General features: G+C 45.4%; 46 protein-coding genes and 1 pseudogene (1 of these 47 running past the window's edge). 17 read left to right on the top strand and 30 right to left on the bottom strand.

The features are described 5' to 3' along the window. The 4 genes from ACLGGO_RS11455 to ACLGGO_RS11440 form a co-directional block, all read left to right on the top strand. A protein-coding gene (locus tag ACLGGO_RS11455) for a DUF6760 family protein (protein WP_446419409.1) crosses the window boundary here: on the top strand, nt 1–48 show its 3' end. Its footprint begins 81 nt before the window's first position; only the last 48 of its 129 coding nucleotides appear in the window; its start codon lies beyond the left edge, outside the window; it ends in the stop codon at nt 46–48. Nucleotides 49–95: 47 nt separating this feature from the next. Next, complete coding sequence (locus ACLGGO_RS11450) at nt 96–1,124, top strand: fused MFS/spermidine synthase (protein WP_446419408.1); 1,029 nt, start codon at nt 96–98, stop codon at nt 1,122–1,124. Continuing rightward, nucleotides 1,121–2,458: a DUF4255 domain-containing protein gene (locus ACLGGO_RS11445; protein WP_446419407.1), complete on the top strand. Its 1,338-nt coding sequence runs from the start codon at nt 1,121–1,123 to the stop codon at nt 2,456–2,458. The genes ACLGGO_RS11450 and ACLGGO_RS11445 overlap by 4 nt, the downstream gene beginning before the upstream one ends. Nucleotides 2,459–2,521: 63 nt before the next feature. Beyond that, complete coding sequence (locus tag ACLGGO_RS11440) at nt 2,522–2,743, top strand: hypothetical protein (protein WP_446419406.1); 222 nt, start codon at nt 2,522–2,524, stop codon at nt 2,741–2,743. Nucleotides 2,744–2,809: 66 nt separating this feature from the next. Here ACLGGO_RS11440 and ACLGGO_RS11435 read toward each other — a convergent pair. After that, nucleotides 2,810–3,001: pseudogene (locus ACLGGO_RS11435) on the bottom strand (Uma2 family endonuclease); the annotation flags it as partial. Nucleotides 3,002–3,723: 722 nt separating this feature from the next. Between ACLGGO_RS11435 and ACLGGO_RS11430 the strand changes: the two are divergent. Both ACLGGO_RS11430 and ACLGGO_RS11425 read left to right on the top strand, forming a co-directional pair. Next, entirely contained in the window at nt 3,724–3,981 is a 258-nt protein-coding gene (locus ACLGGO_RS11430; RefSeq protein ID WP_446334684.1) for an Asr1405/Asl0597 family protein, read from the top strand. A 230-nt stretch (nt 3,982–4,211) separates the two neighbouring features. Further along, nucleotides 4,212–5,333, top strand: a complete 1,122-nt coding sequence (locus ACLGGO_RS11425) for an ABC transporter ATP-binding protein (protein WP_446419405.1) — start codon at nt 4,212–4,214, stop codon at nt 5,331–5,333. Between the two features lie 35 nt (nt 5,334–5,368). Here the strand turns inward: ACLGGO_RS11425 and ACLGGO_RS11420 are convergent, their stop codons facing one another. From ACLGGO_RS11420 to ACLGGO_RS11380, 9 genes are all read right to left on the bottom strand, one after another. Beyond that, nucleotides 5,369–6,814 carry a potassium channel family protein gene (locus ACLGGO_RS11420; protein ID WP_446419404.1) on the bottom strand — a complete coding sequence of 482 codons (1,446 nt, stop codon included), beginning with the start codon at nt 6,812–6,814 and terminating at the stop codon, nt 5,369–5,371. 313 nt (nt 6,815–7,127) lie between these two features. Continuing rightward, nucleotides 7,128–8,210, bottom strand: coding sequence for a class I fructose-bisphosphate aldolase (locus ACLGGO_RS11415; protein ID WP_446419403.1), 1,083 nt, complete (start codon nt 8,208–8,210; stop codon nt 7,128–7,130). A 964-nt stretch (nt 8,211–9,174) separates the two neighbouring features. Then, nucleotides 9,175–10,224: a M42 family metallopeptidase gene (locus ACLGGO_RS11410; protein ID WP_446419402.1), complete on the bottom strand. Its 1,050-nt coding sequence runs from the start codon at nt 10,222–10,224 to the stop codon at nt 9,175–9,177. 471 nt (nt 10,225–10,695) lie between these two features. Further along, nucleotides 10,696–11,430 (bottom strand): LemA family protein, encoded by a 735-nt coding sequence (locus ACLGGO_RS11405; RefSeq protein WP_446419401.1) that lies wholly within the window; start codon nt 11,428–11,430, stop codon nt 10,696–10,698. Nucleotides 11,431–11,465: 35 nt separating this feature from the next. Further along, entirely contained in the window at nt 11,466–12,824 is a 1,359-nt protein-coding gene (locus ACLGGO_RS11400; protein ID WP_446419400.1) for a TPM domain-containing protein, read from the bottom strand. A 265-nt stretch (nt 12,825–13,089) separates the two neighbouring features. After that, entirely contained in the window at nt 13,090–13,629 is a 540-nt protein-coding gene (locus ACLGGO_RS11395) for a hypothetical protein (protein WP_446419399.1), read from the bottom strand. Between the two features lie 311 nt (nt 13,630–13,940). Continuing rightward, entirely contained in the window at nt 13,941–14,486 is a 546-nt protein-coding gene (locus tag ACLGGO_RS11390; protein WP_446419398.1) for a hypothetical protein, read from the bottom strand. 120 nt (nt 14,487–14,606) lie between these two features. After that, nucleotides 14,607–15,455, bottom strand: a complete 849-nt coding sequence (locus tag ACLGGO_RS11385; RefSeq protein ID WP_446419397.1) for a TPM domain-containing protein — start codon at nt 15,453–15,455, stop codon at nt 14,607–14,609. 42 nt (nt 15,456–15,497) lie between these two features. Further along, complete coding sequence (locus ACLGGO_RS11380; protein ID WP_446349945.1) at nt 15,498–15,782, bottom strand: DUF6812 domain-containing protein; 285 nt, start codon at nt 15,780–15,782, stop codon at nt 15,498–15,500. A 526-nt stretch (nt 15,783–16,308) separates the two neighbouring features. Between ACLGGO_RS11380 and ACLGGO_RS11375 the strand changes: the two genes are divergently transcribed. Beyond that, complete coding sequence (locus ACLGGO_RS11375; RefSeq protein ID WP_446419396.1) at nt 16,309–17,184, top strand: tRNA (5-methylaminomethyl-2-thiouridine)(34)-methyltransferase MnmD; 876 nt, start codon at nt 16,309–16,311, stop codon at nt 17,182–17,184. 195 nt (nt 17,185–17,379) lie between these two features. Here ACLGGO_RS11375 and ACLGGO_RS11370 read toward each other — a convergent pair whose 3' ends face one another. After that, entirely contained in the window at nt 17,380–18,222 is an 843-nt protein-coding gene (locus ACLGGO_RS11370; protein WP_446419395.1) for a CPBP family intramembrane glutamic endopeptidase, read from the bottom strand. 105 nt (nt 18,223–18,327) lie between these two features. Further along, complete coding sequence (locus ACLGGO_RS11365) at nt 18,328–18,744, bottom strand: AbrB family transcriptional regulator (RefSeq protein ID WP_446419394.1); 417 nt, start codon at nt 18,742–18,744, stop codon at nt 18,328–18,330. 562 nt (nt 18,745–19,306) lie between these two features. Between ACLGGO_RS11365 and ACLGGO_RS11360 the strand changes: the two genes are divergently transcribed. Both ACLGGO_RS11360 and ACLGGO_RS11355 read left to right on the top strand, forming a co-directional pair. Further along, nucleotides 19,307–20,323, top strand: coding sequence for a succinate dehydrogenase/fumarate reductase iron-sulfur subunit (locus tag ACLGGO_RS11360; RefSeq protein WP_446339075.1), 1,017 nt, complete (start codon nt 19,307–19,309; stop codon nt 20,321–20,323). Next, a complete protein-coding gene (locus tag ACLGGO_RS11355) occupies nt 20,320–20,508 on the top strand; it encodes a chlorophyll a/b-binding protein (RefSeq protein WP_446339076.1) in 189 nt (62 codons plus the stop codon). The genes ACLGGO_RS11360 and ACLGGO_RS11355 overlap by 4 nt, the downstream gene beginning before the upstream one ends. A gap of 122 nt (nt 20,509–20,630) precedes the next feature. Here ACLGGO_RS11355 and ACLGGO_RS11350 read toward each other — a convergent pair whose 3' ends face one another. After that, nucleotides 20,631–21,761 carry a trypsin-like peptidase domain-containing protein gene (locus tag ACLGGO_RS11350; protein ID WP_446339077.1) on the bottom strand — a complete coding sequence of 377 codons (1,131 nt, stop codon included), beginning with the start codon at nt 21,759–21,761 and terminating at the stop codon, nt 20,631–20,633. 34 nt (nt 21,762–21,795) lie between these two features. Between ACLGGO_RS11350 and ACLGGO_RS11345 the strand changes: the two genes are divergently transcribed. Beyond that, the gene (locus ACLGGO_RS11345) at nt 21,796–21,978 is read left to right on the top strand and encodes a hypothetical protein (RefSeq protein WP_446419393.1); all 183 of its coding nucleotides are present in this window, start codon (nt 21,796–21,798) and stop codon (nt 21,976–21,978) included. A 314-nt stretch (nt 21,979–22,292) separates the two neighbouring features. On the opposite strand, the gene ACLGGO_RS11340 is transcribed toward ACLGGO_RS11345, so the two are convergent. Continuing rightward, nucleotides 22,293–23,477, bottom strand: coding sequence for a tetratricopeptide repeat protein (locus ACLGGO_RS11340; RefSeq protein ID WP_446419392.1), 1,185 nt, complete (start codon nt 23,475–23,477; stop codon nt 22,293–22,295). Nucleotides 23,478–23,552: 75 nt separating this feature from the next. On the opposite strand from ACLGGO_RS11340, the gene ACLGGO_RS11335 reads away from it, so the two are divergent. Continuing rightward, nucleotides 23,553–23,801: a hypothetical protein gene (locus ACLGGO_RS11335; RefSeq protein ID WP_446339080.1), complete on the top strand. Its 249-nt coding sequence runs from the start codon at nt 23,553–23,555 to the stop codon at nt 23,799–23,801. Between the two features lie 287 nt (nt 23,802–24,088). On the opposite strand, the gene ACLGGO_RS11330 is transcribed toward ACLGGO_RS11335, so the two are convergent. From ACLGGO_RS11330 to ACLGGO_RS11310, 5 genes are all read right to left on the bottom strand, one after another. Continuing rightward, nucleotides 24,089–25,693: an Hsp70 family protein gene (locus tag ACLGGO_RS11330; protein ID WP_446419391.1), complete on the bottom strand. Its 1,605-nt coding sequence runs from the start codon at nt 25,691–25,693 to the stop codon at nt 24,089–24,091. A gap of 60 nt (nt 25,694–25,753) precedes the next feature. Beyond that, nucleotides 25,754–28,486 (bottom strand): PAS domain S-box protein, encoded by a 2,733-nt coding sequence (locus tag ACLGGO_RS11325; protein WP_446419390.1) that lies wholly within the window; start codon nt 28,484–28,486, stop codon nt 25,754–25,756. After that, nucleotides 28,446–30,446 (bottom strand): response regulator, encoded by a 2,001-nt coding sequence (locus ACLGGO_RS11320; protein ID WP_446419389.1) that lies wholly within the window; start codon nt 30,444–30,446, stop codon nt 28,446–28,448. Before ACLGGO_RS11320 ends, ACLGGO_RS11325 begins: the two co-directional genes overlap by 41 nt. Before the next feature lie 311 nt (nt 30,447–30,757). Then, nucleotides 30,758–34,054 carry a PAS domain S-box protein gene (locus tag ACLGGO_RS11315; protein WP_446419388.1) on the bottom strand — a complete coding sequence of 1,099 codons (3,297 nt, stop codon included), beginning with the start codon at nt 34,052–34,054 and terminating at the stop codon, nt 30,758–30,760. A 239-nt stretch (nt 34,055–34,293) separates the two neighbouring features. Continuing rightward, nucleotides 34,294–36,486 carry a lytic transglycosylase domain-containing protein gene (locus ACLGGO_RS11310; protein WP_446419387.1) on the bottom strand — a complete coding sequence of 731 codons (2,193 nt, stop codon included), beginning with the start codon at nt 36,484–36,486 and terminating at the stop codon, nt 34,294–34,296. A 64-nt stretch (nt 36,487–36,550) separates the two neighbouring features. On the opposite strand from ACLGGO_RS11310, the gene ACLGGO_RS11305 reads away from it, so the two are divergent. After that, a complete protein-coding gene (locus ACLGGO_RS11305; RefSeq protein ID WP_446419386.1) occupies nt 36,551–36,829 on the top strand; it encodes a hypothetical protein in 279 nt (92 codons plus the stop codon). A gap of 56 nt (nt 36,830–36,885) precedes the next feature. After that, nucleotides 36,886–38,358 carry a leucyl aminopeptidase gene (locus tag ACLGGO_RS11300; protein WP_446419421.1) on the top strand — a complete coding sequence of 491 codons (1,473 nt, stop codon included), beginning with the start codon at nt 36,886–36,888 and terminating at the stop codon, nt 38,356–38,358. A 101-nt stretch (nt 38,359–38,459) separates the two neighbouring features. On the opposite strand, the gene ACLGGO_RS11295 is transcribed toward ACLGGO_RS11300, so the two are convergent. The 4 genes from ACLGGO_RS11295 to ACLGGO_RS11280 form a co-directional block, all read right to left on the bottom strand. Continuing rightward, nucleotides 38,460–38,681, bottom strand: coding sequence for a DUF6464 family protein (locus ACLGGO_RS11295; RefSeq protein WP_446419385.1), 222 nt, complete (start codon nt 38,679–38,681; stop codon nt 38,460–38,462). A 415-nt stretch (nt 38,682–39,096) separates the two neighbouring features. Beyond that, the gene (locus ACLGGO_RS11290; RefSeq protein ID WP_446419384.1) at nt 39,097–42,303 is read right to left on the bottom strand and encodes a glycoside hydrolase family 9 protein; all 3,207 of its coding nucleotides are present in this window, start codon (nt 42,301–42,303) and stop codon (nt 39,097–39,099) included. Between the two features lie 577 nt (nt 42,304–42,880). Continuing rightward, nucleotides 42,881–43,945: an LOG family protein gene (locus ACLGGO_RS11285; protein WP_446419383.1), complete on the bottom strand. Its 1,065-nt coding sequence runs from the start codon at nt 43,943–43,945 to the stop codon at nt 42,881–42,883. A gap of 71 nt (nt 43,946–44,016) precedes the next feature. Next, on the bottom strand, nt 44,017–45,264 hold the full coding sequence (locus ACLGGO_RS11280; protein ID WP_446419382.1) for an MFS transporter: 1,248 nt from the start codon (nt 45,262–45,264) through the stop codon (nt 44,017–44,019). Nucleotides 45,265–45,848: 584 nt separating this feature from the next. On the opposite strand from ACLGGO_RS11280, the gene ACLGGO_RS11275 reads away from it, so the two are divergent. Further along, a complete protein-coding gene (locus ACLGGO_RS11275) occupies nt 45,849–46,850 on the top strand; it encodes a hypothetical protein (RefSeq protein ID WP_446419381.1) in 1,002 nt (333 codons plus the stop codon). Nucleotides 46,851–47,007: 157 nt separating this feature from the next. After that, nucleotides 47,008–48,096 (top strand): hypothetical protein, encoded by a 1,089-nt coding sequence (locus tag ACLGGO_RS11270; RefSeq protein WP_446419420.1) that lies wholly within the window; start codon nt 47,008–47,010, stop codon nt 48,094–48,096. 80 nt (nt 48,097–48,176) lie between these two features. Here ACLGGO_RS11270 and ACLGGO_RS11265 read toward each other — a convergent pair whose 3' ends face one another. From ACLGGO_RS11265 to psaD, 4 genes are all read right to left on the bottom strand, one after another. Next, complete coding sequence (locus ACLGGO_RS11265) at nt 48,177–49,049, bottom strand: fructosamine kinase family protein (protein ID WP_446419419.1); 873 nt, start codon at nt 49,047–49,049, stop codon at nt 48,177–48,179. 640 nt (nt 49,050–49,689) lie between these two features. Then, entirely contained in the window at nt 49,690–50,076 is a 387-nt protein-coding gene (locus ACLGGO_RS11260; RefSeq protein ID WP_446338227.1) for a hypothetical protein, read from the bottom strand. Between the two features lie 599 nt (nt 50,077–50,675). Then, nucleotides 50,676–52,223 (bottom strand): anthranilate synthase component I, encoded by a 1,548-nt coding sequence (trpE, locus tag ACLGGO_RS11255; protein WP_446419380.1) that lies wholly within the window; start codon nt 52,221–52,223, stop codon nt 50,676–50,678. A gap of 389 nt (nt 52,224–52,612) precedes the next feature. Further along, nucleotides 52,613–53,071 carry a photosystem I reaction center subunit II gene (gene psaD, locus ACLGGO_RS11250; RefSeq protein ID WP_446338225.1) on the bottom strand — a complete coding sequence of 153 codons (459 nt, stop codon included), beginning with the start codon at nt 53,069–53,071 and terminating at the stop codon, nt 52,613–52,615. Nucleotides 53,072–53,426: 355 nt separating this feature from the next. Between psaD and cobO the strand changes: the two genes are divergently transcribed. Next, nucleotides 53,427–54,107, top strand: coding sequence for a cob(I)yrinic acid a,c-diamide adenosyltransferase (gene cobO, locus ACLGGO_RS11245; RefSeq protein WP_446419379.1), 681 nt, complete (start codon nt 53,427–53,429; stop codon nt 54,105–54,107). Between the two features lie 207 nt (nt 54,108–54,314). Here the strand turns inward: cobO and ACLGGO_RS11240 are convergent, their stop codons facing one another. Then, entirely contained in the window at nt 54,315–55,082 is a 768-nt protein-coding gene (locus ACLGGO_RS11240; protein ID WP_446419378.1) for a ChaB family protein, read from the bottom strand. 288 nt (nt 55,083–55,370) lie between these two features. On the opposite strand from ACLGGO_RS11240, the gene ACLGGO_RS11235 reads away from it, so the two are divergent. Further along, on the top strand, nt 55,371–56,030 hold the full coding sequence (locus tag ACLGGO_RS11235) for a TraX family protein (protein WP_446419377.1): 660 nt from the start codon (nt 55,371–55,373) through the stop codon (nt 56,028–56,030). A gap of 273 nt (nt 56,031–56,303) precedes the next feature. On the opposite strand, the gene ACLGGO_RS11230 is transcribed toward ACLGGO_RS11235, so the two are convergent. Both ACLGGO_RS11230 and ACLGGO_RS11225 read right to left on the bottom strand, forming a co-directional pair. Then, nucleotides 56,304–56,846 carry a 1,2-dihydroxy-3-keto-5-methylthiopentene dioxygenase gene (locus ACLGGO_RS11230; protein ID WP_446419376.1) on the bottom strand — a complete coding sequence of 181 codons (543 nt, stop codon included), beginning with the start codon at nt 56,844–56,846 and terminating at the stop codon, nt 56,304–56,306. Between the two features lie 148 nt (nt 56,847–56,994). Then, on the bottom strand, nt 56,995–57,671 hold a 677-nt coding region (locus tag ACLGGO_RS11225; RefSeq protein ID WP_446419375.1), incomplete at its 5' end, for a tetratricopeptide repeat protein.

Genomic DNA, 57,671 nt, shown 5'->3' with positions numbered 1-57,671 from the left:
GAAGAACGGCTGCGCTGGGTTACAGAAATCCGCCGATTTACAAGATGAATGATGCATCATAAATTATGAATGTCCTGTTCCCAGTTTCTTGACAAATGACAAATGACAAACGACTAGATTGGCTACAAGCTCAACCCGACGGATGTTTACTTTTGGCGCCATCCGGGGTTCACTTTGTCATGGTAGAAAAAAGCAAATCTGTGATCCGAGTTGCCCTGATTGACCGGGATTATTTAACCTCAGACTTGGTGCAATCTCAGCTTGATTTCAATGAGCCGCTTAACTTAATCTCTCCTTACAGCCAAGCCATGCTGTTAAGTTTAGTTTGGCAACCTGAACCGAAACGAGTCTATTGCGCTGGATTTGGCGGAGGTCGAATTCCTTCGGTTTTACATCATTACTTTCCCCACGTTCAAATTGAATGTACGGAAATTGAACCCCTTTTTATTGAGATAGCTACGGAATTTTTTGGTGTACCTTTTGATGAACGTCTCAAGGTTACCCTGCAAGATGGACGAGACTATCTCGCGAAGCAGGAACCTGATGTTTGTTACGATATAATTTTCACCGACGCCATTATCGGTAACGGTTACACGCCCTATCGCTTAGCCACTCAGGAATTTTATCAACTCTGCCAAAATCACCTGTCAGAGAATGGAGTTTTGGCGGTTAATCTGTTTCAACGAGAACGGTTTTATGCCGACAAAGTGAAGACGATTCAGGCAGTATTTGCCCAGGTTTATCTCTTTCCCTTAGAGGGGGGGAATACCGTTGTACTGGCGACGAATAGTCCGCCACTGAATTCGCCGGAAATCCTAGAACGAATCCAAGTGTTGCAAAATGACCATCAATTTGCCTTCCTCTTGTCAGAAACCGCTGTTCAGGTAAAAATAGGGTCACGGTTGATTGAGTGTATCCCTCAGTTAGACCGAGCTAAAGTTCTTGTAGATGCTGAGCCACCAGTCGGTTATTTTGATGATCTACCTTCATTCAATCCCTTATTTGCTCAAGGTATTAGCGATCGCCCCTGTCCCTGTGGATCAGGTCAGTTACTTCAAGAATGCCATAGCAGGTTAAATGCCAACTGTCAACCATCAACCGTGGAAACGTCTGAGTCATCATGAGTAACCATCTAGCCATTGCTACCGTCACCGCAACATTACAACGAATCGTACAGACGGCGATTCAGGACGATATTAATGGGGCAACAGTAACCACACTACGACCCAATGAAGTGGGAACAGCGACTCCCCAAGTTGGTGTGAATGTCTTTCTATACCAGGTTCAGATTAACCATACTTGGCGTCAACAGGCTGAAGTCCAAGCCCGTAGTCGGATGAATCCAGCTGCCAAGCGATCGCAAACTGCCCTAGACTTACACTACATGATTAGTTTCTACGGCAATGACGCCGACTTACAACCCCAACGGTTGATGGGTAGTGTGATGCGTGGACTCAATGACTGGCGTACCCTAAAACAAGAGAAGATTCAGCAGACTCTCAACGATTCTACCTATCGCTATTTATTAGAGTCTGACTTACCGGATCAAATCCAAGAAATCTCCCTGTGGCCCCTTGATCTTTCCTTAGAAGACTTATCCAAAGCCTGGTCAGCTTTTTTTCAAACCACTTATCTGCTATCGGTGGCGTATCGGGCTAGGGTGATTATGCTCGAAGGGCAAGAAGCAGGTAAGAGACCTCTGCCGGTACGCGCTCGTTCCTTGGATGGGATTGTTCCCTTTACCAATCAGCCTAAGATTGATCGGATAATTCCCCAAGATGGACGATTAGAACCCATTCTCGCAGATAGTACTGTCTTAATTCAAGGGAACCACTTAAAAAGCGATATTACCCAAGTCTGGATTGGGGAAACCGAAGTCATCCCCAGCGAAATCACCGAAACCCAAATTACATTACCCCTTTCCTCCATACCACCTGAGTCTTTACAGGCGGGGATGCATAGTCTCCAGGTGGTGCATCGTCTTGCCAAAGTGATGCCACCCACCTCGAATAATGGGATGAGTCAGGCAAGTGGTAATGGGGGTCAGATGCAAACTGTTAATCAGCCCCAAACCTTTGTCTCCAGTATTCAGTCGAATGTATCCCCCTTGGTAATTCGTCCCACGGTTACCAAAACTACGGTATCCAAAAAAGAGATTGATGATGAAGACCTACGGTCTGCGGAAGTACGGGTACGATCCAATTTAACTATAGGTAAAAAGCAGCGTGTCCTGCTAGCCCTCAATGAAATTGACACGAATCAACCCGCTGCTTATCTATTTGAAGCTTCTCCTCGTCAGACCGATGTAATTTGGGTTTCTTTCCCCGTTGAACGGATGAAAGGAGGACGCTATTTAGTCCGCTTGTTGGTTGACGGTGCAGAAAGTCAGCTAATCGTGGATACTGAACCGGATAGTCCAACGTTTAATCAGTATGTGGGTCCTCGGATATCGATTTAAAAGATTCATTGTTGATTGGTTCTGACCGTATAGAGTTGGTTATCCTTTATCCTTGAGAACACGATGAACGAAGATATTATCAGACAAAAACTTAATCAAGAGTTAGAGGGGATTAGTATTAACAAGTTGACACAATTGGGAAATCAAGCGGTTCAGCTAGGGCTAATTGCGGGTCATGGTTATCACAAAGGTAAATATGAAATTCTGCGTCAAGGTAAGGCGTTAATGATGTCGCCTGATGAAGCTCAAACTTATTTGGAAAAGCTTATTCAAGACGTGACATGAAGGTTTGTAGTAGGCACTTTAGTGCCATAAGCGAGGCAAATTTTGACGACAAACTCTCCTATATTCCTATTCTAATAACCAGCCAAATAGATCACCTAACGTGAGTTTAAATTCACGGGCAAAAGCTGGAACCGGAAGCAACTCCTGGGGTTGGTCAAACACTTGGGGTTGTTGCTGCGGTAAATAGACAAATACCGTCTGTTCATCTGGATCAATCAGCCAACCCATTTGGTTTTTATGCTGAAGACTCCGCAGAATTTTTAACCGATAGATTTAGTTGAAGAGTTGGGGTAGTAAAATATACTCGTTATCAGATATTTGAAGAACTAAGTACGGAATACCCACAAATTTTACTTAAATCAGGTAAGCCCACATTCCCATTTAAGACCGAAGTCTAAACAAGAATGTGAGCTTACCCTGTCAGGGCTTCACGGGTTCATTGATCTGCCTTTATATAGGGTTTTTTCAGGCAGGGTGCTTTCGCTTTCTCTATTGTGCAGCCGAACCTCAGCCAATTGGGTATAGTTTTGATGAAATCTAATCGGATAAATATTAAATTTCTGTGAAATTTGCTCCTACAGGTCGCTTTTGACACAGTTAAAGTACTCGAATCGATTTTACGGTTAAATCGGACACCATCCTTTGCGCCCCTACAGTTTCCGGGCGTAAGCGTCATCTATCTTGCTTAGGTGTGCCACGCCATCTTGCTTAGGTGTAACCACGCCACCTGTTCGTTGTCGATTAGGGCTAAATTCTATCGCAATGAACAATGTAGCTTGCTTGGAGGAGGAGGATTACTATACCGCCATCATTGTCTTTTAGCCAATCAATTGAGAAAGATTAGCATTTGGTTCCCGTCTCGCTTAAACTAAGATACGGGAGTGAAATCTGGCTAAAACTCCCTCTCATAGCAGTTCTCATGAAAAATTTAATGTCTGGCAACAGATATTAATGATAATATATTGCATTTTGAGCGAAAAATGAATTCCTGGAGTTTTCAACCCAAAACTGGTCAAGTGATTGAAATTAATCAAGCCGCTCGGTGGCAAGTTTACCGCCGTTTACAGGAACTCTCGATTACAAGTCACTGCGGGATGAACCAGCCACTCACGGCTGAGATTCATGATCCGGTGACGGCGATTCAACTGTGGAGTGTGGTCAGACAGCTAACCGTACCACGCCGAGATCTAGCCTCTTGGCTGGAGGACTGCTGGCGGCTTCCTAGCCGTAAAAAGTAGGGAGATGGGGAGATGGGGAGATGAGAAAAGGGGGAGCAGGGGGAGCAGGGGGAGCAGGGGAAGCAGGGGGATGTAAGAAACGATAGTAGTGAAAAGAATCCCTATACAAATCGCTCAGGGCGGGTTTAGTCACATCTTTTGTGAGGTCAAAAACGATAGTAGTGAAACCCGCCCCTACACAAGCGCCGTGCCCTATGGGCGAAGTGAAGGGTCAAAACTCAAACACTCTTATGGAACAAGCAGCAATTCTACATTTAGAGGACATTACCAAGCACTATGATCAACATACAACTCCAGCCGTTGATCGTGTGACACTAACTTTGTGTCAAGGTGATTTACTGGGGTTATTGGGTCCGTCTGGCTGTGGCAAAACGACTCTACTGCGGATAGTAGCAGGGTTTGAGCGTCCTCAGTCGGGACTAGTCGTCTTGGCTGGACGTCCGGTTGCGGGTTCGGGGTATTGGATACCCCCAGAACAGCGGAACACGGGTATGGTGTTTCAAGACTACGCCTTGTTCCCTCACCTGAATGTGGCGGAGAATGTAGGCTTTGGCTTGAAAAACCGCCGCAGTGGGATGAGTCGGACATCCATCAAGAAAAATACGGCTGACGCGATCGCACTGGTAGGATTATCAGGATTAGAGAAACGCTACCCCCACGAACTATCGGGAGGACAACAGCAGCGAGTCGCCCTCGCCCGGGCGTTAGCACCGCGTCCCAGTTTAATCTTGTTAGATGAACCTCTGAGTAATCTGGATGTACAAGTGCGTCTGCGGTTGCGCCAAGACGTGCGATCAATCCTCAAAGAGATTGGCACATCAGCAATTTTTGTCACCCACGACAGAGAAGAAGCCCTATCCATCTGTGATCAAGTAGGAGTCATGCAGGCTGGATGTCTAGAACAGTTGGGAACCCCCGAAAAAATTTATACCAATCCAGCCTCTCGTTTTGTCGCCGAATTCGTCACCCAAGCCAATTTCTTACCCGCCCGTCGTCGGGGACAGTTATGGGAAACTGAGGTGGGTTCGTTTGAAATCGGGAATGGAGAATGTCACGATAACACCCAATTCCCCAATGACGCCATTCCTGATTGTGGGGAATTAATGCTGCTCGAAGAAAACGTGATTCTCAAACCCGATAATGATGCACCCGTCTTGATTCGCGATCGCCATTTTCTAGGGAGGGAGTATCGGTATCGTCTACAAACCCCCTCTGGTAAGGAACTCCATGCTCGCACCGCCCTAAATACACCATTACCTGTAGGAACTCGAGTTAGGCTATCAGTTGCCCATTCATCAATGCAAATCTTTCCCCCTGTCTCTACGCCTGCTCCTATTCCAGCCCGATGTTGATTAGTAGTAGGGGTTTGGTTACCAAACCTAGGGGTTTAGGGGTTTGGTAACCAAACCCCTACTTTCTCAATTTGGGGTTGATGGCGAGCAATCACAATCAAGCAATCGCCAGATATTAGTTGCTCATCTTTGGGTGGATTAACCAGAGTCTCTCGACGCCCGCCAGTTTGCCGTTCCACAGCGACTAAAATACTATCTAGCTCCTCTTTTAGCCATTGAGCGGCATTCCAAAATGAAATACCATTCCATTGCTGGGGTAGGGAAATTTTATAGATTTGGTTCCCCATCTGCACGGTGAGCAATTCCGCTAACATATCCACAGAACCCCAATTTCGGACTGAGGTAGCCATTAAATGACTCGCCAATTCATCAGCGACAATCACATCTTCCACCCCCGCTACTCGCAGTTGTACATTATTTTTGCCATCAAGAAGTTGAGCGCAGGTATAGATACCTGGATGGAGCTTTTCAATGGTTAATGCGGCTAAAACTGTCCGTGCATCCCGATCCTGATCGCTGCGAGGATGGGTTGCATCCGCCAACAAAATAGCGCGTGAGGTATGATAAATTCCTACCGCTTCGAGTACATCGATTGTTGTGTAATCCCCCGTATAGAAATAAATTTGGGAATGATTAACATGTTTGAGTTCTCGTTCCGGTGTTTGGATAAATTCAGCAACCACTACAATCGGATGGTGTTTTAAAATCGGATCAGCTTGTAGTTGCTCAATCAGGAGATGTCCACTGCGATTCCAGCCACAGATAACAATATGATCTCGTAGTTCGTCCAATTCCCAATGTTTGATTTCCATCACTGTTCTCAATCGTTGTACCATGACGGCGGAAACGACGCCCGTAAACATGGCAAACATCGTCAAGCCACCCAGAATTACCATGAGTGTAACCAATCGTCCCGCATCGGTTTGGGGTTCGCCGCCGATGGGTTCTCCGGATACAAGGGTAAAAAAGCTCCACCAGAGGGAATCCTTCACAGAGGCGAAATCAGGATTGTTAAAACCTTCTAGCAAGTGAATCGCGATCGCGCCGACTAAAATAATTAACCCGACAACCAGCAATACGCCAATCTGGACACCAATACTCGTGGCTAAGGTAGAGCCAAGACGGTTTAAATTCTGATTTAACAAGATTCCCACCCGCAATAGCCGTAAGAGGCGCAAAACCCGCAACAGGCGAAATGCTCGCAATAGGGGCAATACGGCAATAATGTCTAACCAATAGTGGCGGAAGAAACGGCGTTTTTTCTTAGCAGCAAAATAGCGGATTGTCAACTCGATAATAAAGATGCCGGTGAGTAGTTCTTGAGTCAGGTAGACGAGTTTATAAGGTTGATCTTTACTGTCAAGCGTGACTTCCGCAATCACGAGAATTACGGAAAGCAGAATGAGCAGGATCAGCGCCAGTTCAGTTTGGGGAGTGTGGATAAAGCGATCTAAACGGGCTTGTAAAGTTTTGTTGGGCATATTGAGGTATGAGAATCTATGTCAATCTAAATTCACCAGACATTTATTTATACTGACAGTAGCGCTTAAAAGGTCTTGTTCTATGGCGGTCAAAAACTCCCAAACCCATACAGCTCGCAAATCCCAGGCGATGTCCAACCTACCGCCCCTAGAAAATGGCGATCGCTTAACCTGAAAAGAATTTGAGCGACGCTATGAAGCGATGAGGTTCCCGTCCTCGTTTGTGTAGGGGCGGGTTTCACAATTATCGTGTCTTCTCTCACAACAGATGTAACTAAACCCGCCCCGACCAAGGTTTAAATGCAACTCAGGATTAAGCAATAGTCACATCACCAGACAAATAAACATCCTGAATCGTGTGGAACAGCTTAACGCCTTCCTCAAAAGGTCGCTGGAATGTCTTGCGTCCAGAAATCAATCCACAACCGCCAGCCCGTTTATTAATTACAGCAGTGCGAACAGCTTGGGCGAAATCATTTTTCCCTGATGAACCCCCAGAATTAATCAAACCTGCACGACCTGCATAGCAGTTGAGAACTTGATAACGAGTCAGATCAATGGGGTGATCAGTCGTGAGTTCAGAGTAGACCCGATCATCCGTTCTGCCATATTTCTCGCCTGTAGCTTTGGCAACCGCACCATAGCCATTGTTGCATTCGGGCTGTTTCTGCTTAATAATATCGGCTTCAATGGTAACGCCAAGATGATTAGCTTGACCCGTGAGATCAGCAGAAAGATGATAATCTTTATCTTGCTTAAAAACGCTATTGCGTAAATAGCACCACAGGATCGTTGCCATTCCCAACTCGTGGGCGCGGGCAAATGCTCGACTCACTTCCTCGATTTGGCGGCTCGATTCCTCGGACCCAAAGTAAATCGTAGCACCAACAGCTACGGCGCCTAAGTTCCAGGCTTGCTCGACACTGGCAAACATAAGCTGATCATATCGATTCGGATATGTCAGCATTTCATTGTGGTTCAGTTTAGCAATGAAGGGGATGCGGTGGGCATACTTGCGGGAAACCATGCCCAAAACCCCTAACGTCGTAGCAACAGCATTACAACCGCCTTCGAGGGCAAGTTTGATGATGTTTTCCGGGTCAAAATATACCGGGTTCGGAGCAAAAGACGCGGCGGCGGAATGTTCAATCCCTTGGTCTACCGGTAGGATAGATAGATAACCCGTATTGGCAAGGCGTCCGCTTGAATAGATCTGCTGAAGGCTACGCAACACTGGGGTAGGGCGATCGCTATCGGCAAAAATCCGTTCCACCCAGTCTGGACTGGGTAGATGTAACAGACGTTTATCCACTTTGGCGTTGTACGTCAACAGATTGTCTGCCTCTTCACCCAACCAGGACTCTATGGATTGAGGTGATCTTAAGGTAGCCGTCATATTATTTTCCTCTATTTTCCTCTAAGCGTTGGTCACTTATTTTTCAATTTTGGCAGTCTTTGGGGGCGATCTCTGTCCCCATAACGATAGAGTTTGGCTACGATGACACAACGCGCTAGTACCGCTTTTTGGAAATTCAAAATTCAAAATTCAAAACGCTTACATTGACAGCATTTCCCTCAAGCGCGAATGGTCGCTTTATTTATGCTGCGCTGTATTAGAGCACTGCTCCTGTAATCGAAACGGTACGCAGTAGAGACGCGACTCCTCTTATTTCTAGTCAAACCATAGAATCTTCGCTACTCATCCTCATGTTTTTTGACGTTTGACTAAAGGTGGGTTTTGTGGTTAGGTTATCAGTTATGAACTCTCCTGAGCGTATAAATCCGCCCCGACAATATTTTGAAGTGATTTTATCAGAAGGGGCTGAAAGAAATTAGTTGACGGCTTTGTGCATGGCGGCTTGATGGGATTTTTAGTTTATAATCCATTCCCAGAACTTCCGGCTTGCCACGTCTTTTCAAAAAACACTCAACTTGATCAGGAGTTTTGGGAAATAGTATTTTGACCTTCCAATAATTTTAGATAGGAGTAGGGTACAGATAGGGGCCACGTAATAGTGGCGACAACGAAACAAACTCCGCAGCTAAGTTTATCATCTTCCGATAACGTATTATCTTGTTGTAAACAAGTCATCCACTTACTTAACAAGCGCATAGCTACTACCAAGTAAATAGTAATTGAGCTACCTAGCATGATGTGCAACATAAGAAACTTGCCCCAAAGAATTTGTTGATTTTTCAGCCCTAACGGCTTTTTAAGTCCTTCGCTTTTTATCTAGTATACAGAAAACTTGCTTACAATAAGCCTATACTACCTATATTTACACAATCTTCACTCTTACAATTTTATCTTAACTGTATCTTAATAAATGGAGTCGTTTCCCGTCATCCTGTTGTGATAATCACTCAAACTGAGTCTGGCAGTACGTATCAAGCAAAGAAATGCAGTTAGCGATCGCGCCCAAATGAGCCACCTCATAGCCGTGGGTGTTTTGCGTCGGGAAACTCAAGCAGGCGGCGCGAGCAACATGACCAAATTTCATGGCAATAGACGCATCACTACCAAACCCACTAATCGTGGCAAGCTGTAAGGGAACACCAATCCCATTCGCCGCCTGTCGCAGTTCCCAGTTGAGCCCTTCATCGTAAATCCCGTAGCCATCCTGAGACAACAGCACGGGTGCTTCCCCATCTTCAATTGGGTATTCTGAGGAGAGAGGGCAGATTTCTAGGGCAATTAAGGCATCGAGAGAGTGATTTTGGCTGAAATACAACGCGCCAATTGCGCCAACTTCTTCCTTCGCCGACGCCACTAAATAAGTATCCACAACTGGAGTTTTTACCTGTTCTGCTAGACTCAAAAGAATCGCGACAGAGGCTTTGTTATCCAAGGTATAACTAGCAATGTAATCCTTGAGGCGTATGGGTCGCTTGCGGTGTTTACCCACAACCATGCGGGTTCCCGATCGCACCCCGGCGGCGACAAGTTCAGCTAAAGTACATTTAGTTTCCACCCAAACCTCTTCCCAACGCACTGGGGCGGTTTCCTGTTGCGCTTTTTGGGGAGATTCATGAGAAACATGACGTGACCCAAAGGACAGAATACCACTCAGGGTTTGATTATCACCTAATAAATCGACAACCCCTTCACCATAAACCCAAGGAAACGAGCCGCCGAGTTTGCGGACTTGCACCCGTCCCTGTTCGTCTATAGATTTAACAATACCGCCAATTTCATCTTTATGGGCGGTAATCGCAATTGAGCGCTCAGAGGTTTGACCCGGTATTTTAGCAATAATATTCCCGGCTCGATCCTGCCACGATTCAACGCCTAAACCATGCAATCGATTGATTAGCAGTTGATCAATTTCTCGTTCTGCACCACTAGGAGAATGGTGCAGCACTAACTCTTCAATCGTATTAAATAAGTAGTCGTAATTTGAGGACGGCATGAAGGCGATAAGTAGGTGAAAAAATTAAAGTTAACGGTGGGGAGCGTCATTCGTCATTCTTCATTTTTCTGATGCAAAGGTTTGAGGATTATCTACCTAACTTAATATAGACTGGCGATAAATCTGTAAATTTATTCAATCGAGTCAGAAAACACTTAAGTCAGTGATGGTCAGATCAAGTCAATTAACACCATAACATAACACAGTCATTTCATGTCGGCAAAGGAATAATGGATACTCCGACATTTACAGCAAGAGACGTTCCACCAGAACGTCTATACCATGACAACGATGGATGACCTACAGTTCAGTTTAAGTGTTAGGCTCGACAAGTTGCTCAGTAATCCCGTCTACAGCCCCATTGATATTGGGGAAAAATTCCCATCCCTGTAGGGGCGGGTTTAGGGATTAAGTTTTATACCCGTGTAATAATTGAACAGGCAAAACCCGCCCTATCCACCCATAATTTTTTTAAGGTTCAGTATTTTTCGCTTGGAAAAAGGGCTGCGTTTCAAACCCCAATCCATTTGCCAAAACCGAGTTAGGAAATTGCTGAATCGTTTGATTGTACCGTTGCACCGCCTGATTATAACGCATCCGTTCTACTGCAAGGCGATTTTCGGTTCCGGCTATTTCATACTGAAGGTTCGTAAATAATTGACCCGATTGTAACTGAGAATTATTGGCGGCATAGTCTTGAAAATGATTAATCGCGTCATTCACTTCTTCGACAGCCGCCACTTTTTGTTCTGGGGTATCCGCTTGTAAATAAGCCTGACGAGATTGCTGCAATAGAGACACAATTTCTTTTTCGTGTTCGGTGTAAGCTTGAGTTACTCGAACTAAATTAGGAATCAAATCAGCCCGCCGTTGAAGTTGATTTTCTACTTGCGCCCATTTAGCCTGAACCACAGAAGCATGGCGGGAAAATGAGTTATATGTCCAGATACTCCAAATTGCACTAACAGCCAGAATACTTGCACCAATTGTCGCTAGAATTTTGCGTTGTTTTTGACGCCGTTTTTGGCGCAATCGCACCTCTTGAATTGCCTGTTGAATAAACTCCGCTGGAATCTGAGCTTCTGAACCCGCTTGTATGAGTTCCGAGGCAGAGTAAGCTTGGCTGTTATTGGCATAATTTCGTGAGGCTATTTCTAGAACCTCTGGAACAATTTCTTCAGGTATTCCCCCGTTTAATTTATTCATGACTTGCTCCCATTTCAATCAACAATTTCATAAAATTACCAATCTCCACCTGCACCACCGCCGCCACTATCACCGCCACCAAAATCGCTACTACTGCTAGAACTGCTGTCACTTGAGCTGCTGTCACTTGAACTGCTGTGTGAACTGGAAGGCAAACTTGGGATAGTTTCTATCTTCTCTTTGTAATAATCACAACATTTGCAGTCATCGATAATGCGACGTTCACCCGTGCTATATTCAGTCGGAGATGTAATTGTTGTTTCACTGTGTTTCATTGTTAATTCTTGACATATTGGGCATTGTATGTAAGAACGAGAATCAACCACATAAGCCCGGATATGTATTAACCGCAACCGCATCTTCTGGCTACAGGGACGACATTCCCAACCTTCAAATTTCACGCTGCCTAAATTTCGAGCCACTTTTTCGGGTTTGGTGAGGAAAGAGGGAACCAAGCTTGGTCGCACTCTTTTCAATGGTAAACCGCAATCGCTACAACGCCAAGATGGTGGAACGTAATATTTTTTTGTTAATAAGATAGCAATTGGAAAGCCAATAATTACACTAAAAATTAACCAGCCAATTGCAACTTTCATACTAAAGACTTTAGGAGAAATGACGACCAGTAATAGTCCCAAAGACAACGTAGCCAAAACTATACCAATATAGGCGATTAGATAAGCTTTCTGCTTAGGATCACTGACACCATGGAGGCGCGATCGTCCCGTGGGTTTGAGCAAAATTGGAGCACTAATTTTCTTGAACTGGTGGTATTCAAACCATGACAACAAGATAGCACATATACTAATTAGTAAAATAACACCTCGCTGAGGCAGAGTTATAGTATCAACTGGGTACATAGCATGAGTACTGCCACTGTGCAAAACACTCACCAGCGCGTTTGTTCCTGCCAACACACCACCATCAAAATCGCCTTGTTTGAATCGGGGTGTAATCTGATTCTCAATGATGTTACCAACTTTAGCATCCGGTAAAATTGGTTCAATCCCATAACCGGTTTCAATTTCAACGCGACGATCGCCGACTGAAACCAAAAATAGTACACCATTATCTTCATTGGCTTTGCCAATTCCCCAGTGATTAAATAACTCTGTTGTAAACGCTTTGGGTGAAGCTGATGGGGCTGTTTCTGGCACAGTAACTACAGCAATTTCTGTACCGTTTTTTGATTCTAAGTCATTAATCATTTGATTAAGTTTAGTTTCTGTCGAATCACTGAGAATATTTGCCATATCCGTCACCCAAGTGCCATTGGATTGTTGCGGATTGGGAACATCATGTATATTTAACGCATGACTCACACAAGGGAATAGGAGAAGCGCTAGACAAAACAGATTTGCTAAAATTAGACGTTTAACTTTTATAACTTTCATAAGCATTTGTATCCAAAATTTGAAAAAATTAATTATTATGTGCTGGCTATTGGTTAAAAACTGGAGAGGTATCGAGTCCGGATGTTGATTCAAATGTCGATGTCGTTTTGTTCAGGTCGTAATGACAACAAATTTGAGCAGAGGGCGACCCAACTTAATTGAATGGAATAGAGTATTTAAGTAGTGCAAGCGGGTCGCCCCTACACTCTGGACTACAGGTATTTTGGGTTATTAAGAAGGGGGAATCTTGATCAAAATAGGCTACTTAGAAACCACCGCCAGCGCCACCACCGCCACTGTCACCGCCACTAAAACTACCACCACCGGAATCGCCGCCACCACTGTAGCCACCGCCACCGGAATCACCGCCCGTGTAACCGCCGCCTGTGTAACTACTACTTGAAGTTGAAGAACGACGACTCGAAGAACGACGACTCGAAGAACTGCCATTACTATTGGCGATTATAAAAATCACGACCGTTGGCACGCCTAATAGTAGGAGCAATGCCAGTAAACCTTCTCCAGAGGATTTATAGATCTTAGATTGGGACTCTAAAGACGTAGTATTACTAGCGACTCCAGTATTCGTTTGAGCAGTCGGCAAATCGGAATTAATCGGATTGATTTGGTTGTCGGTGTTTTCACTAACAATCGCTGCCATTTCTGTGGCAAAACCGCTATTCACTGGTTGCGACTTGGTAACGTTTTCAACTGTTAATGCTTGTGCCGCAATGGGTGAAAAAACTGTAAGACAAAATGGAACTGTCCAAAGCATCTGTTTTAGTTTAGGGGCAAAAGATTTCATGATTTCAATCTCCGAAAAAACTTGATGTTGATTGGGTTATGTGAGAACGCTGTAAATTCTTGAACCTGCGTCGTCTGTCTCTTACTCGCTATTGAGTCTTGGCTTTTATGCGAGAGGTTGATTGTTGTAATATTTCTTTACAACTTGATAGTGTTGATTGACTAACTTAAGGGTTGGTAGAAAATGATGCGATCGCTGATGGCGAAGACAGCGCCACTACAAACTGATGATGTTAGATGTAAGAGTTTGTAGTCAGCGCTTAACTTGCTTATGGCACGCTTTGGGCAACTACGAAGCGGTATTCATTCCGTTTAGAAACCACCGCCAGCACCGCCACCGCCACTGTCACCGCCGCCAAAGCCGCCACCACTAGAACTACCGCCACCACCGGAATCGCCGCCACCACTGTAGCCACTGTAGCCACTACTCGAAGAACGACCACTACTCGAAGAACGACCACTACTAGAACGACCACTACTAGAACTGTTATCGCTATTTAGGGCTAGAATCAGCACTCCAACAGGTACGCCCAATAGGATGAGTAGTGCCAGCAAAGCCTCGTTAGACGACTTATAAATACTGTCTTGTTGCTCAGGAGATGTAGTATTACTCGCGACGACAGGACTCGTTTCAGTAACCAAGGCTTTTGTTTCGTTGAATGTGCTTTCTTCAACGGTTAGGGCTTGGGCAGCCAGAGGGGAGAAAATGGTTAGACAAACTGGAACTGTCCAAATCATTTGTTTGAGTTGACGTGCCAAAGGTTTCATTGTTTTTATCTCCGATAAACTGTTGATATTGATGAGGTTATGGGGGAAAGCTGTAATTTTTTGAAGCTGAGTTGTCTGTTTCTTATTCACGGTTAACTCCTAGATTGTCTGCAAAAGGTCAATTTGAGGAATAATGTTTCACACATTTAGCCAGCATCTGTTATCGACTTGAGGCAGTCAAAACCTGTAATGATCCAAGCGAACATGAGATTAGAAACCACCGCCAGCACCACCACCACCACTGGAACCGCCGCCACTACTGCAACTACCGCCACTACTGCAACTACCGCCACTACTGGAACCAACACTGACACCGCCACCGGAAGAACGACGCTTGGAAGAAGAGTTCCTATTGCGATTCGCGGCGAACAGAACTATGATTCCCACAGGTACTCCTATAAATAGAAGTAATGATTGCAACGTCCCTCCAGAAAATGTTTCTTCACTAGATAGTTGAGATGAAGATACAGCCGTCGTACTGTTGGTCGTTTCTCTATTTGCTGATAACGTTTGGGTAGCATCGCTTGTAGTGGCTTCATCCCCTAAGTGAACAACCAATGCTTTGGTTCCGGCTAATGTCCCGGCGTCAAAGTTACCTTGCTTAAAAGGTGGAGTAATTTTAGTTTCGATAATCTGACCCACCTGGGCATCAGGTAAAATTGGTTCGATACCATATCCGGTTTCAATCTCGACGCGACGATCGCTTATGGAAATCAAAAACAGTACACCGTTGTCTTCATCAGCTTTGCCAATCCCCCAGTGATTGAACAACTCAGTTGTAAACGCTTTGGGTGATGGGGCGGGAGAGGTTTCAGGTACAGTCACCACTGCAATTTCTGTACCATTTTCAATTTCCAACTCGGAAATCATTTGATTGAGTTGGCGTTCCGTATCCTGACTGAGAATATCTGCCATATCTGTTACCCAAGTGCCATTTAGCTGTTGCGGATTAGGAACCTCTTCAACGGTTAAGGCGTGGGCGGAAAGCGGTGAGAGGACAGTGAGACAGAAGGGAACTGCCCAAATTGCCTGTTTGATTTTAGTAGTTATGCTTTTCATGATGTATTTCCTCTAAAGGTTGGAGTAAGTTTGCCATAGTCGTCAGGCTACACCTGCTGAGACAAAATCAGTTTCCCAAGTGTGAGATGAAATAGGTGACATCTCTGCCTCACATAAAAAGGCGATCGCAGGCTTGTTAATGCATAGAGAAGACATTTGCGTGAGCGGCTGTCCCGGTTGGTGGATTTCTACGTCCGTCAACACAATGAATTTTCGAGAATTATTGAGCATATCGGAGAGTCGAGAACGATAGCTATTTGGAAGGGCGGAAACTGCCATATCACCGAATATTTGAACGTTATTTAGCGTCAAAATTTGGACTCTCATCGAATTCTTCCTCAAATTTCATTGGTGTTGTTTTCTGACACCCTGACCGTGGATCGGCTTGTTCGTTTTACTCATTCTTGTGAGTTATTTATGTTATAGCCCCTTTAAGTGAGCCTTGTCAAGGGTCAAGTCTAGTAAAAGGCAGAAGGTAGGAGGAGCATTGGTGTAAACTTAAGCGCCAAAAGCAGAGAGAGCAGGGAGAGCAGGGTTGTAGGGGCGGGTTTTACAGATAATATTCTGTTGATTGTCGGATAAGCTAAAACGCATTGCTCTAGGGATCTACCGGAAAGTTGACACAGATAGGTAGAAGCAGGCAACAGGAAGTCATAAGCTGCTATGCAGCTAAATCCAATAATTTAGCTCCTGAAACCCTTTGATAGCTTAGATTGCCTTATCAAATTAAATGCGTTACAGCTTAGTACTCCGAATGTGAGAAATATGACTGATGTGAGATAGATCGGGAAGGGCGGCAGGTATGGAAGGAAGATAGAGAAGATAAAATCTTGAAATATCATTCAGACGAACCATGGCAAACATCCCCAGCTTTACCCCTCAACCCACAGCAGATGGCTCATTCACCTTCTTTTCTGAAGCGTTTGGTGAATATTTCCACAGTACTCAAGGCGCAAAAACGGAAGCGTTGTTAAAATTTGTGGAACCTTGTCACCTGAAACAAAAAGCCCAACAGCAGGTTGTGCGTTTGCTGGATGTCTGCTATGGCTTAGGCTACAATACAGCGGCGGCTCTAGAAACGATTTGGACGATTAACCCCAGATGTAGAGTTGAATTAGTCGCCCTGGAATTAGACCCGACTGTACCGCGAAGCGCGATCGCACATCATTTTCTCAGTGGCTGGAATCAGCCAATTCCCGAACTCTTAGAGCGTCTGGTGATAAAATCAGAAGTCAAAACGGATCAGCTTCAGGCGCAACTTTATTTAGGCGATGGCAGAAAAAGCATCCAGCAATTACGTCAGTCGAACTTCCCCGCCGATGCTATTTTTCTCGATCCCTTTTCTCCCCGTCGTTGTCCTCAATTATGGACGGTGGAATTTTTCCAACAATTAGCAGAGTGTTGCGCCAAGACAGGTAGACTGGCAACCTATTCCTGTGCAGCTGCTGTCCGAGGTGGTTTAATCACGGCTGGATTTAAGATTGGTTCGACACCCCCTGTGGGGGGACGACAACCGGGAACTGTGGCAAGTTTTGACGCTTCTACTCTACCCCCTCTCTCGGAGCGATCGCGTCAACATTTGCAAACCCGTGCGGCTATTCCCTATCGTGATCCTCAACTTGCGGATCAAGCGGCAATTATCCTCCAACGGCGGCAAATTGAGCAGCAAGCCTCTACTCTCGAACCCAGCTCTCACTGGCAAAAACGTTGGTCAGCCAAAGAGGGATGAGGGAGATGGAGGAGATGGGGGAGATGGGGAAGATGGGATATTCGTAGGGGCTCTCGCATTCGCGCCCAAATCTATCGGTTTTCTATTCACATCTCAACGCGAATGCTTCGCCCAATCCATGGGGAAGATGAGGGAGATGGGGAAGCGATTTCCTAATCAACAAAGGACGAATGACGAATGACAAAGGACGAATCACTAATCCCCAATCCCCCATAGCAAAACAGCAACACCCAGTAAACACAAGATACCAGACATGCCAGCTAAGGGATTGTCTCCTATTCCCGTTATCCATACGGGTCCTTTTCTGGTATATGAAATCAATTTTGCTTCCTGGAGACAGGTTAATCCCCAAATCCAACCCCCATGCAATCCCCAAGCTAAGCCTAAACTCCCCTCATTTACATACCGAGCTAGGACTAATACCATACCCATTAGCAATAATCCAGGAATTTGAGGCAGCGTCTGTTGCTGTTCCCAAATCAGATGCAATAGAGCAAAGATCAGACTAGATATTACCGCCGCTATTCCCAGAGAATAGTCTTGCTGGAGTTCCGTCAGCAGGAACCCGCGAAACACCAATTCCTCAATTAATCCAATGCCTAGTCCTATTCCGAATATTGGCAGTCCAATCCTGGTCAATTGCTGCCAATTTTCCCCATGCCAATCCACCCAGCCTACTAGCCATTGTCCCGTAAAGCTGATTCCTAAACTCAAAATTGCCACGCCAAATCCCCCGACTAAGGATATCCAAATCCGCGTCGTCCAGCCCCAGCCATAGTCGGCAAATGATGTACCTTCTATCTGTGTCGCCCCCCAGATAATCAGGGGGGCAATGATGTAAAGAACAGCGACGAATGGCAACTTTTGCTGTGCTGCCAAAGCCTTAGGAGGATGCCATTTCAGTCGGATTGCGATCGCCATGGCTAAAGGCAACCACAACGCAGACCAAGCCAGAAAAAAAACCGCGACTTTTACTAGCGCCGATGCGCTTATTAGCCAAATAATACACGGATTATCTGCCTGATCAAAAATAGCCATAAGCGAGATCGGCAAACGGTGAGGAGCTATACTTTCAACGCGGCTACTTTCATGCTGCCAAGGATGGATAATTTGCATAACCCATCCTTTTTAGCATGAGCCGCCTCAAACCTCTGCGGCTTCCAATTCCCGATCTTCCGACTCCTCAGATGCATCCATATCAACCTGTTTGAGATGGATATGCTTGTAGCCCAGTTTAATTTCAAACTCATCACCGGGCTTCAATCCCATTTCCTGAGTGTAGGTTGAGCCAATCACAATTTGACCGTTTTTATGGACGCTGACTCGATACGTCGGTTCCCGACCACGACCATCTTTTGCTCCCTCTGGATCTAAGGGAACACCTTTCGCCGCTAACACCGCATCATAAAAATCAGTTAAGTTGACGCGGGTCTGACCGGTTTTACTTTCCGTGTAATAGCCACAGCGTTTTGCTGTTTCTCGTCGAGGCAAGTGGGAGAGCTCTTTTACTTTTTGAAGTAAGGCTTTCCCCGTTAATGCATTAGCTTGGGTCTCTGCCATAATTTCACAGACTATCCTTCAATTTTCAGGATGGTAAAGGTCATTTGCTGCCAAGTGTATTTGGCTATATAAAAAATATATCGTTAAATCTCTGATTTTGGTCAAGATTTTTTTGATCATTTATTAAAATTTCTGGGAATTTGAGCCATAAGGATTGGACAGAGACACCAAAGCCGCTTCTTAGGTTAAAATTTTAACCAAGCTAGGACTCAGTGGCAAAAGATGGAACCAGAAGTATGTTCGGATCAATGATCCATCTGGGGATTTGGCAGGTGATCAGGGAAAATTTTGACCAGACACAAGGGAGAGAGCATCTATCAGCAGAAAATCAACACTCCTAAGGATGAATCCTGAGTGAGTGCCGATTGTCTTAGACTGTAGTCGGTTTGCCAAACATCGCTGCTAGGATAAGTTGAGCGAGTGCCTTCTAGCAAAATTTTCTCATCTATATTTATTTAGGGGCGATCACCATAAGGGGGGTGATGGTCAATGGGTAGGTTGTGACTCCTCTTAAGGTGGTAATTTTCATATAGGTGTTGAGATATAAACAGAGCGTATCACTATGCAAGTTGCCTTTAAAATCATTCGACAGACTCAAAATACCTCTCCCACTATCGAGACTTACAAGCTGGATGTGGAGGAAGGAAACACGATTCTGGAGTGCCTGAATCGGATCAAGTGGGAGCAGGATGGAACCTTAGCATTTCGCAAGAATTGTCGCAACACAATCTGTGGTAGCTGTGCGATGCGGATCAATGGTCGCTCCGCACTGGCTTGTAAAGAAAATGTGGGCAATGAATTGGCGCACTTACCTGAGTATAATCGCCCGGAGATTCCGGAAATCACGATTGCTCCCCTGGGAAATTTTCCCGTGATTAAGGATCTAGTCGTGAATATGCGGAGCTTTTGGGACAACTTAGAAGCGGTTGAACCTTACGTTAGCACAGCCGGACGAACCATTCCTGAACGGGAATTTTTACAAAGTCCCGAAGAGCGATCGCGCCTGGATCAGAATGGTAATTGTATCATGTGTGGCGCTTGTTATTCAGAATGTAATGCTCGCGAGGTTGATCCCACATTTGTTGGTCCTCACGCCCTCGCCAAAGCCCAGCGTCTAGTCGCTGATTCTCGCGATACCGCCATAGAAAGTCGCCTAGAAAACTACAATCAAGGCACTAAGGGGGTGTGGGGATGTACCCGGTGTTTAATGTGTAACGCCGTTTGCCCGATGGATGTCGCCCCCATGGATCAAATCGGTAAAATTAAACAAGAAATTCTGACTCGCAAAGACAAGCAAGCCAGCCGCTCAATCCGCCATCGCAAAGTCTTAATTGATTTGGTCAAACAAGGAGGTTGGGTTGATGAGCGCAAATTTGGCATACAGGTGGTGGCAAACTTCTTCCGAGATATTAAAGGAATGCTCAGTTTAAGTCCTCTCGGATTACGGATGCTCGCCCGTGGTAAATTCCCTTTAGGATTTGACGCCTCTGAAGGCACCGCTCAAGTGCGCTCGCTGATTGAATCTGTTCAAACCTTGAAATCTGAGAAACCTGAGCAAGACATTGTACCAAAATCATGACCTCTCAAACACCTACAAAAGAAAAATCGACAACACAAACCCCCAACCAACCCGAACCCGCTTTTGGTTGGACACCTTACGCCGAGCAAATCAACGGACGGTTTGCCATGATCGCATTTGTGGCTCTATTGCTGATCGAGTTGATTACCGGTAAAGGTTTGTTAGGTTGGTTGGGTTTGATTTAAAGGGAACAGGGAACAGTCTGTAGGGGCGGGTTTTACTACTATCGTTTCTTTTTGACCCAGATGGGATTAAACCCGCCCCGACCGCGTTCCAGACGTAGTAGGCTACGTCTGGAACACCCTCATCACCAACGAGAATCTCGCGTAACTGAACTTCCCCCAATCGCTACCGCCCGTAAATTGTATGATCCGGTTTGTCCCGCTTCATAAGCATTTGCCATTAACAAATAGATCCCATCCCTGGGTAAAATGACAGATAATCGGGCATTGGTGCCACCACCGCTATCATCATCTTGGGCTAAATCATTACCATTGGGATCGAGCAAAATTAAAAAGGAGTCGATTTCCCCACTGGTCATATCAATTTGTACCCGCTGACCCGCCCTGCCTTCAAAAGCATAGATATCAAAAAAGCTGTTATCTGTGGGTAAAACCTGACTTCCCTGACCCAGCTGACCGGGGATCACCGCACCATTTAGGGCTAAGGGTTGAGGGGGGCGGTGAGTCCCAGAGGGGTTAGGCTGCTGAACCATCTGGGGCGCACGTCCATCGCGTACAGCCGCCAGAAACGGGCGAATTCTATCTATGCTAATCGCAAAGCCAATCCCCAAATTCCCGCCGCTAGGACTGCCCAAAATCGCCGTATTCACCCCAATTAATTCACCTTGAGAGTTCAGTAGGGGTCCGCCAGAGTTTCCCGGATTAATCGCAGCATCGGTTTGAATTAAGCCCCGTTGTTGGTCGATACGGCTAATAATCCCTACCGTAAATGTGCCTTGAAACCTGCCAAATGGATTACCAATGGCAAATGCTCGTTGTCCGACTTGGACGGGACGGGGAGCCAGAGAAATGGTCGGTAAATTGCTGGGAGTGCGAATGTTGAGAACCGCTAGGTCTAACCCGTTATCAGCAAACGCCACCACATCCGCGATCAGGCGTCTCCCATCGGCTAGGGTTACTGTAACCGTCGGGAAACCCGCGACAACGTGAGCATTGGTTAAAACCAACCCATCGGCGCTAATAATACTGCCACTTCCTGTACCCTCTACCGTATCAATGGAGACCACTGCCGGACTGGCTTGTTGATAAACTCGAATATTAATTTGTTCATCAATATCTTGAGCTACAGCGACCGTTACTCCCAGCCAGGGATTCAACCCGTCAATCGGTGCGATCGCGTGGAGAGTCGTAGCACCAATCGCAGTAACAGTAGCAAGGATTCCCGATATAGCAATAGGTAGGCGTTTGGTACTCATGGTTGATGGTTGTCAAACCTCAAGGTTTAGTTTTATGGTGACATTCGCTCAAATTGTTGATCGTAAGTATGTGACAATTTTTGTAGATACGCCTGTTCCTCTAGGCATCACTCCCATCCAAAAAGATGCCGTGAAACGTCAGGACATGCTAGCGGTTCATGGCGCTGGCTTTGTCGTCATGTCAGGGTCTTTACTCATACGAGTGAGCTTAAGATGACACAGATTATTGGTTCGGCTGAAGATATGAGCGATCGCCCACAAGCAAACAAAAAGAGGCGCAAATTCAAGCCTCCCTTGCTGAAAAAGAAATACTGCTGCGGGAAATTCATCACCAGATCAAGATTATATATTTCCCTGAAAGAAAATAGTTAACGCCATTTTTTATCCAGAAAACCCAAGCGTGAGAGATCGCGAGGGAAACTATTAAGGGACAAAGAGTGACATATTCTAGTTTATCAATTATCCAAACAGTTGCAATCGACCGAAACTCCAGTTAGGGGGTGAGTATTTAGAGAGGAATTGCTCAATGTATTATAGCCCCATCCCTTGCAACTGTTGACGTAACCGTTGCGCTTCATTGGGATTGGTGGCTTGATGAAGTGCGATCGCTAAGGTTAATGCTGATAAACTTTCGGGTACTCGACCCTGTTTGAGTAGTACGACGCCTAAGTTTTGGTAAGCGTCGGCATACTCAGGATTCAGTTGAATCGCTTTTTGATAGGATGTTATCGCGGCTTCCCACTGTCCTAGGGCTTTTAAGGTCATACCTAGGTGATTGTATCCCACCGCAAAACTCGGGTCAATCTTCACCGTCGCTTGATAGGCTCGCTTCGCCGTGGTGAAATCGCCAACGCTGAATAACAAATTACCTAAATTATTATAAGCTGCTAATTTAAGTTGGGGGAGAATCGGTTGCTCGATAGCGCCTTGATACTGCTGAGCCGCTAATTGAAGATGGTTCTGTTTGGTGTAAGCATTGCCTAAATGGTAATGTAATTCAAATAATAACGCAGCGTCTACGTGGGGATCAGTTAATCCCCGCTTAAGCAGAGTAATCCCTTCCTCCACTTGACCTATTTGCACATAAAGCGATCCTAATTTATTACACAAGTATGCATCATTGGGATGATCGACGAGAAATCCTTCCATGGCATTCTTGGCTTTAGTATATTTATCCAGAGCCGCGATCGCGCCCGGTTGATAGCCATAATGTAAAATGCCCACAGTAGACAGAGAAACCACCTGCCAATCCGGTTCTCGCTGCAATAATTGAGTGACGCTATCATCCACGATCGCATGGTAAGGGCGACAAAAGTGGACATCGGGGTGATGGCGAAATAAACGGGATACCAGGGAATAAGGAGATTGCGCTGCGCCCACTTCTTTACGGATGAGGTTAATCACCAAATAGCGATCATTTTTTATCGCCTGTTGGATTTCTGGTACAATTTCCGGCGTTAACACTTCATCCCCATCCAGCACCAGCACCCATTTCCCTTGGACGTATTGCAGTGCATGGTTGCGGGCGGCGGAGAAATCATTGCACCATTGAAAATGATAGACCCTCGCCCCATACTCTTGAGCAATATCAATCGTGCGATCGCTCGATCCTGTATCCAGAATGACCATTTCATCCACGACAGGTTTCACACTCTCCAAGACTTGGGATAAAAAGGTTTCCTCGTTCTTAACAATCATGCACAGACTCAGATCCATACTCGATTCCCTCTTTGGTTTCCGTCAAACATGAAACAATAGGAGACGTTGATTTCCCATTAATACTAGAAAACTATGCCAAAACCCACACAAGCCCACATGTCTCGCACGATCTCTAAGAACCAGCCTAGTGGTGCTAAGGACATGACCAAGCGCCAGATGGAATATTATATGGGAGCAAAGCTAATTGAGGTTGGGATTAATCCAAAATCTGCGATTTATCGATGGTCTGTCGAAACTAAAGGAGGTAGTGAAGTCTGGACCTATAGCGCCTACTGGAGTGATTCTAAAGAGGAATTGTTGAAAAAGGAACAGGAATCCTAGGGCGTTGGCTAGCGTAACTCTAGTTACTCCTTTCCTAATTTCAGAATACCTACGCCCGCGATCGCAGGGATAAAAGGGGTGTAGGGGCGGGTTTTACGGATAGCGTTCTGTCGATGTCTGATAACTTAGCTAAACCCGCCCTTTTCAGGAAGCAGGGGAAGTAACGGTTATCCAAACTTAATTAAAAGGAATGGCTCTGAAAAGCGTACAGTTTTGGATCGCCTCCACCCTTGATATACCGTAGGGTGGGCATTGCCCACCACCATGGTAAGTCAGTAGCATTGAACTTAACTTAATTGTGCGACTACCTGATTCTGCAATACTGTTTGATCAGTGAGTAAATCATCGACTGTTAATCGCAAAGCGCGATCGCGATCCACCCAAAACTTTAGTTTAATCCGATCAGGTCCTGGATTTCCTGGTGGTGTAAGCTGGGCAATGGTTTTCGCACCGTCGCGATCGTTCAAGGGTTGCACTGAGGTTTTCCCGCCACCGAATTGTCGCGTCACTAAGCGATCGCCTTCAAAGTATACCTCTGTCGCCCCTGTTTCGGCACCTAATTCACCGACAATTAACTCAATACTCGGTTGATTCTCCACTGACGCCCCTAGTACTAATTCCACCGGATTACTCATTGGATAGGGTTGTCCGGCTTTAATAATTGAATGCCAATTGTGACAATTATTCCGGCGATCCCAATAGCGGATACCATAGCTATGGTAGAGGAAATCTTGGACTTCAATTCCTTGGGCTAATTGTAGCGCTCCCTGGGCAATGGCTTCAAAGGGTTTTAGTGAACGAATCTTTTCGGCGTCAAAGTATTGCTTCACCCACTCTTGTACGGCGGGGATTTGTGCAGTTCCCCCCACCAACAACACCCCATCGATATCCGACACTTCGATCCCACTCCGCCGTGCTTGTTGCAGGAGTTGGGTCATTCTCTCATTCAGATTATCAAAAAATTGGTGATCCGTTAAGATAGTTTCCAATGTTTGCCGATCCAGATTCAGTTCATAACTCTCTAGAGTTTCATCATTAAAGTAAACTTCCGTGGCTGTGGGTGCTGAAGATAGCTTAATTTTCAGGCGTTCAGCCAATCGCGTGGTTAGAGGCGATCGCGAAATTCCTTGAGTTTGGGCAAAATAATCCACTAGCCAGTTATCAATATCTGATCCGCCTAAATTCTGCCCTGCTTTGGCTAGCACCCGGGCAATTTTGGGCTTTTGTCCCGAACGTTCCCCCAAGACTTTCTCCCCCCATTTAAGGATAAAACCCAGCGGCTTTGTTCCGGTTTGTACCTCTTGATTTAACTGCACCAGGGATAAATCTAAAGTACCACCACCAAAATCCACCACGAGGAGGGTTTCTCCTTCTGCCACACCATACCCCAAAGCAGCGGCTGTTGGTTCATCCACTATCCGTAGTTGTTCCACGGGTAAGGATTGACAAACTCCTGTCAGCCAATGGCGATAGGCTTCAAAGCTATCCACGGGTACGGTAAGAATCAAGGATTCAATTGTTTCTGTGGGGGAGGGGGAGAGTTTGGCGATAATCTGGGTGAGAAACCATTGTCCAATTTTCTCAAAACTGACGGTTTGTTCATCCAATTCGGGTAGAAATCCCTGAATCTGGGAACCTATTCCCCGTTTAAAGCTGGAGAAAAAGCGGGGATCGGTGGTAATATCTAAGCCGCGATCGCGTACTGTTTGACCGACGATAACTTTACTATGTTGGGCATCCTCAACATAGACCAAACTGGGAATCAAAGGAGGATTTTGGGCAAGTTGTACCGATAAACCGGGTAAGCTGACGGTTTCCGCTTCTCCAGTGGCGGCGTTCCATCGAGTGATAACTGTATTGCTTGTGCCAAAATCAATTGCGTAGTTAGTCATTTGTCATTTGTCATTTGTTTATGTCATTTATAAAGAGACAGGGAACCGGGAGCCGGAATTTTAACATTTATATTTTATAATAGGAATTTCCACAATAAACTCTGTTCCTTGACCTGGATTCGACACACACTGAAGTTGACCTTGATGTTTTTTTACAATAATTTCGTGGCTAATCGATAAGCCTAATCCGGTGCCGCGTCCTACTGGTTTCGTGGTAAAGAATGGATCAAAGATTTGGGGAATAATATCAGCACAAATTCCTGTACCATTATCGGCAATCCGAATAACAGCAAAGTCCCTGGCTTGCTGTTTATGACCATTATTGTCTGCACTCTGACTCTTCTTAACCATTTCGGTGCAAATTTTAATCACACGGGGAGTCGGTTTATTTTCTAAGGCATCAATCCCATTACTCAGCAAGTTCATAAACACCTGATTTAACTGACTGGCGTAGCAGGTAATCATCGGTAGTTTAGCGTATTCTTTAATCACTTCAATTTTGGGGCGCTTGCCTGATGCCTTGAGGCGATGCTGTAAAATAATCAACGTATTATCTATGCTTTCATGAATATCAATCGCCTTTCGCTCCGATTCATGATGCCGAGAAAAAATGCGTAAGGATTGAACAATTTGGTGAATGCGTTCTGCACCAATCTCCATCGATTTTATCACGTTTTGCCAGTCCTCACTGACGAACTCCCAGTCAATTTCATCAATAATCTGTTGAATGGCTTCTGGGGGATGGGGATAAGTTTTGCTATAGGCATTAATTAAACGAGTGAGATCGACAAAATAATTTTTAGCATACATGAGATTCCCGCCAATAAAGTTTACAGGATTATTGATTTCGTGAGCCACACCTGCCACCATTTGTCCTAAGCTGGACATTTTCTCATTATGAATCAATTGAGTTTGGGCGCGTTTAAGTTCAGCTAATGCTGTCTCCAATTGTATCGATTTTTCCTGTTCTCGCTGAATCGATTGATGCAAAGCTTCTTCGGCTTGTTTGCGTTGGCAGATATCTTTGAGTGAACCCACCATTCGCTGGGGTTTTCCTTCCTCATCCCACAGGGCTTGTCCGCGAGACATTACCCATTTATAGTCACCGTTTTGGCATTGCAGGCGATATTCAATTTCATAATAAGGGATTTGACGTTCCAAGTACTTTTGGGTTATTTCTATAATTTGCTCCACATCATCGGGATGGATGCGACTGATCCATTCATCGAAACGATTTACAATTTTGCAGGTGTCATCCTGGCAATTTTTATTGCCCAGAATTTCCTGAAACCGCTCAGACGTAAAAATTTCACCACTGAGCAAATTCCAATCCCAAATTCCATCATTATTTCCTTTTAAGACTAACTGCCAACGTTCTTCACTTTGGCGTAAATCTTCTTCAATTTGCTTGCGTTCTGTAATATCTTTGCCAACGGTAATAACACAGCGTTTTCCATTCAAATCCATAAACTCAGCCGATAATAATAAGGTTATAATTTCACCCGTTTTAGTCCGCCATTTCATTTCCAACTGACCCAGTGATCCTTGTTGATGTAAAAGCTGTTCAAACTGAACCATATCCTGGGGATTTACCACCAAGTTCAGATCAAAAATTGTCTGACCAATGACAGATTGTCTCTCATATCCCAATAGCTTGAGAAAGCTACGATTCACATCGATATAGCGTCCTTCTGGACAAGTGCTAATCGTAATCGGATCAGGGCTACAACTAAAGGCTTTGGCAAATTTTTCTTCTGAAATTTGGCGAGCAACTTCGGCACGTTGGCGTTCTTGAGCTTCTAGGAGTAATGAGGTTAAATCAGCGATAGAACGGGCAAAATTTTGCTCTTCTGGCGTCCAATGTCGGCAGGTTCCTATCTGTTCCACACATAACACACCTACGGCTTTCCCTCCCAATCGTAACGGGGCGTCTAGCATTGAGGTTATATTTAATACCTGTAGGTAAGACTCAATCAATTCACAGGTTCTGGGATCGTTTATTGCATCATCTGCTGCAACTAGGGGAGTCTCAACTAAGGCATTAAAATAAATAGGATAGTCAGCTAGGGATAGGCTTAATCCAGCACTATGTTTGCAGTGACTTCGCTGAAATAAATCCAGACATTCAATATGAGTTTTTTGTTCATTATAGAGCCAGATACTGACTCGTTCGACTTCAAGGGTACGGGCAGTAACTTCGGTGATTTCCTGGAGTGCTAATTCTAAATTTTCCTGATATAGAATTTTCTTTTTAGCCAGTTTGATGAGTAAGCTATTTTGGTGGCTAAGCTGTTTAGCTTGTTCGCGAAGTTGGTTTTCGGCTTGCTGGCGATCGCGAATTTCTTGTTGGAGTAAACTATTTTGTTCTTTTAACTGGTTCTGTAATCGTTGCAGGAGCAGTTGATGTTCGATCCGAACTAAAATTTCTTCCGGTTGGAACGGTTTAGTAATATAGTCAGCTGCACCAATTTTCAACGCTTTAACTTTATCAGCGGTTTCCGTCAACGCGCTTAAAAAAATGATTGGAATGTCTTGAGTTTTCGGGTTTGACTTCAGGCATTGACATACACTATACCCATCCATCTGTGCCATGACAATATCCAGTAAAATCAAATCAGGAGGCGACGATATTGCCGCATTGACGGCGAGTTCTCCACAAATAGCCCGTTGAACGTTATAGTTTTCATTTTGCAATACATCAGATAAAAAGCGTAAATTATTGGGGTTATCGTCAACCACTAATATCGTTATTTCATCTTTTTTTAATACTGTTGATAATTGTTGACTTAGCATCACTCTCGTCCTTATGATTGATGACCGCCTGAGAAACTCGCACAATAATATCCAGTCTAAAATTATGAAGTAAATCAGTTAATGCCTTGGCTAAATCTGCCTTTTCTGTTGACAGTTCTTGAATCAACTGAGCAATCATCGCTTCATCTAACTGATTAGCCGCCTGTGCTAATTTAGTCACCCAGGCTGAAGGTAGACTGGCTAATTCTGAACAGAAAAATGAGTCTGGTTTCTCTTGTATCCTATAACTCGATGGAGATATAGGCAAACCCTCCGATAACTCTTCATAACGATAACGCACTCCTAAATAGTGGGCAATTGTGTCAAAAATTTGCTCCTCTGTAAACGGTTTACGGAAAAAATCTTCAGAGCCGGCGGCTAAAATCTCCTCCCGCCTTTCTTCAAAGGCGCTGGCGGTTAAGGCTATAATAATGGTTCTGGGAAAATCCGGGGCTGAGTTGAGTTTAGATAAGCGTTCTTTTTCTTTAATTCTCAGCCGTCGCGTTGCTTCTAATCCATCCATCATTGGCATACGTGTATCCATAAAAATCAAGTGGGGTTGCCAACTTTCCCATAAGGCTACAGCTTCCATCCCATTTACCGCCTCACGTACTTCAAAGCCAATCGGTTCGAGTAATTTAATCAGCAAGAGGCGATTTTCGGGGGTATCATCAACCACTAGGATACGATAGATCGGTTGATTGGGTTCTAAACATAAGACGCGCTGGCTAGATTGGGGCGTAACTGGGGAAACCTCTGCCGGATCAATTTTAATATCAAATCTAAAAATCGTCCCCTTTCCGACAACACTATTGACGGTAATCGTTCCCCCCATCAATTGCACAAAGTTTCGGGTAATGGTTAACCCTAAACCCGTCCCTTCCGCCATTTTTTGTCCGGTTTCGGTTTGGACAAAGGCATCAAATAAGTGGTCAATCTCAGCCGGAGAAATACCCGCTCCCGTATCTTCTACTTCAAACCGGAGTCTGGGGGGAAATACTGACAATGATGATGAATCGGTGTCTGAAGGGTTTTGCTCAATTAACGCCTCAGTTGCCAAATTTACTCGCAAGGTAACCGTACCCTGTTCAGTAAATTTAATCGCGTTACCTAAAAGATTAATTAAACAAACTCGTAATTTCTTGGCATCGGTTTTTATGGTTTGTGGAACATTGGGTGCAATGACAAAGACGAGGTTTATTTTTTTCTGCTCTGCTTTAATTTGGAACATTTCTTCCAAATTATCTAAGAGGCGATACAGATCAAAGCTGCTTTCATAGAGGGAAATAATACCGGCTTCAATTTTTGATAAATCTAAGACATCATTAATCAAGTCCAGCAAATGTTCGCCACTGCGATTAATAATGCCCAAATATTCGCGTTGTTCTGGTGTCAGTTTAAGATCACGAATCATCACTTGAGTAAACCCTAAAATAGCATTCAAGGGCGTGCGGAGTTCGTGACTCATATTGGCTAAAAATTCGCTTTTGGCTTTAGAGGCGGCGGCGGCGGCTTTTTCGGCTTTGCGCCGCTCTTGAATTTCCTGTTCTAATTTTTGATTGCGATCCCTTAGTTGTTGAGACAGCCGCCGAATCGTCAATTGATGCTCCACCCGCGCCAATACTTCTTCAACCTGAAAGGGTTTGGTAATGTAATCAACGCCTCCCACGCGAAAGGCTTTGACTTTATCCAAAACATCATCAATTGCGCTAATAAAAATGACGGGAATACCCCAAGTCTCCGGATCAGCTTTGAGGTGTTCACAGACGGTATATCCATCCATTTCTGGCATTCGGATATCCAGTAAAATTAGATCGGGTTGGGCTGATTTAGCGGCTCGAATTGCCATTTTACCTTTGACCACACCCCGCACTTGATATCCTTGATCCGACAAGGTAGCGGATAAAACTTGTAAGTTCTCTGGGGTGTCGTCAACAATTAATAGGTTGCCTTTACTCATTTGTAATTTGTAATTTATCATGTATCATTCTCTTGCTCCCCCTGCTTCCCCTGCTCCCCCATGGGGATTGGGCGAAGCTTATGCGTTGGTATCTTGGCATAAAACCGAAACATCTGGGCGCATAAGCTTCGCCCCTACGAATGTATCTGTTCCCTTAGAAGGGCGGGTTTAGTCAAGCTATCCGACATCAACAGAACGTTATCTGTTAAACCCGCCCCTACACCCCCTGCTTTTAGCGCTTAATTTGACACCAATGTCCCTCAACCCGCCCCTACACATTCACGCGCCATACCCTCGAAGGTTGTGAAGGGTCAAAACTCCTTCATCCCTGCTTCAATTAAATCGATAATTTGATCACAACGGAAGTTATTCACCATATCTGTGATAGCTTGGGTGATTGGGGCATGGGTTGGGGGGATTTGTTCAATAAGCTGGAAAATCTGCTCGTTATCAATTGAGTTTGCCGCTTGGTATAATTCATGAATCCACTCCTTAGGCATAATCGTTAGGGCTTGAGCCGTTAGGGGTTGATCAGATGCTGGGCTTTCACGCTCCGACGCTGTTGATGCCGTTGGCTGTTCGTAGACATAATGCACCCCTAAATAGTGGGCTATCTTATTAAAGATTACGTCTTCTCGGAAGGGTTTGCGAACAAAATCATCACAACCGGCTGAGAGAACCAGAGAACGCTCTTCTTCAAACGCACTGGCGGTAAGGGCTAAAACTACGGTAGCTTGACCTTTGAGATGCTCTTTGATGCGTTTAGTGGCTTCATATCCATCCATCACCGGCATTCGCATATCCATCCAAATCAGATGAGGTTCCCAGCTTTTCCAGACATTGATGGCGTCTTGCCCATTCACTGCTTCTCGCACGGAAAATCCCACGACGGTTAGCAGTTTTACTAATAGTAAGCGACTTTCTAGGCGATCATCCACGACTAGGATACGGTAATTCGGTTGTCCAGGAGCCAAACCAACCACCCGAGGAGTCGCTGACTGGGTTTGTGACTCAATTCCCTCTACCAACTTTACGTCAATATCAAAGGTAAAAATAGTGCCCTGGTTCAAGCGACTATTGACGTGAATCTCTCCGCCCATGAGTCGCACAAATTGTTGACTAATGGGTAACCCTAATCCTGTGCCTTCCAGAGATTTTCGACCCGTTTCGGTTTGCACAAAGGCTTTAAATAACGATTCAATCTCCTCTGGCGCAATGCCCGGACCTGTATCTTCAATTTCAAATCTTAGGTGATTGGGATTTGGGGATTGGGCGAAGCATTCGCGCTCTTGTGTTGGCATAAAACCGAGATATTTGGGCGCGAATGCTTCGCCCCTACGAATGCCTCTGTGATCCTCGGTGATTCCTTTGACGCGCAGGGTAACACCTCCATGGCTGGTAAATTTAATCGCGTTCCCCAGTAGGTTAATTAAGATTTGACGCAGCTTTCCTTCATCGGTTTCCACATAATGAGGTAGAAGATTGTCATAGTCAAATACTAACTGCAATCCCTTATTTTGAGTCGGCAATCTGAAGATTTCTTCTAGACTACCAAGTAAATCGTATAGATCAAAACTATAACAATTGAGTTTAACCTGACCGACTTCAATTTTGGACAGTTGCAACACATTATTAATTAGGCTGAGTAAATGTTCACCGGAGCGACAAATAATGCCAATATGATCGCGTTGTTCTTGGCTTAGGAAAGAATCTCGCCCTAACAACTGAGCAAACCCAATAATCGCATTGAGGGGAGTTCGTAATTCATGACTCATATTGGACAGGAATTGGCTTTTGGCACGATTTGCCTTTTCAGCGGTTTCTTTGGCGAGTTGCAGGGCAAATTCCGCCTGTTTGCGATCGCTAATATCTTGGCTGACGGCGATCAGACAGGGTTGATCATCTAGGGTAATCCGTTCGGCTGAGAGTAAGGCGGTGCAAATGTCCCCCGACTTGGTACGAAACTCAAATTCATAGTTGCGAATAATCCCATTTTCTGATACTGCTTTTAACATTCGGTTTCGGTCTTTCAGATTCACCCAGAGATGCAAATCGAGGGCGGTACGACCGAGAATTTCTGTGGCAGAATATCCGGTAAACTGGCAGAAGCTATCATTAACATCAATATGGCAGCCATCACTTAATCGGGTGATTGTCATAGCGCTGGGACTAGAACGGAAAGCACGGGCAAACTTTTCTTCTGATTGATACAATGCCACTTGGGTGCGTTTGCGATCAGTAATATTGCGGGCAACCCAGATGACTGAATTGTTGGGTAATGGGGCGATACTGGCGGTAAACCAAACCGTTTGATCGCCATTGTTTAAACTGTAATCAAAATGAATGGGTTCTTGGGTTTGGATAACTTGGCGAATTTGTTGTAACCAGATTTGGGCATTGTCACCATCGAGAAACTGTTCAATAGTTTGGTGAATCAGGTGTGCCGATCCTTCAATGTCGCGAATGGGTCGAGTCGGTGCGACTTCGATATCATTTATTTGAGGATCAATAATCAGGATAATATCAGGCATTGCTTCAAATACTGCCCGCATTTTTCCCTCAGAGGTTCGCAATTTTTTCTCTAGCAACTTGCGTTCCTCAATTTCTTGCTGAAGTTGCTGATTTTTGGCTTCTAATTCTTGGGTGCGATCGCGGACTTCGTGTTCTAAGGTTTGGTTATAATCCGTTAAAATTTTCTCGGTGCGTTTGCGGGTGGTAATATCTTGCAGTACGCTAATGCTATACAGCAGCGTTCCCTGTTCATCATAGATGGGCATTGCCCGCACTTCTAGGGGAATTGGTTGATTAGAGTGATGCACTTCTAAGTCGTCAACGGTTACGGTTTCCCCCTGGAGCGATCGCGCGATCGGTAAGCGGTCTAGAGGGTACAATTGATTAGTACCCGCTAAGTAGAGTTGATAGGTGTGACAAAGCTGATCGGTGTGGATATTTGGATCTAAATCCTGTGCCAAAATCTGCTTTGCTTTTTTATTCATAAAGTAAAGCTTACCGCTAGCCTCCACCACCAACACGCCAACCGGTACCGCTGACAAAAATTGTGCTAGCCGATGTTCGCTTTCACGCACGGCTTCTTCGGCTTGATCATGCAACTGCTCAAAAACAAAATCACCGTGTTCTGTTGATGTCTCTAGTAAGATTTTTAAGTCGGTATTTTCTTGCTTGAGGCGTATATTTTCTGCTTTAACTCTATGGAGAGTGAGCTGAGTCTGGATTCGAGATAAAAGTTCGGCTTGGGTAAAGGGCGCAATTAAATAATCATTAGCACCGGCTTCTAATATTGAGTTTAATTCATTGATATTATTGTGAGTAATTGAGACAATAATCGGCACATCCTTTAGCTGTATCGCTTTTTGCAGATTTTTGATTTTTTCATGAATGTTAACCTCTAGATGATTAATAGCTATAAGAATTAAGTTAGGTGGCGAATCAGGAGCAGTATTAATAATAGATAGAGATTGTTCAAAGGTTTTGCCGTGGATTAGACTATAATCATAACTGGATAAATACTTGGTAATCCATTTACCTTTTTCTGGGTAATTATCGATTATTAATATTTTTTCCCATTTTTTTTGCGGTAAAATATTCATAACAGCTATTGATATTTTCTTGTTTTTATTTTAATATTAAACTAAAGTCTCCTAGGAATCTGACCTAAGTCAGTGACATTCAATTTCATGTAGTGAATTAACCCAATTATGATGGATGAAAGCGTTAATTTAACGGGGCGGGTTTAGTCGCATCTGGGTGGGGTAAGAAACGATAATAGTGAAACCCGCCCCTACATTCAGAAACACTCAAGACGCGCCATGACACGTCTCTACACTTTCTATGGTGATATTCCTGGCTGGCTCTTGGAATAGTTTTGTAACAACTGATTTACCTCTGGATTATACAGCCGCAAATAATTCCAATAATTCTCAAAAACTGCCTCCACATATCCCTTCGTTTCCGCAAAGGGAATCTGTTCAATGAAAGCATCTGGATCACTAAAATCGTACTGCCTGATCCACTTTGCCACGTTCCCAGGACCTGCATTATAACTCGCCACAGCTAATAGGGAATGGTTATTGTATTCTTGGTGAGTATGATCTAAATACCACGTCCCCAACTTAACATTATCATTGGGATCATTCAGGTCATATTCCTGAAGCTGAATTTTCTGAGCAATCCATTGACCCGTTCCCGGCATGACTTGCATCAAACCCCTGGCTCCCGCCACGGAACCGATTTGGGGTTCAAACCGAGATTCCTGGCGAATTAAACCCGTAACCAATAAAGGATTGAGTTGGCGCTGACCTGACCAATTGACAACGTGCTCAAAAAATGGTAAAGGAAAAAGTGTATGCCAGTAAGCTGGTTCAGCACGCAGTGCTTGCCATTGTTGACGTTCTTCTGGGGTTTGGCGCTGACTCAAAAACCAAACTTGATTAATCCCATTGATGTTATCACCCACGCCTAAACGCATGACGCCATCGGTGAACTGTTCAGCAACCGTGGGTTCCTGTCGATTTTGAAACTCGGCTTGCCAAAGAGTCCAACTATCCTGATTTTGTCCCAATAGATGTAATTCTTTTAAGGTATCCGATCCCACCGGGAGTCGCGATCGCGTTTTCGGTAGCGCAACCGTTGGATTCACATCGCGCACAGTGGTAAAGTCGCCCACATCCCACCCTAAAAATCGGGCAGACCGCCACGCATAATAGGATTCTGGATACTGTGCCAAAACATGCTCAAAAGCAGCTTTCGATTCGTCTTGACGTCCCAATTCCATTGCCCATCTTCCCACCCAAAACGCCGCTTCGGGGGCGATAGGGCTATCGGGACTATCCGTGGTAATCGGTTGCGCCCATTGCCATGCTTCGGCTAAATTCCCGGCTTTGGCTTTCTGAGAAGCCGCCTGCCAACGATACTCCGCCGCCGCATTAGAACTGGGATATTGGGTTAACACCGACTGACGCGCTTGGGCGGCGGATTGAGAACTCCCCAAAGCATCCAGGATTGTTGCCTTGCTGAGTAAGGCTTCTGGGGCTTCATCGGGAAACTTAGCCACCACTTGATCCAGGTAGGAAATTGCCTCTTGGGACTGTGATAGACTCGCCAGACGTCGCAATCCTAAGCCCGTTTCCTTAGCATCAGGAAAGTCCCGGATCAGCTTTTGATAGGCGGCTTTCGCTTCCGTGCGTTTGCCTTTGAGGTGATACCCGCGCCCCACTCGGTAAGCATGTTCGGGCGTGGGCGGGGCTTTTGCGTATGCTTTGGCAGCTTTGGTGTATGCTCGGGTTTCCCAATAGCCAAAAGCAATTGCCTGCCAGTCTTCGGGCTGTAATTGAGACGCATACTCATCTACCAAGCGATCGCGGATTCCCCCACTACCAGGAACATCGTGTGCTGATTTCGCCAATAGTAAGAGTAAATCCAGTTGTTTAGGATTCTGTTGCAGTTTTTGGCGGGCAATATCTAGAGTGCGGGGATGGGTGGGAAACTGTGCGATCGCCACTTTCCAATACTCTGGATTCGATTGACCTAAACTATAGAGGGCTTGCGCTGCTACGGGTTCATTCGGATAAGTCAAGAGAATTCCTTGCCAAGCTTCTTGGGCATTGGCTGTATCCCCCATTGCTTCGTAGGCTTGGGCGCGTTTGAGGGCAATGTGAGATGCCAACTCAGGATAATTAGAGTCTAATCCCTCTAACCATTGAAGTGCCGCCTCTGGCTGCTTTTGTTCAATTAAATCCGAGGCTAGCAGATAGCGGGCGCGATATTGATCCAGGGATTGGCGCCCCGTGGCGATGTCAGTCAGTTGAACCGCCCTAGCTTGGGGGGGTAGGGATACCAAGGGCAATACCAAGGATTGAGTATCCTTTTGGGTTAAACTGAGTTGACTGTTCGAGGACTCACCGCCCCAGTTTTCCAGAACACCCGTTTGTTTGAGGACAAACCAGGAGGAACCACAGATGGTAATCAGCAGTAGTCCCGCCCCAACTGTTACAGGAAGTCTGTATTTTTGTACCTTTAGCATGAAACCTATTTCGCCCAACACTGATAAGATCTACTGCTTCCCATTTTGACGAAGGATTGGAAAAATGGGTGGCATTCAGGGGAAGATGGGGGAGTTATCAGTTATCAGTGAGCAGTTATCAGTGAGCAGTTATCAGTTATCAGTGAGCAGTTATCAGTTATCAGGAGCAGAGGGAGCTGGGGAAGCTGGGGGAGCAGAGGGAGCTGGGGGAGCAGAGGGAGCTGGGGAAGCTGGGGGAGCAGAGGGAGCAGAGGGAGCTGGGGAAGCTGGGAGACAAAATTTCTATAGTCCATTACCCTGTTCCCTATTCCCTATTCCCTGTTCCCTAACAAATGACGAATGACGAATGACAAATGCAATACTAAAGATGAGGTAAAAGATAAGAGACAGAACGCAGGAATGGAAATTCGAGCAACGGATACACCACGGGTAGATTGGACTGGTGATGCCCTAGCACTGGGATTCTTTGAAGATGCTGTGGAGTTAACGGGCGATTTAGCCCAGCTTGATCAGAAACTCTCAGGTACGCTTAAGGAACTGATTGAGGAAAGCGAATTTAAGGGAAGCGTTGGCAATAGTGCTGTAACTCGTGTGGGTGCCGGTAGCTCAGTTCGCAAAGTTATTTTAGTTGGGCTGGGAAAATCTGATGCCCTAACGGTAGATAGTTTACGCCGAACAGCGGCTGCGATCGCGCGGATGGCAAAGCAGCAAAAGAGCAAAACCCTGGGTATTAGTCTACCTGCGGCGAATAATGATGCTGCCCTCAGCGCTCAAGCAATAACGGAAGGGATTACTCTAGCACTGCATGTCGATAATCGCTTTAAGTCGGAACCTGAAGATAAGGGTGCGAAATTAGAACAGGTTGAATTACTCGGACTCGGTGATGTCCAAGATGCAATTAACCAAGCCAATGCGATTGGTGAAGGTGTAATCTTAGCACGAGAGTTAGTCGCCGCCCCTCCTAATTCTGTAACACCAATGACGTTGGCACAGACGGCACAGGATATTGCCTCCGCTTATGGCATGACGCTAGAAATATTAGAGCGAGAAGAATGCGAAAAGTTGGGCATGGGCGCGTTTTTGGGCGTGGCGCAAGCCTCAGAAATGCCACCCAAGTTTATTCATCTCACCTACAAACCAGAAGGGACACCGCGTCGAAAAGTGGCGATTGTGGGCAAAGGATTAACCTTTGATTCCGGTGGCTTGAACCTGAAAGTCTCAGGTAGCGGCATCGAAACCATGAAAATGGATATGGGAGGGGCGGGTGCTACCTTAGGTGCGGCAAAGGCGATTGGTCAATTAAAGCCAGATGTGGAGGTTCACTTTATTAGTGCCGCGACGGAGAATATGATTAGTGGTCATGCACTGCATCCTGGTGATATCCTCACCGCGTCCAATGGTAAAACCATTGAAGTGAATAATACCGATGCCGAAGGACGGCTGACTCTCGCTGATGCTCTGGTGTTTGCCGAAAAGCTAGAGGTGGACGCGATGGTGGATTTAGCCACCCTCACCGGGGCTTGTGTCGTGGCTCTCGGCAATGATATTGGTGGACTTTGGACAACCGATGACACCCTAGCGGCTCAACTCAAAACAGCATCGGAAAAAGCGGGCGAAAAGTTCTGGCAGATGCCGATGGAAGAGAAATATTTTGAGGGAATGAAGTCACCGATTGCTGATATGAAAAACACCGGTCCTCGTGCTGGTGGTTCAATCACGGCGGCTCTATTTTTAAAGCAGTTTGTGAAAGAGACATCCTGGGCGCATTTAGACATCGCAGGTCCGGTTTGGGCAGATAAAGAAGACGGGTGCAATAATGCTGGGGCGACAGGTTTTCCAGTTCGCACGCTGGTTCACTGGGTTTTGGCGTAAGCTAAATTCGTAGCGACCGTAGGGGTTTGGTTACCAAACCCCTACCCTTGTCAATTATCAATTATTAATTATCCATTGATAAATTTTTATCGGATGAGTCTCTAGTCGAAACTCACATCCGGTTCATAATCTTGACAGGGTTCGCAGGAACCAAGAGGGTTCACAGCACAAAGCAAAAACGCTGAGTTAGCATAATATCGACAGGTATATTTTTTATCGACCGTTTTTGATAATTGCCTCATTCGTTGCTCGTGAAAATCAATCAAGCGTTTAATCTGAGCATGAGAGTTCAGACGTAGGCGTTTAAATCCAATTGTTGTCATCGCTAACTTAACCCAATACAGTTTTGGGATTTATTTCCTTAATTTTCTGTAGACAATGGTATAATAACGCCTAATTGTGCCATAAAATATCTGCCCGATTGCACAGATACAAAGGGAAACCTTATGCATTCATTATATTTTGCACCTTGCCCTAGGGAATAGTTCAGTCCATTTTGAACAAGGCTTTTGAGCAAACAATCGGAGAATGGACAAAACCGTAGACACATCGATTAGGACTTTCCGAACTGTTGTTCCAGACGTTGCAGGCAACGTCTGGAACTAAATGATGTGTCCTAACCGCTATGGCGGTTGCTATACTTGAAACATCCTTTGTAGTAAAATACCCCCACTAATTGCTTCTAATCAAACCAAATTGGCAGCAGGATAATTTCTCAGCTATCCTGCTTTCCCTTCTCTAGGAAGCGACTACATCCGCAACGGTCAACGCATTCAACTTATCGAGGTTGAGTCCCGAAATACTATCGAGTGCTTGTCCGCCTAATTCCCCATACATTCTAGCCAATGCCCCGGTTAAGCCAGCATTGTAGTCCATCGCCACTTCATTCCGAATGAAGTCCGTGCGCTCATCAACATAATCAAAATCATTGGCTGAAGCTGGACCCCCAACCAGCGCTCCGTAGAGAGTGTGCTGATTATCGCGAGAATCGCTAATATTCGTCACTCCAGAAGCGGCACGGTGGTGAGGGTTGAGCGCATAGTCCTCACCAAAACCAACCATATAGCTAAAGTCGCGGGGATTATCGCCGAGAATGTAGTCAATTTGCCCCTCAGCAAAATCAGAGTATTTCCCGTTGGGGTCATTCACCGTATCCGCGTAGACGCCAGCCAAGAATGAGGTATTGGCGCTGTAGCGCAGGGAACCCCACTGACTCAGCCATGCGAGTCCACCGGAGGTATAGGTTGGGGTGCTACCGCCAGGAAGCCAGGAGTTTAACCAGCCTTCCACATCACTCTTATAGGCAGATTTCCCAGTTTCTTGAGCTAACAAGATAGCCGCACCATAAGATTTGTCATCCCACGATTGCGTCCACCCCGGACCAATTCCCTGGTATAAACTTTCGGCTTTGTTGAGATATGTCTTATCCGTACTACCCGTCGCTTCAGTTGCTTTGTGCAGCCAAGTCGCACCCCAAACTAACTCGTCTTGGAAACCACTGAAGGAATTGTAGAATTGACCCGCATCGGGAATCGCGTCAGTATACGTGCCGCGATATTGGTCGGCAAAATCGTAGAGTTGTTTCGCGTTCTGGAGCAGTTTATCCGCGTAGGCTTTGTCTACATCTCGGAAGACAATCGAAGCCGCCGCCAGAGACGCCGCCGCTTCCCCTGCTAAATCAGACCCAGGATTGGAGCGGTCGATTTTATAGGCGGGTCGTTCCATGGTCATGTTTTCCGGAGCGCCCCAGTAAGCATGGTCGATGTTACCGTCTCCAACTTGTCCGAAAAACTCTTTAGTGCCTTGGCTATCGGTGACGTGGGCTTTGAGGATGTAATCGGTACCCCACTTAATCGAGTCTAGAATTTCTTCAAATTGTCCACTTTGCTGATAAGCATCCTGGTATTCAATCGCGCCCCAACCCAGCATTGTTATTGAAGCGGCTCCCGGTAAGCCGAACTTAACGTGGTCGCCCGCGTCGTAGTAACCGCCGGTGAGGTTACGCCCCACACCTGAGCCATCGTTTAAGGCAGAATCGCCGCGCCAAGGGATAGGATTGTGAGCAGGTAGGTCACCAGAGCGTTGAGCATAGTAGAAGAGGATGGACTTTTGAAGTGCCTCTCCATAATTAAAAGCCCCTTGCTGAGGAGGGGGTTGGGATACATCATCATTGGTAATAGTGCCTACCCCTTGAGCGTCCCCAATCGTGGCGTTAGTGGCTTGGGAGAGATTCACTTTAAAGGTTTCATTGCCCTCTACCGTTGTATCACCCAAGATGGGTACGGTAAACGTCTTACTCGTTTGCCCAGGGGTGAAACTCAATGTACCGGATTTAGCCGTATAGTCAGACCCAGCAATGGCTGTGTCATTCGCCGTGGCGTAATTCACACTGACGGTTTGAGTACTCGCGGCGGAGAGGTTGACGGTAAAGGTGGCGTTTTTCGTGCCACTATCGCCTTCGGTGATGCTGACATCATTGATAGATAACTGTGACAGTACTGGGGCAGAATCATCATTATCGACAATTGTGCCGACACCTTGAGAATCCGCAATCGTCGCGTTGGTGGCTTGGGAGAGGTTTACTTTAAACCTTTCATTCACCTCATCCAGGGTGTCACCGATAATCGGTACAGTAAACGTCTTACTGGTTTGCCCAGGGGTGAAACTCAATGTACCGGATTTGGCGGTATAGTCAGACCCAGCAATGGCTGTGTCATTCGCCGTGGCGTAATTTACACTGACGGTTTGAGTACTCGCGGCGGAGAGGTTGACGGTAAAGGTGGCGTTTTTCGTACCAGTATTGCCTTCAGTGATGCTGACATCATTAATCGAAAGGGTTGGCTGCGTGGGTGAACTGGTTCTAGGAACTAATTCAATGTAGTTAACATTGAACGAGTTGGAAAGCATATCCAGGCGCAATTGTTGGCTACCTGCGGAGAGGTTCACACCTTGAGCCGTCACATTCTGCCAAGATTGCCAGCCACCTGTTCCGCCAAAGCTTAGGGTTTTGCTTTGACCTTCAACCGAAACCTTTAAGCTGCGCGTACCTGACGACGCTGAGGCAACACGAGCAACAATGTCGTAGGTTCCGGCTGTGGGAACGTTGACATCGTAGGTTAGCCATTCCCCTTGCTGAATCCAGCCAACATTATAGCCGCCACCGACATCTGTAGTGGCTTGGATATCAACATTATCGGAACGATAGCCTCCCCCTGTATTACCAGCGCTTTTATCGAAGAAACTAACATAGTCTTCCGCTTGAATCCGGATGGAGGTATTAGCTGGGGGAGTGCTGGAGTCATCATTGCGAATCGTACCCACCCCTTGAGCATCAGCAATCGTCGCGTTGCTGGCATTGGAGAGGTTAAATCTGAAGGTTTCATTGCTCTCTACCCTCGTGTCCCCAGTTACAGGCACATTGATAATCTTAGAGGTTTCTCCAGCCGCAAACGTGATTATGCCAGATTTGGCGGTGTAGTCAGAACCCGCCGTCGCTGTGCCATTGGCGGTACTGTATTCAACCGTTACAGGTTGGTCACTCGCTTCAGACAGGTTAACCACAAAGTCAGCCGAAACAGTACCTGTGTCACCTTCAGTAACGGTTACATCATTAACAGAGAGAGTGGGTATTGACGGGGAGGTGCCAAGGGGTTCTCCATTGAGACTGTAGCCAGTTGGTTCAGCACTCGTACCGCTACCGTTGAAACCGATAGAAAGACTACCGTCAGCCGCCAGAGTGCCGTTATAGCTGAGGTTGCGGATTGTATAACGGTTGCCTTCTTTGCTAACAATTTCCGCATCCCAGATATTGGTAATTTCAAAGGGAGCTTCAAACTCCAAAGTCCAGCCATTTACTTTGCTGGAGCTATTGTTAGCAATTGAAAGATTCGCGGTAAAGCCACTTCCCCAGTTATTGGTAACATCAAAATCAACAGCAAAAGTCATTCTTTAACTCCTATTATTGAGCGCATTGACCGAAAACAAGACGGTTTCTTGTTCCTAGATCATGAATTTGCGGCTACAATCAGTATCGCTTTTGTATTCTTGTAGCGTTATCGGTAGGTACCACTAATGACTATTGTGGCAAGCTAAATATGAATTGTCATCAGGCTTTAATGAAGTTAATTTAAAGATTCATAGAGGAAAAATGAAAGAAATATATTATGTTAAATAATAATAAATACAATTATTTTTATAATGAAAAATATAATTTTCTTTGGGTGAATTTTTCTCCCTCCCCTTATCTGTTTCAAGAAGAAGGGGAGCAGGGGGAGCAATGTAGAGACGTAGCATGCTACGTCTCTTAGCTGGGGGAGTTGGATCAGTCTGGGCGGGTTTAGTCACATCTGGGTTAGTTCAAAAACGATAGTAGTGAAAAGAGCCCCGACAAACCAGGTTCCCTTGAGTGCAGCAAAGGGTCAACACTCAGACGCTTCTGTCATCACGTCTGGAACATTCACACGCCTCCGACTAGCAAGGGCGTTGGATCAAAACTCAAAACTCTCGCACTTCTCCAATCCCTTTATTTACGCTCAGGATGAGTCGTTTCTGGGGATGCAGCCGCCATTTGACTAATCCTAGCTATCAGTTGATAGAGACGCCCAGAATCTTTGCGGTTAAAGTAAAAAATTAAGCGGGGCAGATTCGCCGTTTCATCGGGGAGTTCTGCGGGTAAAGCCTTGCTTTTTTCAATTTGACCATTGACTACAATGTCACTAAACTCAGCATTAAGCCGTTCAACATCAGCATCGGACAACTCCGATTTAAGACGCATTACGAACCGATTGCCGACATAACGACTGGAGTGATACACACTGTAAAACAGATGAATCGCCTCGTAAGCCACCTCCAGATTATCGGTAACTGTATAAAGGCTAGTATCTTCCGGGCTGATCAACCCTCGTTGAATTAAATGTTTGCGAATATAGGCATCCCAATCCTTCCAGTACGTACCGCCGGGACGATCAATCAAGACCAAGGGCACCGGTTCTAATCGTCCTGTCTGACATAGGGTTAAACATTCAAAGGCTTCATCCTGCGTACCAAAGCCACCGGGAAAAAGTGCGATCGCGTCACTTTCTTTAAGGAAGAATAGTTTGCGGGTAAAGAAATATTTAAACCGAATGAGTTTAGGATCTCCCTTAATAAAAGGATTCGTTTCCTCAAAGGGAAGCTGAATATTTAACCCAAAGGAATTTTTAGCGCCAGCGCCTAAATGCCCTGCCTCCATAATCCCACCCCCAGCGCCTGTCATGACCATAAAACCGTGCTGGGTTAAATAGCGGGCGAACTCGGCTGCGAGTTTATATTCAGGTGTCTGGGGGTCAATCCGTGCTGAACCAAAAATCGTGACCTTGCGGACGTGACGATAGGGATAGAAAACTTGAAAAGCAGATTCCATATCCTCTAACGTCGCCGCGAGGATTTTCCAGTCCAGGCGCTCAATTTCCTCCTCAGTCAGTCGAATGACTACACCTAAGGCACGTTGAATCCATTTTTCATAAGTCAAATTTGGCAGTCGATCAATGAGTGCCGCTAAATCGCTCTTAAGTAACTGCGGATCATAGTCTGAAGGAGATGGAGTCATTGCTACATTTGCTAATGGCTTTCTATTTTATCGAGATTTAACTTATCTTTGTCAGTGAATGCAACTAGGACTTAGGACTCAACCTCCCGATAAACATAAATATCTCGCTCCCGCCCTAGAGCAAATCGGAGAGAATGAGATAAGGTTTTGCTCGATTGAGTGGTAAAAATAATCACGGCTAAGACAATCAAACCCGCCGCGCACAGAAAAATGCCGGGATAGCCCAGAGGTTGAGCTATGGTACCGCCAACCGGTCCTGCGATCGCAATCCCTAAATCAAACCCCGCAATACAAGCCGAGAACACACGCCCACGTTCATGGGCACCGGAGCGATCGGAAATTAAGGCGATCATCAACGGTAATAACACACCAGCCCCTGACCCTTGAATCAGACCAATCAACAAAAAGGCTTGTGGCGTTTGCGCTTGAGAAAATAGGGTTAAGGCAACTCCATAACAAATCAGACTTCCCGTAATAAACACACCTCGCCCGTAATGATCAGACGCCCGACCCACGATTAAACGCATCCCGAAACTCCCTATCGCCGTCGCCGTGAAAAACCAGCCCGCATTTAAATCGACATTCGTTGCTCGGATATACAACGCCGAAAAGGTACTTACCCCACCAAACGCCAACCCAGCCAACAGCAACACCACGGCGGGAATCCGCAGACGGGGACTCGCTAATAACTGCCAGAATCCTTTGAAGGTCAGTTTAGCCGTTTTCTGTTGTGCTCCCTGGACTCGCTGAGGTTCCCTCACCTGAGTGGCACAAACAAATCCGCATAAACCCAGCCCCCCGGAAAATAGAAAAAAAGCATTGTAACCGGCTTGAGCCTCAAGTAATCCGCCCAAGGCTGGACCTAATGCCATACCCAAGGGTGTTACCAGACTCATATAGCCAATTAACTCTCCCCGTTGACCCACGGGTGACAAATCAGTCACCAAAGCGATATAGCCCGTCGTAAACGCCGCTAAACTAACCCCATGAAAGACCCGGATTGCGATTAACCAAGCAATAGAATCCGCGAACAGATAACCTAAGGGTGCGATCGCTACCACAATCGTACCAATCAGCAACACCAGTTTACGGCTATGGTGATCAGCCAAATGTCCCAAACTTTGTCGAAACACCAATAAGCCGATGGCAAAGCTACCCATCACCATCCCGACTTGCTGTGTCGTTCCCCCCATATCTTCAATGTAAGGGGGTAATGCGGGTAGCATCGAAGCTAAACTTGACCAAAACAGGAGACCCGCAGCAAATAGAGTGAGTAGATTCCGGCGTTGTTGCGCTTCCATGGTTATGAAGATTTTCATGCCTTGAGTATCCTGATTGAAACGTTGTTAAGAACCTCCCACGAACGCAACCGCATCCGTTCTGGATGGAAGAAACACATCTGGCGTTTGTCGGGGTGTTAGCGAAGCGGAGCTATCTTTTGACAAAAGACCCACAAGCCTCTGCTCATAAGCTTCACCCAATCCCCTTGAGCAAACGTCTTTCTTCGGAGTCATCTCTTTCTATTTAACATTCTTAACATTTGACGAAACCACCTTCCTCGCCCGATGGATTGGTTTGTGTGAATGGGTAACGGTAGAATACGGCTTTCAGCTTGTCTGCTGTAACCCCTCAGGGAATTGATAGAGCAAAATTAACGCTTATCTGTTAAATTTCGGCAAATTCTCGATATACCTCTCATCTACGCTGTCTTAGCGCTGCTTGCTGGACTTGACAGTCGTAGAAGAATCTGAGTATAGTGTTTATAGTACAAATGTACTAATTAGCGATCGCAAGTGAACAGCCATAGACGCGCCGATCACATCCACACCCAGTCCCTGGAGACTAAGCTGGGGAACATGAGATCGCCGATTGATTTAAGTTATTCAGGATAAGGAGAACAATTGTGGTTGCAACCAAAGACAGTAAAGACCAAATTTTTAAAGCCTTTGAGCAAATCCTGAGCCAACGAAAAACCATTGACTCCAAAATTGCCACCAAAGAAGAAGAAGCCGAAAAACAGAAAAACCAACAGGTTCTAGAAGTCGCCTCAACTTACACCGTCGATAGTATTGTCAAAGGACTAGCGGATTTACAATTAGACTTTGGCACAATTATTAACGAACTCTCAGAAAAATTAACTACCGAATCCGCCAAACGTGACGAACTTAAGTTAGCCATTGAGGTAGAAACTCAGCAATTACAATACTTGCAGCAAATTCGCGTTGTCGCTGACGCCTTGCATATCCTGACCCAAGAACACCAGGAAAACCTGAAGCGACTCGAACAAACGACCACAGAACAGCGTCAGGCGATCGAAAAAGATAAAGCTGACAAACACAAATCATGGCAAAAAAAACAGACAGAATTTGAGCAGAAGGTTCAGGAAGAAAATGAATCTTTAGCCAAAGAGCGACAACAGCAAGAATCTGACTATACCTACAAACTAGAACGTCAGCGCAAAATTGAAGTCGATGAGTATGAAAGCTTAAAACGAAATCAAGAACGAGAACTGCGCGAAGCCAATCAAGAAAAGGAAAAACAATGGTCAGAACGGGAAAAGATTCTGCAAGAGCGTCAGCCTCTATTTAAAGAGTATCAGCAAAAAGTAGATAACTTCCCCAAAGACTTAGACGAGTCTGTAAAAACAGCCAGGGAAGAGGCGATTAAAGACGTTCACCAAGACGCCAAAGTCAAAGCGGAGTTACTGGAGAAAGAGTGGGAATCCGCCAAGCAAAGTTATGAATTCAAGGTTCAATCTCTAGAAGAAACCATTCAAAAACAGACTGAAGAAATTAATCAACTCTATGCTCAGCTACAAGATAGCCTCAAGCAATCTCAGGCGTTAGCGATGAGAGCGTTTGACAGTTCAGCTAATGCTAATAATGCCGAAAAAGTCAAAGGCTAATTAAGTTATTGTCATTCAATTTAATGGTGTAAATCGTCCTTAAGCATTGGTCATTTGTTAGGCTATAAAAGCGCAAATCATCTAATTCTTGACTTCTGCACGCACTGTAATTCCACCCAGCGACACTCGAACAGGAATCAGAATACCCCAGGTAAAAATTATGGCAAGCAAACCCAATAGCAAAAATACCAAAGCTGAAATTCTCGAATCTTATGAAGAATTATGGAAAGAGCGGAAAGAATTAGAAGGGAAACTGAAACAGCTTCAGAAGGAGGTTAAAGATAACAGTGCGTCCTCAAATGATCAGCCTCCTGGAATCATTAGCAAAAAGATATCCGCCGCTTCTGATAAAATGACGGCGACAATAAATAGCTTGGTTGAACTGCAATTGGGATTTGGGAGTGCTGTTAGTAAGTTATCCGAAAAACTCACCTCGGAAGCCGCGAATCTACAAGAACTACGACAAGCGGTTGCTGAAGAAAGTCAACAGCTTGAAGCCTTATATGATTTAGACGAAATCGAAATTGAAGAAGATACCCTGGATGATTTAATTGAAACTTACCAGGAAAACTCCAAAGCATTTGAAGCAGAACTCAGTCAACAACGAGAAGCTTTAGAGCAAGAAATTCAAGATTTGCGGCAAGCTTGGCAAAAAGAGCAGGATGAGCATCAACAGGCAATTAAAGAACGGAATGAAGATCATGAAAGAAGTCATCAACGGGAGGATCAAGAGTACAAGTATGATTTAGAATTGCGCCGCAATTTAGATCAAGACGCTTACGAACAGCAACAGAAAGTCCTGTACAAGGAACTGGAAGAAACCCATCAAGCGCAACAGCAGCAGTGGGAGGAGCGAGAAAAGGCGATCGCACAACAGGAGCAGAAGTTTGACGAGTTAAAATCTAAGGTAGACGCCTTTGATCAAGAAAAAGAAGCGGCGGTGAAGAAAGCCAAAGAACAAGGAAAGGCGATCGCGAATAATCAAGTAAAAGTTAAGGCAGATTTACAACAGTTAGAAATTGATGGACAAAAGCGCTTCTATGATCTACGGATTCAATCACTACAACAAACCATTGAAAGTCAGCAAGTCCGCATTCAAAACCTCTCCAAGCAACTAGATGGGGCTCTGAAACAGGTTCAAGATTTAGCGGTTAAGGCAATTGAAGGAACCTCAAATTCCAATTCTTATCAAGCGCTCAAAGAAATTGCCTTAGAACAAGCCAAAGGGCAAACGAAGACAAAATAAGAGGTGCAGCGGCACTTAGGGGAGCTGTAGAGACGTTGCAAGCAACGTCTCTACTCGCGTTTATCCACCTAACCCAAACTTTAGCCGATAATTTGCTCAATCATCCGATTGGCTTGTGATCCATACCCACCGCCAAAGAGATTAAAGTGATTGAGAATATGGTACAAGTTATACAGGGTTTTGCGCTGCTTATACCCCGAATCTAACTGCCACACTTGGTTATACCCCCGATAGAACGCCGCAGGAAAGCCACCAAACAATTCTGTCATGGCAATATCCGCTTCGCGATCGCCCACATAAGTTGCCGGATCTAACACTACAGGTTCCCCTGACTTGGTAACAGCGGCATTCCCCCCCCATAAATCCCCGTGAATCAGAGAAGGTTTTGGCTGATGATCCAACAATTGGGGAACTTTCATCAATAATTTATCTTGCCCCGGAAAATGTCCCCCGCGACGCTGTGCTAGTTTGAATTGATATCCTAATCGATGTTCGGCAAAAAACTCTGCCCAATCGTCCATCCAATCGTTAATTTGTGGTGTTGAACCAATGGTGTTGTTTTGGTTCCAACCAAAGCGCCCTTGTTTCCCTTGGGGAGGAGTCGCCTGATGCATCGCCGCTAGCTGGCGTCCCATTTCCACCCAGGATTCGTTATTCCCACTGCCAAATTCCAGCCACTCGAGGACAATGTATGCTGAATCTGCTGCGACACCGCACGCGATCGGTTGCGGGACTCTAATGGTATGGGTTTGAAGCATTTGCTTTAACCCCAACGCCTCTGCTTCAAACATACTCACTTGAGAGGCTTGGTTGATCTTGACAAAATATGTAGCATTGTCACCGATTAGCGCACAACCCTGATTAATGCAGCCGCCACTCACCGGACGGCGGTTGACGACTTCAAAGGGTTTGCCTGTGACGTTGCTAATCTGGGCAGCTATCTCTGTCCACATTGTTGACATTGGCATGTTGGCGGCAGACTTCCAAGTTGACATCCTCACCTTCCTATAAGAAAGGTGATTCCTCACCACGCCGTAGGGGTTTGGTAACCAAACCCCTACGGTCGCTGAATGGAGTTGACAGCTCTACGCACACCGCCTCATCAGAGGTCTTACACGCACTCCCTGTCCGTTTTAAGTCTCGGAATGCCCTCCCGCGACTACATGTATCGCTTAGATCAAAAGCATCAAAAAATACTTTTGTTTTGCTTCCAGGTTGGATTTTACCATTGCCCTTCCGTCGTTTCCCTATTGCTGGCCCAGTCCCGGTTTCAACTCATAATGAGTGTATATCGCTGCAAGCGAATGCGGGTTTTTCAACCACTTTTATCATAACACAAAAGTCCCTCTGGAAGGGGGAGGCTTGTGACCCAAATTTCCGGTCAGTTTATCAGAAAGGAGGATCGGCGTTGACTTTCTTTTTCCTGGAGCCTTCTGCTTTTTCAAAAATCAGTCGGTGCAATCGAAAATGATACTAGAATTTACAAAAAACTGTAACAGAAACTACAAAAAAAAATTCTTATGACTGATTCCTTCATTTTAGTCGCTAACTGGGGTTAAACCAACCGACGCTCTAAGTGATTCCGAAAGACAATTATTCGCTATCTTTTGGGCAATAGTCAGAACAATCTGTAGCTTCTGCTGTTAATACTGCACAGGGATTTACAGCACATTTCAGATACGGATCATTTTTAAAATATTTGCAATTTAAGCAGGGGACTTGATGTAAACCTTTGATGGGCGTTAATCGATTCCTGAATGATTTTAATAAATTTGATCGTAATAAAATTAAGACAACCCAAGCCATTACCATCAAGCTCAGGGGCATAAATAATAAACCTCCGTTTTCCTCAAAGGCTGAAGAGTTGCCTTCTCCGGGGTTTGTCCGAAATGGATATTGTGATGGTTGTTCTGTATTGATCTGTTGCAAAGATATTGAAGACTGGCTCAAATAAAAATTATCAGCTTGCTTATTCTGCATGTCATTCACCTCAAAGTATTTTTTCACCTAGAATAGTACAGCTATTTATTACACATTTATTTATTACAGATGATTTGGGAATCAACCGGATATAAGACTTTTTAATGCTCATAGTTGAGCAGGCAATCTTTTTAATCCAATTGGCAAGACCCCTAATTTAACTTCCCGCTTAAGTTTAGTGCCCCTACCTTGGAAGTCATAAGTCACACGCCTGTTTTCACTGGCTAGTTTACAGTTTTTTTGAATGGGTGTTCAATTTACGCTGTACTGTACTACTATAGTTATAACTCAAAAATAAATCTGAAATTTCTCTCTCAAGTTGTATTACAGGTTCTCTCTCAAGTTATACTATCTAGACCGTATCAACGAGACTTTCCCACCAGTATAAGCCGATTTTGCCTCATTTGTAACCTCATCCTAGTGCAGGGGGCGCAGAAAATTTTAACCCACTCTTAGGGGACAAGGGAGACAAGTTTTCAGCAGGTTGTTATTTCTACCGCCTTATCCTAGTCTTTGACAATCGGTGATCTTGATAAATTATCAGTGACAAGCCTGTGTGAGTGAGTGGCAAAAGGAAGTCCTACCCTAAGACTGATGACTTATGACTGTTGACGTTTGTCGGTTGTTTGTAAGCAACGAATGGCTTCTAATAATCCTCTGGCTTTATTTAAAGTTTCTTCGTATTCTTTTTCCGGGTTAGAATCGGCGACTAAACCAGCACCGGCTTGCACAGATACTGTATGTGTGCTAGATGTATGAGGACGAACCACCATAGTGCGAATCGCGATCGCGCTATTGAGCTGCCCTTCAAAGTCATACCAGCCATAGACCCCAGAATAAGCACTCCGCCGTTCCGGTTCTAATTCGTGAATAATTTCCATCGCCCGAATTTTCGGTGCACCACTGACGGTTCCGGCGGGAAAGCAGGCTTTGAATAAATCCCAAGCCGTTTTATTTTCGGCAAGTTCTCCCACCACATTACTGACAATGTGCATAACATGGGAATAGCGTTCGATAACCATTATTTCATCAACTTTCACCGTCCCACTCGTACAAACGCGCCCTAAATCATTGCGACCGAGATCCACTAGCATAACGTGTTCGGCAATTTCTTTGGGATCTTGCAGTAACTCTTGCGCCAACGCTTCATCTTCCTGGATTGTTTGACCTCGGCGACGGGTACCAGCGATGGGACGCAGGGTGGCTTGTAGTTTTCCCGTGGGTAATCGGCTAGCTTTAACCATGACTTCCGGACTTGACCCAATTAATTGCCAATCGCCAAAATTAAAATACGCCATATAAGGCGAGGGATTAATCAGACGCAGGGATCGGTATAAGGCAAAGGGATCACCTTGATAGTTTGCCGAAAGCCGTTGGGAGAGGACAACTTGGAAGATATCACCGGCGCGAATATAGTCTTTGGCTTTGTCCACATTGGCACAAAACTGTTCCTTTTGGGTGTTGCTGGTATAGCTTAACGGCTGCTTGGTAGTTCCTGGCGGCGTCCATTCCAAAACCGTATCCTGACTCGACAAAGGGAGTTGCAGCTTATCCACCAATGTCTGGACGCGATCGCAGGCTTGCTGATAGGCGGATTCCAAGTCCCCTTGAGTATCCCGTAAATCCGCGTAGGCGATCGCCCATATTTTGCGTTTGACCTGATCAAAAACTATTAAGTTATCCACCTGCATCCACAATCCATCCGGCAAATCTTGATCAGATGGAGAGTAAACTGGAACTCTAGGTTCAATCCAGCGAATCAACTCATATCCCCAAAACCCGAACAACCCACCAATTCCCGGTGGTAATTGGGGCAATTTAACCGGATGATAGGGGCTAAGGCAATCCGTTAAAGCCTCAAAGGGATTACCTTCAAACTCCGTCACAGCGCCATTCCTGTGCATCTGCGTCGTGCGATCGCCCCGTGCGACCAACACCCATAGCGGATCACACCCTAACAAACTATAGCGTCCCACATTTTCTCCCCCTTCCACCGATTCCAGGAGAAAACTATAGGGTTGACCCGTACAGACTTTATACCAAGCCGACACCGGAGTCTCTAAATCTGCCACCCACTCTTGGTAAACGGGTACAAAATTACCCTGTTGAGACAGGGCGCAAAATTGAGAAAACTCTGGTAATATCATAGGCTTCAACTGGATGAATTATGAATGGTAGGGAAGATGAGGGAGATAAGGAAGATGAGATGTTCCAGACGTAGCCTGCTACGTCTGGAACATTCCCCAATTACAAAATTCAACGACTCCACCCTGCTACACTTCACCTGACGGTTCCTCTCCCACCTGCGCTTTGTGAGCTGTTGGCGAAGCCTTCGGGAAGGGTACGCTCACTCGCTTCGAGGAGGGGGAATCCTGGCGAATTTTGTTGAAGGTTGAACAGTTCACCCAGATGAACCACCAACCTTCAAACAAATTAACAGACCTGCAACCGATTAACCAGTGCAGCACCCGTCAGTAACCCCCTAACAAGCTGTGCTGAATGGGTATTCTACTCGCCTGATAACGGATTACTGAAACTAGACCTCGTAAGTCGCCTTTCCGCTGAACTTGAGGGTAACAGGTTCTGGGTTGTTACCGATCTTGCGGTCAATCTTACCGACGTAAGGACGCCCTTCGTTGACTTTTTCGGGGAAGACTCCATCTGCGGGGTGCAGATACTGAATTTCACCATTGGGATAAAGCCGGTAAATCTTATAGTCTTCAATTTTGGGCTTAAATTGCGTCCGCAATTGGGCGCCCAAAGCCAGACATTGCTCTTTACGAGATAGATAAAGCAGGTTTTCCCCTTGATTCATGATCGCCGCACCGCCCGTGGGCATTTCAAAGACTTGCTTTTTGGGGCTAGTCCAAGTAATCGCATATTTTTCTTCCACTTGGGCTTTAGTCAGCAAGCCGCCGGTGCTACCGCCGAAGATGGGCGGTTTGCCAGATAGAGTAGGCTGTCCTGTTTCTTGCATGTTTTCTGCTTCTGCCATAACTGTCTCTCAATCTTGTATAAGATATAGGGCATGTGAACTACCTACATTAAATCAATCAACGATTACCATGTAGGCTTCGCGTCTCATTCGCCGATACCGCTACACCAAAAAGATGCTTTGGTTTTGCTCAGCGTCTCTGGTTAGAAAACTAACCTTTATCTCCTCAATCGGAGAACCCGCGCAGTCGCCCTGGTTACCAGGGCAAAAGAAAGACTATTCAGCTGGTTTTCCGGTTTTATGAGCCGAACTAGTTAAGGAATTTTATCATTCTGCTCCGGTTTATTTTGTCACTTTGTCAAGAACTGTTACAGTTAGTAATGAATTCTTAGTCTTATGTCTTGAGTGATTGGTGATGAAAACCAGTTCCTACGGGGAATCTAGCGAATTTGAGGAATCTGAGAAAGCCTCTGGTTTAACCTCAGAGCAGTACCGCGAAAAAATGCAGCGACGCAAACAGGTTCAGGAACAACGTCTGGCTCAAGCGTCAACCGAGAAAGGGTTAATTATTGTAAACACGGGGAATGGCAAGGGGAAAACGACAGCCGCACTAGGAATGGTTTTGCGATCGCTCGGTCATGGCTATCGGGTAGCAATTATCCAGTTTATCAAGGGAGCCTGGGAACCGGCGGAGAAGGCGGCGTTTGAGCATTGGACAAAAGCCGCCAAGGGGGAGACGCCTCAGTTGGAGTTTCACGCCATGGGTGAGGGGTTTACCTGGGAAACTCAAGATCGGGAACGGGATATCACTAAAGCTCAAGCCGCATGGGAAAAAGCGCTGGAGTTTATCCACAACCCAGAGTTTCGCTTAGTGCTGTTGGATGAAGTTAATGTGGCGTTGAAACTAGGATATTTAAGCGTTGAGCAGGTATTGGCAGGGTTAGGGGAAAAGCCCGCAATGTCTCACGTTATTTTAACCGGAAGAGGCGCACCGAAAGCATTAATTGAACAGGCAGATTTGGTCACAGAAATGACGCTAGTGAAGCATCCATTTCGGGAACAAGGAGTTAAGGCGCAACCGGGAATTGAATTTTAATGGATTAGCCTTACACCCGAAAAAAACGTAGGGGCGCACAGACGTGCGCCCCATTTAACGGTAAAATTTCGTCCACAATTTTAGTCAAATTGTAGGGTGCGTTAGTGAATCGTAACGCACCATTACTCAAGGTTGTCGGTTAGGTTGACACCTGTTCCCTCACAGAATAAAAGGCTCGCATCCTTTACTACAAACTACAAACCCAATTTAAGCTGTCACCTTTTGCTTTGACCACACACCATTTTCATCTTCTTCATACTGCTGATGAATGGTCTGCCAAGCGGCTTGTTCTGCCTGGAGCGGGTCTTGACTCTCATCGTACACGCTATTGTAGCGCTTAATGAATGTTTTCTGAGCGTCTTCAGATAGATGCGATCGCACTTCGGGAGACAAATCGCTAGGATCGTTACATTTGCCGGGACAGGGGCGAGGTAGCGTCATATCGCTGGTATGGATTTCTTCCCCACCTGCACTTTGCATTAAGAGTTGATATTCTCCCGATTTTCCCGCTGGAACTTCTACCATCACTAGAAATTCACCAGCTTGCAGGCGTGTTTGGTAAATCGCCGCTTTTTCTTCTGGCATTCCTAAAGCAGCCAGTACCGAGACTAAACCCGCGCCAGCACTACCGGCGAGGGCGCCACTAGCTGCCCCTAATAGTACGGCACTCAAAGGACCGGCTGACACCACAGGACCCACAAAGGGAATCAATAAAACACCCACACCGGTTAGCAGACTTAAGAACGAACCAAATAAAGAGCCAAAAATTGCCCCGGTTCTGAGTCCGCCTAAAATAACATCTTTCTTACTAATAAATCCGGTAATTCGGGTTTGAGATTGAAAATTTTTACCCATCACCGAGATATGATCTGAGGGAACGCCGCGATTCACCAGGCGTCGGATGGCGGCATCGACTTGATCTTGTTCTTTAAATACCGCAGAAACCGTGCGTTCTGCTTTATAATTATCAGCCATGTAAACTCTCCTATTTATATTCTGATTGGTTTTGCTAAGCTACCAGGTTAGGTAATTCAACCAGCATCCTTCATCGCTCTTAGGGTGGATCACGGCATAAATTCTCTCCGGGGCGGGTTTCACCGATAACGTTTGGGAAAAAACCGGTAACTGTACTAAACCCACTCCTACCGGGAAAGCCACGGCGATTAAAATCGCGGAACTACACAAACTAAGTTGCCTGCGCGGACTGAATTATCAAGGGGGTAGTTAACCTAGATTTGGTATAACCAAGACATAGTATTAAAATTGCTAAATTCATTTCACATTAAATTAATCGCCTGTCTGCTGATGCTTATCGATCATGTCGGACGGGTATTTTTCCCGGAAGCAACGATTATGGTTGCTATTGGGCGTTTGAGCTTCCCTCTCTTTGCTTGGCTAGCGGCACAAGGCGAAAACTATACTTCAAATATTTGGAATTATGTATTTAGACTTATCCTTCTGGGAGTTGTCTCACAACCGATTTATTCTCATGTTTATTCTTTAATTTTCTCAGCAACTCCTCCCCTGAATATTTTGTTCGTGCTGGCGGCTGGCGTGACGACGATTCGACTCGCTAAACAGGTTAATAATGGTCTGCTTAAGGCGGCTATTGTTTTATTGTTTACCACGATTGCCATAGCCGCTCGTTTCGAGGCAGGATTCTTTACGTTGCCAATCGTCTATCTAATGTCAAAGTTTAAGCCGGGGGAGTTGAATTTAAAAGGGTGGTTGGTTTATATGTCACTGCATATCCTTTACGTCGCCGTTGGGGGTGGTTTTATCGAATTGGCTGGAGTTATTGCACCGTTATTTATTCTCCTCCATAATGGGGAAGCAGGAATAAAAACACGATGGTTTTACTTGTTTTATCCTGTTCATCTTGGTGTAATCGCTGGAATAAAATCGTATTTAACGATGTATTGAATTAATTAAGACGAAGGATGGATTTTGTTGTTCAGTTATTGGTGACAAGTCGTGTTAGTTCCTAAACCATTGGTGTCAACTTAAGCTCTTGTCAGAACGCAATACTTTGACACAACCCCTCCCTAACCCTCCCCTCATCAAGGGGAGGGAACGTTTCCCCCCTACCCCCCTCGTGGGTGTCGGGAAAGGGCGCACGTCAGTGCGCCCCTACGGTTTCCGGACGGAATTTTAATCCATAAAATTAGGTGTGCTATGCTCCTACCGTGGCTAAATTTATGCCTCAAAATTAATCGCTGTCCCCGTATATTCCGGAACCCAACCTTCTGTTGTAGTGAAATAGCGCACCGCTTTCACCCGTCGAGATGGCGTTAAATGAAACCAATGTTCTGTATTCGCCGGGACATTAATATATTCTTCTGGCTGCACGGTTAATTCCATCTGAGAACCATCGGGACGCACGAAACCGAACACCCCTTCACCTGCGACAATGTAGCGCACTTCGTCATCGGTGTGGTAGTGACAACGGTCAAATTTAGATAGCATTATGTCCAGATTGAGGATATCGGGATGCAGCACAATTAAATCGCGAGACTGATAACCTGCGGCTTGTTTCAGGTGTTCAAAATAGTTATCCAACGCTTGTAAGATTTGTTCCTTTTCTTCATCAGTTAAAGAATCTTGCGCCAACAGGCGGCGAATCTCTGGATTATCGCCAACTGACCAATGATTGAGTTGCACATTCAGGGCGGCTAATTCCTGGGTAATGTCGTTGAGTTGGGTGTAGGTTGTTCCGTCTTGGAGTTGTAAGATTGCCATATCGTGGTTCTCCTTTGGGGTTCTTTCGTAGTCGGGGCTTTAGCCCCTGATCCGATGATTTTTCTGTGCCTAAAGCTAATCTATCAAATTCGGTGTACCACACGACTAGAGGCTGATAAACTCTTTGATAACTGCATCACTGATAACGTTAATCGGTGTCATCTTGAATCAACGCTTGAAATCGCAAATCTGGGCAAAGACTATCTAATTCAGAATTAGTTTTTGTCATTTCTCGGTATTCGTCGGGATTCAGCGTGATAGCTTTTTGCAGGTTTTCCAGGGCTAGGTCAATATTGTTTTGCAATGCAAAATAGTAACCTTTGTTGTAAAATGCCTTAGCGTAATTTGGTTGGATTTCCAGAGCTTTATTACAGGAAATTATCGCTTCCTGTATTCGTCCTAACTTACATAGGGCAAAACCTCGATTGTCCCAGGCTTGATACAAATCTGGTTTAAATTGTAAGGCTTTATCGTAACTAGCGATCGCTTCCTCAAATCGTCCTAACTCAAACAGGGTATTACCCCAGTTGCCCCAGGTTTGATGATGATCAGGTTTAAATTGTAAGGCTTTATCGTAGCTAGAGATCGCTTCCTCAAATCGTCCTAACTCAGACAAGGCTAAACCCCGGTTGCTCCAGGCTAGATGGTCATCAGGTTTAAATTGTAAGGCTTTATCGTAGCTAGCGATCGCTTCCTCTATTCGTCCTAACTCAGATAGAACTAAACCCCGGTTGTTCCAAGCTATAGAGTCATCAGGTTTAAATTGTAAGGCTTTATCGTAGCTAGCGATCGCTTCCTCTATTCGTCCTAACTCAGATAGAACTA

Origin of the sequence: Coleofasciculus sp. (genome assembly GCF_046565525.1) — a bacterium.
In the GTDB taxonomy this organism is placed as follows: Bacteria; Cyanobacteriota; Cyanobacteriia; order Cyanobacteriales; family Coleofasciculaceae; genus Coleofasciculus.
Note: the sequence above shows the minus strand (reverse complement) of the source record. Positions and strands in the feature narration are given on the sequence as shown.

Coding starts and splice junctions, on each gene's coding strand:
- ACLGGO_RS11450 (WP_446419408.1), top strand. CDS start 96: ATGACAAATGACAAACGACTAGATTGGCTACAAGCTCAACCCGACGGA.
- ACLGGO_RS11445 (WP_446419407.1), top strand. CDS start 1,121: ATGAGTAACCATCTAGCCATTGCTACCGTCACCGCAACATTACAACGA.
- ACLGGO_RS11440 (WP_446419406.1), top strand. CDS start 2,522: ATGAACGAAGATATTATCAGACAAAAACTTAATCAAGAGTTAGAGGGG.
- ACLGGO_RS11430 (WP_446334684.1), top strand. CDS start 3,724: ATGAATTCCTGGAGTTTTCAACCCAAAACTGGTCAAGTGATTGAAATT.
- ACLGGO_RS11425 (WP_446419405.1), top strand. CDS start 4,212: ATGGAACAAGCAGCAATTCTACATTTAGAGGACATTACCAAGCACTAT.
- ACLGGO_RS11420 (WP_446419404.1), bottom strand. CDS start 6,814: ATGCCCAACAAAACTTTACAAGCCCGTTTAGATCGCTTTATCCACACT.
- ACLGGO_RS11415 (WP_446419403.1), bottom strand. CDS start 8,210: ATGACGGCTACCTTAAGATCACCTCAATCCATAGAGTCCTGGTTGGGT.
- ACLGGO_RS11410 (WP_446419402.1), bottom strand. CDS start 10,224: ATGCCGTCCTCAAATTACGACTACTTATTTAATACGATTGAAGAGTTA.
- ACLGGO_RS11405 (WP_446419401.1), bottom strand. CDS start 11,430: ATGAATAAATTAAACGGGGGAATACCTGAAGAAATTGTTCCAGAGGTT.
- ACLGGO_RS11400 (WP_446419400.1), bottom strand. CDS start 12,824: ATGAAAGTTATAAAAGTTAAACGTCTAATTTTAGCAAATCTGTTTTGT.
- ACLGGO_RS11395 (WP_446419399.1), bottom strand. CDS start 13,629: ATGAAATCTTTTGCCCCTAAACTAAAACAGATGCTTTGGACAGTTCCA.
- ACLGGO_RS11385 (WP_446419397.1), bottom strand. CDS start 15,455: ATGAAAAGCATAACTACTAAAATCAAACAGGCAATTTGGGCAGTTCCC.
- ACLGGO_RS11380 (WP_446349945.1), bottom strand. CDS start 15,782: ATGAGAGTCCAAATTTTGACGCTAAATAACGTTCAAATATTCGGTGAT.
- ACLGGO_RS11375 (WP_446419396.1), top strand. CDS start 16,309: ATGGCAAACATCCCCAGCTTTACCCCTCAACCCACAGCAGATGGCTCA.
- ACLGGO_RS11370 (WP_446419395.1), bottom strand. CDS start 18,222: ATGGCTATTTTTGATCAGGCAGATAATCCGTGTATTATTTGGCTAATA.
- ACLGGO_RS11365 (WP_446419394.1), bottom strand. CDS start 18,744: ATGGCAGAGACCCAAGCTAATGCATTAACGGGGAAAGCCTTACTTCAA.
- ACLGGO_RS11360 (WP_446339075.1), top strand. CDS start 19,307: ATGCAAGTTGCCTTTAAAATCATTCGACAGACTCAAAATACCTCTCCC.
- ACLGGO_RS11355 (WP_446339076.1), top strand. CDS start 20,320: ATGACCTCTCAAACACCTACAAAAGAAAAATCGACAACACAAACCCCC.
- ACLGGO_RS11350 (WP_446339077.1), bottom strand. CDS start 21,761: ATGAGTACCAAACGCCTACCTATTGCTATATCGGGAATCCTTGCTACT.
- ACLGGO_RS11345 (WP_446419393.1), top strand. CDS start 21,796: ATGGTGACATTCGCTCAAATTGTTGATCGTAAGTATGTGACAATTTTT.
- ACLGGO_RS11340 (WP_446419392.1), bottom strand. CDS start 23,477: ATGGATCTGAGTCTGTGCATGATTGTTAAGAACGAGGAAACCTTTTTA.
- ACLGGO_RS11335 (WP_446339080.1), top strand. CDS start 23,553: ATGCCAAAACCCACACAAGCCCACATGTCTCGCACGATCTCTAAGAAC.
- ACLGGO_RS11330 (WP_446419391.1), bottom strand. CDS start 25,693: ATGACTAACTACGCAATTGATTTTGGCACAAGCAATACAGTTATCACT.
- ACLGGO_RS11325 (WP_446419390.1), bottom strand. CDS start 28,486: ATGCTAAGTCAACAATTATCAACAGTATTAAAAAAAGATGAAATAACG.
- ACLGGO_RS11320 (WP_446419389.1), bottom strand. CDS start 30,446: ATGAGTAAAGGCAACCTATTAATTGTTGACGACACCCCAGAGAACTTA.
- ACLGGO_RS11315 (WP_446419388.1), bottom strand. CDS start 34,054: ATGAATATTTTACCGCAAAAAAAATGGGAAAAAATATTAATAATCGAT.
- ACLGGO_RS11310 (WP_446419387.1), bottom strand. CDS start 36,486: ATGCTAAAGGTACAAAAATACAGACTTCCTGTAACAGTTGGGGCGGGA.
- ACLGGO_RS11305 (WP_446419386.1), top strand. CDS start 36,551: ATGGGTGGCATTCAGGGGAAGATGGGGGAGTTATCAGTTATCAGTGAG.
- ACLGGO_RS11300 (WP_446419421.1), top strand. CDS start 36,886: ATGGAAATTCGAGCAACGGATACACCACGGGTAGATTGGACTGGTGAT.
- ACLGGO_RS11295 (WP_446419385.1), bottom strand. CDS start 38,681: ATGACAACAATTGGATTTAAACGCCTACGTCTGAACTCTCATGCTCAG.
- ACLGGO_RS11290 (WP_446419384.1), bottom strand. CDS start 42,303: ATGACTTTTGCTGTTGATTTTGATGTTACCAATAACTGGGGAAGTGGC.
- ACLGGO_RS11285 (WP_446419383.1), bottom strand. CDS start 43,945: ATGACTCCATCTCCTTCAGACTATGATCCGCAGTTACTTAAGAGCGAT.
- ACLGGO_RS11280 (WP_446419382.1), bottom strand. CDS start 45,264: ATGAAAATCTTCATAACCATGGAAGCGCAACAACGCCGGAATCTACTC.
- ACLGGO_RS11265 (WP_446419419.1), bottom strand. CDS start 49,049: ATGTGGACAGAGATAGCTGCCCAGATTAGCAACGTCACAGGCAAACCC.
- ACLGGO_RS11260 (WP_446338227.1), bottom strand. CDS start 50,076: ATGCAGAATAAGCAAGCTGATAATTTTTATTTGAGCCAGTCTTCAATA.
- trpE (WP_446419380.1), bottom strand. CDS start 52,223: ATGATATTACCAGAGTTTTCTCAATTTTGCGCCCTGTCTCAACAGGGT.
- psaD (WP_446338225.1), bottom strand. CDS start 53,071: ATGGCAGAAGCAGAAAACATGCAAGAAACAGGACAGCCTACTCTATCT.
- cobO (WP_446419379.1), top strand. CDS start 53,427: ATGAAAACCAGTTCCTACGGGGAATCTAGCGAATTTGAGGAATCTGAG.
- ACLGGO_RS11240 (WP_446419378.1), bottom strand. CDS start 55,082: ATGGCTGATAATTATAAAGCAGAACGCACGGTTTCTGCGGTATTTAAA.
- ACLGGO_RS11230 (WP_446419376.1), bottom strand. CDS start 56,846: ATGGCAATCTTACAACTCCAAGACGGAACAACCTACACCCAACTCAAC.